Origin of the sequence: Paraburkholderia sp. WS6 (genome assembly GCF_030464835.1) — a bacterium.
Classification (GTDB): Bacteria; Pseudomonadota; Gammaproteobacteria; order Burkholderiales; family Burkholderiaceae; genus Paraburkholderia; species Paraburkholderia madseniana.
On the sequence record NZ_JALQCK010000016.1, the window covers coordinates 113,516 to 167,981 of the forward strand.

At 62.2% G+C, this 54,466-nt stretch carries 58 protein-coding genes, 1 tRNA gene and 1 pseudogene (2 of these 60 cut by a window edge); 30 read left to right on the forward strand and 30 right to left on the reverse strand.

Annotated elements, in window-relative coordinates; all coding sequences use genetic code 11:
- The 5 genes from ctaD to M0D64_RS20340 form a co-directional block, all read left to right on the forward strand.
- Positions 1–64, forward strand: partial view of a cytochrome c oxidase subunit I gene (ctaD, locus tag M0D64_RS20320; protein WP_154564591.1) — the final stretch only. The gene continues 1,550 nt to the left of window position 1, outside the view; only the last 64 of its 1,614 coding nucleotides appear in the window; the start codon falls outside the window, past its left edge; it ends in the stop codon at positions 62–64.
- Positions 65–181: 117 nt separating this feature from the next.
- A complete protein-coding gene (locus M0D64_RS20325; protein WP_266258971.1) occupies positions 182–316 on the forward strand; it encodes a cytochrome oxidase small assembly protein in 135 nt (44 codons plus the stop codon).
- 49 nt (positions 317–365) lie between these two features.
- Entirely contained in the window at positions 366–980 is a 615-nt protein-coding gene (locus M0D64_RS20330; protein WP_154564587.1) for a cytochrome c oxidase assembly protein, read from the forward strand.
- A 34-nt stretch (positions 981–1,014) separates the two neighbouring features.
- The gene (locus M0D64_RS20335) at positions 1,015–1,224 is read left to right on the forward strand and encodes a DUF2970 domain-containing protein (protein WP_054035759.1); all 210 of its coding nucleotides are present in this window, start codon (positions 1,015–1,017) and stop codon (positions 1,222–1,224) included.
- Positions 1,225–1,355: 131 nt separating this feature from the next.
- On the forward strand, positions 1,356–2,213 hold the full coding sequence (locus M0D64_RS20340; protein ID WP_154564585.1) for a cytochrome c oxidase subunit 3: 858 nt from the start codon (positions 1,356–1,358) through the stop codon (positions 2,211–2,213).
- Positions 2,214–2,398: 185 nt separating this feature from the next.
- Here the strand turns inward: M0D64_RS20340 and M0D64_RS20345 are convergent, their stop codons facing one another.
- Positions 2,399–2,608: a twin transmembrane helix small protein gene (locus M0D64_RS20345; protein ID WP_007179452.1), complete on the reverse strand. Its 210-nt coding sequence runs from the start codon at positions 2,606–2,608 to the stop codon at positions 2,399–2,401.
- Between the two features lie 114 nt (positions 2,609–2,722).
- Here M0D64_RS20345 and M0D64_RS20350 point away from each other — a divergent pair, with 114 nt between their 5' ends.
- The 5 genes from M0D64_RS20350 (at position 2,723) to M0D64_RS20370 (ending at position 6,859) form a co-directional block, all read left to right on the forward strand.
- Positions 2,723–3,439 (forward strand): SURF1 family protein, encoded by a 717-nt coding sequence (locus tag M0D64_RS20350; RefSeq protein WP_266258972.1) that lies wholly within the window; start codon positions 2,723–2,725, stop codon positions 3,437–3,439.
- A 126-nt stretch (positions 3,440–3,565) separates the two neighbouring features.
- A complete protein-coding gene (locus M0D64_RS20355; RefSeq protein WP_266259004.1) occupies positions 3,566–4,171 on the forward strand; it encodes a cytochrome C oxidase subunit I in 606 nt (201 codons plus the stop codon).
- Between the two features lie 31 nt (positions 4,172–4,202).
- Positions 4,203–5,312 (forward strand): heme A synthase, encoded by a 1,110-nt coding sequence (locus M0D64_RS20360; RefSeq protein WP_266259005.1) that lies wholly within the window; start codon positions 4,203–4,205, stop codon positions 5,310–5,312.
- 6 nt (positions 5,313–5,318) lie between these two features.
- Complete coding sequence (gene cyoE / locus M0D64_RS20365) at positions 5,319–6,224, forward strand: heme o synthase (protein WP_054035767.1); 906 nt, start codon at positions 5,319–5,321, stop codon at positions 6,222–6,224.
- Positions 6,225–6,229: 5 nt separating this feature from the next.
- Positions 6,230–6,859, forward strand: a complete 630-nt coding sequence (locus M0D64_RS20370) for an SCO family protein (protein WP_154564581.1) — start codon at positions 6,230–6,232, stop codon at positions 6,857–6,859.
- A gap of 66 nt (positions 6,860–6,925) precedes the next feature.
- On the opposite strand, the gene M0D64_RS20375 is transcribed toward M0D64_RS20370, so the two are convergent.
- On the reverse strand, positions 6,926–7,216 hold the full coding sequence (locus M0D64_RS20375; protein WP_266258973.1) for a YciI family protein: 291 nt from the start codon (positions 7,214–7,216) through the stop codon (positions 6,926–6,928).
- A gap of 301 nt (positions 7,217–7,517) precedes the next feature.
- On the opposite strand from M0D64_RS20375, the gene M0D64_RS20380 reads away from it, so the two are divergent.
- A complete protein-coding gene (locus M0D64_RS20380; protein ID WP_266258974.1) occupies positions 7,518–8,330 on the forward strand; it encodes a MetQ/NlpA family ABC transporter substrate-binding protein in 813 nt (270 codons plus the stop codon).
- A 92-nt stretch (positions 8,331–8,422) separates the two neighbouring features.
- Here the strand turns inward: M0D64_RS20380 and M0D64_RS20385 are convergent, their stop codons facing one another.
- Positions 8,423–9,349 (reverse strand): bifunctional helix-turn-helix transcriptional regulator/GNAT family N-acetyltransferase, encoded by a 927-nt coding sequence (locus M0D64_RS20385; protein ID WP_266258975.1) that lies wholly within the window; start codon positions 9,347–9,349, stop codon positions 8,423–8,425.
- Between the two features lie 374 nt (positions 9,350–9,723).
- Here M0D64_RS20385 and M0D64_RS20390 point away from each other — a divergent pair, with 374 nt between their 5' ends.
- From M0D64_RS20390 to nagE, 5 genes are all read left to right on the forward strand, one after another.
- Positions 9,724–10,458, forward strand: a complete 735-nt coding sequence (locus tag M0D64_RS20390; protein ID WP_074285541.1) for a GntR family transcriptional regulator — start codon at positions 9,724–9,726, stop codon at positions 10,456–10,458.
- Positions 10,459–10,546: 88 nt separating this feature from the next.
- Entirely contained in the window at positions 10,547–11,650 is a 1,104-nt protein-coding gene (gene nagA, locus M0D64_RS20395) for an N-acetylglucosamine-6-phosphate deacetylase (RefSeq protein WP_266258976.1), read from the forward strand.
- Positions 11,643–12,650 carry an SIS domain-containing protein gene (locus M0D64_RS20400; protein ID WP_266259006.1) on the forward strand — a complete coding sequence of 336 codons (1,008 nt, stop codon included), beginning with the start codon at positions 11,643–11,645 and terminating at the stop codon, positions 12,648–12,650. The genes nagA and M0D64_RS20400 overlap by 8 nt, the downstream gene beginning before the upstream one ends.
- Before the next feature lie 38 nt (positions 12,651–12,688).
- Positions 12,689–15,253 carry a phosphoenolpyruvate--protein phosphotransferase gene (ptsP, locus tag M0D64_RS20405; protein WP_266258978.1) on the forward strand — a complete coding sequence of 855 codons (2,565 nt, stop codon included), beginning with the start codon at positions 12,689–12,691 and terminating at the stop codon, positions 15,251–15,253.
- Between the two features lie 95 nt (positions 15,254–15,348).
- Positions 15,349–17,127, forward strand: coding sequence for an N-acetylglucosamine-specific PTS transporter subunit IIBC (gene nagE, locus M0D64_RS20410; RefSeq protein ID WP_266258979.1), 1,779 nt, complete (start codon positions 15,349–15,351; stop codon positions 17,125–17,127).
- 145 nt (positions 17,128–17,272) lie between these two features.
- Here nagE and cydX read toward each other — a convergent pair whose 3' ends face one another.
- The 5 genes from cydX to rpoH all read right to left on the reverse strand — a co-directional run bounded on the left by cydX (position 17,273) and on the right by rpoH (position 21,718).
- A complete protein-coding gene (gene cydX / locus M0D64_RS20415) occupies positions 17,273–17,389 on the reverse strand; it encodes a cytochrome bd-I oxidase subunit CydX (RefSeq protein ID WP_154564567.1) in 117 nt (38 codons plus the stop codon).
- Between the two features lie 28 nt (positions 17,390–17,417).
- Positions 17,418–18,554: a cytochrome d ubiquinol oxidase subunit II gene (gene cydB / locus M0D64_RS20420; protein ID WP_154564565.1), complete on the reverse strand. Its 1,137-nt coding sequence runs from the start codon at positions 18,552–18,554 to the stop codon at positions 17,418–17,420.
- Positions 18,555–18,588: 34 nt separating this feature from the next.
- Positions 18,589–20,184, reverse strand: coding sequence for a cytochrome ubiquinol oxidase subunit I (locus tag M0D64_RS20425; RefSeq protein WP_154564563.1), 1,596 nt, complete (start codon positions 20,182–20,184; stop codon positions 18,589–18,591).
- Positions 20,174–20,434, reverse strand: coding sequence for a cytochrome oxidase putative small subunit CydP (gene cydP, locus M0D64_RS20430; RefSeq protein WP_154564561.1), 261 nt, complete (start codon positions 20,432–20,434; stop codon positions 20,174–20,176). The genes M0D64_RS20425 and cydP overlap by 11 nt, the downstream gene beginning before the upstream one ends.
- 348 nt (positions 20,435–20,782) lie before the next feature.
- Entirely contained in the window at positions 20,783–21,718 is a 936-nt protein-coding gene (gene rpoH, locus M0D64_RS20435) for an RNA polymerase sigma factor RpoH (RefSeq protein WP_168435870.1), read from the reverse strand.
- Positions 21,719–22,081: 363 nt separating this feature from the next.
- Between rpoH and M0D64_RS20440 the strand changes: the two genes are divergently transcribed.
- Both M0D64_RS20440 and M0D64_RS20445 read left to right on the forward strand, forming a co-directional pair.
- Positions 22,082–22,645, forward strand: a complete 564-nt coding sequence (locus M0D64_RS20440; protein WP_266258980.1) for an acyloxyacyl hydrolase — start codon at positions 22,082–22,084, stop codon at positions 22,643–22,645.
- Between the two features lie 43 nt (positions 22,646–22,688).
- A complete protein-coding gene (locus M0D64_RS20445) occupies positions 22,689–23,072 on the forward strand; it encodes a nuclear transport factor 2 family protein (RefSeq protein ID WP_097391220.1) in 384 nt (127 codons plus the stop codon).
- A gap of 252 nt (positions 23,073–23,324) precedes the next feature.
- Here M0D64_RS20445 and M0D64_RS20450 read toward each other — a convergent pair.
- Together M0D64_RS20450 and ybiB are read right to left on the reverse strand one after the other, a co-directional pair.
- A pseudogene (locus M0D64_RS20450) lies at positions 23,325–24,308 on the reverse strand (2-isopropylmalate synthase); the annotation flags it as partial.
- 354 nt (positions 24,309–24,662) lie between these two features.
- The gene (gene ybiB, locus M0D64_RS20455) at positions 24,663–25,634 is read right to left on the reverse strand and encodes a DNA-binding protein YbiB (RefSeq protein ID WP_266258981.1); all 972 of its coding nucleotides are present in this window, start codon (positions 25,632–25,634) and stop codon (positions 24,663–24,665) included.
- 250 nt (positions 25,635–25,884) lie between these two features.
- Between ybiB and M0D64_RS20460 the strand changes: the two genes are divergently transcribed.
- A complete protein-coding gene (locus M0D64_RS20460; protein ID WP_171925168.1) occupies positions 25,885–26,583 on the forward strand; it encodes a fumarylacetoacetate hydrolase family protein in 699 nt (232 codons plus the stop codon).
- A gap of 25 nt (positions 26,584–26,608) precedes the next feature.
- Positions 26,609–27,253: a maleylacetoacetate isomerase gene (gene maiA, locus M0D64_RS20465; RefSeq protein WP_171925169.1), complete on the forward strand. Its 645-nt coding sequence runs from the start codon at positions 26,609–26,611 to the stop codon at positions 27,251–27,253.
- 77 nt (positions 27,254–27,330) lie between these two features.
- Here the strand turns inward: maiA and ftsY are convergent, their stop codons facing one another.
- A complete protein-coding gene (gene ftsY / locus M0D64_RS20470) occupies positions 27,331–28,497 on the reverse strand; it encodes a signal recognition particle-docking protein FtsY (protein WP_154564552.1) in 1,167 nt (388 codons plus the stop codon).
- A gap of 240 nt (positions 28,498–28,737) precedes the next feature.
- Between ftsY and rsmD the strand changes: the two genes are divergently transcribed.
- From rsmD to M0D64_RS20485, 3 genes are all read left to right on the forward strand, one after another.
- Positions 28,738–29,352: a 16S rRNA (guanine(966)-N(2))-methyltransferase RsmD gene (gene rsmD, locus M0D64_RS20475; RefSeq protein ID WP_201127627.1), complete on the forward strand. Its 615-nt coding sequence runs from the start codon at positions 28,738–28,740 to the stop codon at positions 29,350–29,352.
- A gap of 111 nt (positions 29,353–29,463) precedes the next feature.
- Complete coding sequence (coaD, locus tag M0D64_RS20480; RefSeq protein WP_154564548.1) at positions 29,464–29,979, forward strand: pantetheine-phosphate adenylyltransferase; 516 nt, start codon at positions 29,464–29,466, stop codon at positions 29,977–29,979.
- Positions 29,980–30,042: 63 nt separating this feature from the next.
- Positions 30,043–30,300, forward strand: coding sequence for a YfhL family 4Fe-4S dicluster ferredoxin (locus tag M0D64_RS20485; RefSeq protein ID WP_054035799.1), 258 nt, complete (start codon positions 30,043–30,045; stop codon positions 30,298–30,300).
- 111 nt (positions 30,301–30,411) lie between these two features.
- Here the strand turns inward: M0D64_RS20485 and hisC are convergent, their stop codons facing one another.
- The 8 genes from hisC to M0D64_RS20525 form a co-directional block, all read right to left on the reverse strand.
- Positions 30,412–31,491: a histidinol-phosphate transaminase gene (hisC, locus tag M0D64_RS20490; protein WP_266258982.1), complete on the reverse strand. Its 1,080-nt coding sequence runs from the start codon at positions 31,489–31,491 to the stop codon at positions 30,412–30,414.
- Positions 31,492–31,559: 68 nt separating this feature from the next.
- Positions 31,560–32,162, reverse strand: a complete 603-nt coding sequence (pth, locus tag M0D64_RS20495) for an aminoacyl-tRNA hydrolase (RefSeq protein WP_266258984.1) — start codon at positions 32,160–32,162, stop codon at positions 31,560–31,562.
- A 150-nt stretch (positions 32,163–32,312) separates the two neighbouring features.
- Entirely contained in the window at positions 32,313–32,936 is a 624-nt protein-coding gene (locus M0D64_RS20500) for a 50S ribosomal protein L25/general stress protein Ctc (RefSeq protein ID WP_266258985.1), read from the reverse strand.
- A 164-nt stretch (positions 32,937–33,100) separates the two neighbouring features.
- The gene (locus M0D64_RS20505) at positions 33,101–34,057 is read right to left on the reverse strand and encodes a ribose-phosphate pyrophosphokinase (protein WP_006048037.1); all 957 of its coding nucleotides are present in this window, start codon (positions 34,055–34,057) and stop codon (positions 33,101–33,103) included.
- 45 nt (positions 34,058–34,102) lie between these two features.
- Positions 34,103–34,179: transfer RNA gene (locus tag M0D64_RS20510), tRNA-Gln, on the reverse strand.
- 50 nt (positions 34,180–34,229) lie between these two features.
- A complete protein-coding gene (gene ispE / locus M0D64_RS20515) occupies positions 34,230–35,111 on the reverse strand; it encodes a 4-(cytidine 5'-diphospho)-2-C-methyl-D-erythritol kinase (protein ID WP_266258986.1) in 882 nt (293 codons plus the stop codon).
- A 73-nt stretch (positions 35,112–35,184) separates the two neighbouring features.
- Positions 35,185–35,817, reverse strand: coding sequence for a lipoprotein insertase outer membrane protein LolB (gene lolB, locus M0D64_RS20520; protein WP_154564538.1), 633 nt, complete (start codon positions 35,815–35,817; stop codon positions 35,185–35,187).
- On the reverse strand, positions 35,817–37,658 hold the full coding sequence (locus M0D64_RS20525) for a tetratricopeptide repeat protein (RefSeq protein ID WP_266258987.1): 1,842 nt from the start codon (positions 37,656–37,658) through the stop codon (positions 35,817–35,819). Before M0D64_RS20525 ends, lolB begins: the two co-directional genes overlap by 1 nt.
- Positions 37,659–37,745: 87 nt before the next feature.
- Here M0D64_RS20525 and mutM point away from each other — a divergent pair, with 87 nt between their 5' ends.
- Complete coding sequence (gene mutM, locus M0D64_RS20530; RefSeq protein WP_097391234.1) at positions 37,746–38,576, forward strand: bifunctional DNA-formamidopyrimidine glycosylase/DNA-(apurinic or apyrimidinic site) lyase; 831 nt, start codon at positions 37,746–37,748, stop codon at positions 38,574–38,576.
- A 7-nt stretch (positions 38,577–38,583) separates the two neighbouring features.
- Positions 38,584–39,699 carry an A/G-specific adenine glycosylase gene (gene mutY, locus M0D64_RS20535; protein ID WP_266258988.1) on the forward strand — a complete coding sequence of 372 codons (1,116 nt, stop codon included), beginning with the start codon at positions 38,584–38,586 and terminating at the stop codon, positions 39,697–39,699.
- Positions 39,700–39,726: 27 nt separating this feature from the next.
- Here mutY and M0D64_RS20540 read toward each other — a convergent pair whose 3' ends face one another.
- The 11 genes from M0D64_RS20540 to kdsD all read right to left on the reverse strand — a co-directional run bounded on the left by M0D64_RS20540 (position 39,727) and on the right by kdsD (position 49,196).
- Positions 39,727–40,362, reverse strand: coding sequence for an LON peptidase substrate-binding domain-containing protein (locus tag M0D64_RS20540; protein WP_266258989.1), 636 nt, complete (start codon positions 40,360–40,362; stop codon positions 39,727–39,729).
- 39 nt (positions 40,363–40,401) lie between these two features.
- The gene (rapZ, locus tag M0D64_RS20545) at positions 40,402–41,295 is read right to left on the reverse strand and encodes an RNase adapter RapZ (protein WP_154564530.1); all 894 of its coding nucleotides are present in this window, start codon (positions 41,293–41,295) and stop codon (positions 40,402–40,404) included.
- Positions 41,296–41,403: 108 nt separating this feature from the next.
- Positions 41,404–42,372: an HPr(Ser) kinase/phosphatase gene (hprK, locus tag M0D64_RS20550; protein ID WP_012431656.1), complete on the reverse strand. Its 969-nt coding sequence runs from the start codon at positions 42,370–42,372 to the stop codon at positions 41,404–41,406.
- Positions 42,373–42,512: 140 nt separating this feature from the next.
- The gene (locus M0D64_RS20555) at positions 42,513–43,028 is read right to left on the reverse strand and encodes a PTS sugar transporter subunit IIA (protein WP_074285509.1); all 516 of its coding nucleotides are present in this window, start codon (positions 43,026–43,028) and stop codon (positions 42,513–42,515) included.
- A gap of 316 nt (positions 43,029–43,344) precedes the next feature.
- Positions 43,345–43,701, reverse strand: a complete 357-nt coding sequence (gene raiA / locus M0D64_RS20560) for a ribosome-associated translation inhibitor RaiA (RefSeq protein ID WP_028199089.1) — start codon at positions 43,699–43,701, stop codon at positions 43,345–43,347.
- A 170-nt stretch (positions 43,702–43,871) separates the two neighbouring features.
- A complete protein-coding gene (locus M0D64_RS20565) occupies positions 43,872–45,389 on the reverse strand; it encodes an RNA polymerase factor sigma-54 (protein WP_266258990.1) in 1,518 nt (505 codons plus the stop codon).
- 184 nt (positions 45,390–45,573) lie between these two features.
- Positions 45,574–46,359: an LPS export ABC transporter ATP-binding protein gene (lptB, locus tag M0D64_RS20570; protein ID WP_168435917.1), complete on the reverse strand. Its 786-nt coding sequence runs from the start codon at positions 46,357–46,359 to the stop codon at positions 45,574–45,576.
- Entirely contained in the window at positions 46,356–47,027 is a 672-nt protein-coding gene (lptA, locus tag M0D64_RS20575) for a lipopolysaccharide transport periplasmic protein LptA (protein ID WP_154565559.1), read from the reverse strand. Before lptA ends, lptB begins: the two co-directional genes overlap by 4 nt.
- A gap of 20 nt (positions 47,028–47,047) precedes the next feature.
- Complete coding sequence (gene lptC, locus M0D64_RS20580) at positions 47,048–47,656, reverse strand: LPS export ABC transporter periplasmic protein LptC (RefSeq protein ID WP_266258991.1); 609 nt, start codon at positions 47,654–47,656, stop codon at positions 47,048–47,050.
- Entirely contained in the window at positions 47,653–48,213 is a 561-nt protein-coding gene (locus tag M0D64_RS20585; RefSeq protein ID WP_266258992.1) for an HAD family hydrolase, read from the reverse strand. Before M0D64_RS20585 ends, lptC begins: the two co-directional genes overlap by 4 nt.
- On the reverse strand, positions 48,213–49,196 hold the full coding sequence (kdsD, locus tag M0D64_RS20590) for an arabinose 5-phosphate isomerase KdsD (RefSeq protein ID WP_154565562.1): 984 nt from the start codon (positions 49,194–49,196) through the stop codon (positions 48,213–48,215). The genes M0D64_RS20585 and kdsD overlap by 1 nt, the downstream gene beginning before the upstream one ends.
- Positions 49,197–49,357: 161 nt before the next feature.
- Between kdsD and M0D64_RS20595 the strand changes: the two genes are divergently transcribed.
- From M0D64_RS20595 to purU, 5 genes are all read left to right on the forward strand, one after another.
- On the forward strand, positions 49,358–51,361 hold the full coding sequence (locus tag M0D64_RS20595; RefSeq protein WP_266258994.1) for a cation:proton antiporter: 2,004 nt from the start codon (positions 49,358–49,360) through the stop codon (positions 51,359–51,361).
- A 127-nt stretch (positions 51,362–51,488) separates the two neighbouring features.
- Entirely contained in the window at positions 51,489–52,055 is a 567-nt protein-coding gene (locus M0D64_RS20600) for an adenine phosphoribosyltransferase (RefSeq protein WP_171925179.1), read from the forward strand.
- A 46-nt stretch (positions 52,056–52,101) separates the two neighbouring features.
- Positions 52,102–52,716, forward strand: a complete 615-nt coding sequence (locus tag M0D64_RS20605; RefSeq protein WP_171925180.1) for a LysE family translocator — start codon at positions 52,102–52,104, stop codon at positions 52,714–52,716.
- Between the two features lie 67 nt (positions 52,717–52,783).
- Positions 52,784–53,632, forward strand: a complete 849-nt coding sequence (locus M0D64_RS20610; RefSeq protein WP_266258995.1) for a DUF4743 domain-containing protein — start codon at positions 52,784–52,786, stop codon at positions 53,630–53,632.
- A 118-nt stretch (positions 53,633–53,750) separates the two neighbouring features.
- Positions 53,751–54,466 carry the 5' portion of a formyltetrahydrofolate deformylase gene (purU, locus tag M0D64_RS20615; protein ID WP_154565567.1) on the forward strand. 154 nt of this gene lie beyond the right edge of the window, so the window shows 716 of its 870 coding nt (coding positions 1–716); it begins with the start codon at positions 53,751–53,753; the stop codon falls past the right edge of the window.

Genomic DNA, 54,466 nt, shown 5'->3' on the forward strand with positions numbered 1-54,466 from the left:
CGAATGGACCGTGCCGAGCCCGGCTCCGTTCCACACGTTCGAAAATCCGCCGACCGTCGAGTAATCGGCGTTCAGCGAGGTTGCCGGTTTCGTCGGCGCGGTGTTAGTCGCCGCCGGGACCCGGCAGCCACGCGAGCAGTGGTGGCACCCTGTAGTCACGAAAGTATTCAGAAAGTCGAGCATGACGCGCAATCCTCAAGAAAGACGTACGCCCGAGCAGGTTCGCGCGGGTAACCGGCGGATCGGTATCGTGTTGTTTGTCATCGCCGCGGCTTTTTTTGCGAGCGTCATCATTCATCAGAAGTGGTTCACCTGACGCGGTACGCGGTAGTTAGAGTCTGTGTGCAGGATTGTTGAGGATTGAGATGTCGACGCAACCGCCGGCCCAGGCCGATCGCTCTTTTAACCGTTCGATGCTGATCAAGCTGTTCGTCGTCGCGTTGATGATGTTCGGTTTTGGTTTTGCGCTGGTGCCGATGTACCGCGCGATCTGCCAGATCACCGGCATCAACAACCTCGTGCAGCGTGATGCCACGGTGCGTGAGGCGAAGAATACGCAGGTCGACATGAGTCGCACGATTTCGATCGAATTCGATGCGAACGCGCGCGGCCCGCTGGGTTTCAAGCCGGAGCAACGTAGTCTCGACGTGCATCCGGGCGAAGTGACGACAGTGATGTACGAGGTCAGCAACGAACAGGCGCGCACGATTCAGGCGCAAGCCATTCCGAGCTACGCGCCGAAGCAGGCAACCGAGTACTTCAAGAAGATCGAGTGCTTTTGCTTTACGCAGCAGACTCTGACTGCGAACCAGACCAAGCGGTTGCCGGTGGTGTTCGTGGTCGACCCGAAGTTGCCGAAGGATGTGAAAACGATCACGTTGTCGTACACGTTCTTTGAGTTGAATACGCCGGCAGCGGCGACGGCCGGGAGCGTAGCACCCACGGCCAACACGGCGGCAACCACCGCCAATCCCACCTGACGGCACTGGCCGCAGGCGAAGGAAGAAGACGTAAATGAGCGATAACCGCGGCAGCCCACGCAAGAGCAGTTTCGGCCAGTCGATGAAAGCCGTGTTCTGGTCGTTTTTCGGGGTGCGCAAGCGTCGTGATCTGGAAGCGGACGCAACGCAGTTGAACCCGCTGCATGTGCTTGCAGCAGCGCTGATCAGCGTAGCCATCCTGATCGGGGTGCTGATCCTGATCGTGCACGCCGTAGTGGGTTGAGCCGGCAGGCACACAAGTCGTACCGGGCGAAGCAGAGCCCACGAATTAGAGAGAAGCGGTGCGGTATCGACGCGCCGCCGAAGATACAGCCGGAGATTCCGGAACAACTGGACTGAAGTGGAGAATCAAGAATGAGCGGTCAAAACGAGAGCCCGTACTATTTCGTACCGCATCCGTCGCGGCATCCGATCAGCGCCGCCGCTGGGTTGCTGGTCATGCTCGGATCGCTTGCGGCCTGGATCAACGACCATGAACTGGCGCCGATCGGCGTCGTCGTCGGCTTGCTGTGGCTGCTCTATACCCTGTGGCACTGGTTCGGCGACGCGATCGCCGAGTCGGAAGGCGGCATGTACGGCAAGAATGTCGACAAGTCGTACCGCTGGAGCATGAGCTGGTTCATCTTCTCCGAAGTGATGTTCTTCGGCGCTTTCTTCGGCGCGCTGTTCTATGCACGTGAAATCGCGCTGCATCAGCTCGGCAGCCTCGACTACAAGCTGATCTGGCCGGATTTCTCGGCGGTGTGGCCGAACAACGGTCCGGCAGCGCTGGTCTCGACCTTCAAGTCGATGCAGCCGTGGCCGGTGCCGACCATCAACACGGCGCTGCTGCTGTCGTCCGGCGCTACGTTGACGGTCTCGCACCACGCACTGCGTGAAGATCATCGAAAGAAGGCGATCATCTGGCTGGCGGCTACGCTGGTGCTCGGCGTCTGCTTCCTGTTCCTGCAAGGCTTCGAGTATTTCCACGCGTACAACGAACTGAACCTGACGCTGTCCTCGGGTGTGTATGGTTCGACGTTCTTCCTGCTGACGGGCTTCCACGGTTTCCACGTGTTCCTCGGCGGTACGATGCTGGCCGTGGTGCTGGTGCGGATGATTCGCGGCCACTTCACCGCGGAGCATCACTTCGCATTCGAAGGCGCCGCCTGGTACTGGCACTTTGTGGACGTCGTGTGGCTTGGGCTGTACGTCGTCGTGTACTGGCTGTAACGCAGTCTGGCCTGCATACGTACTGAAAACCGGCCGGTTTCCGGAGCGTGTGCAGGCCGTTTGCGCATCGCCTTTCAAGGGCGCGGCGCACGAGCAGTACGCAAGTCATAGAGCGCCGCCCTCGACCCTGTCAGGGCGGCGTTTTGTTTGGTGGGTTGGGTGACGTGAAGCTTTTTCCGCCGAGCTCAACGCCCGTAAGGAATACCGGTCGACTGAATCCAGCCCATCCAGTGAGCGAACAGGATGAACAGGAACAGCGAGATCGACAGACCCACCCGCGTGGCGAGCGACCAGACCATCCGCTTGGTTTTGCCCTTGTCATGCATCATGAAGTAAAGCGCGGACACCATGCTGGCGATGATCAGGACGAAGGCGATGGGAACGAGAATGTGCATGGAACCAACTGAAACCGGGAAGCGCAGAGGCAAGACGTTTATTATCGCACCGCGCGCCAGCGTCTGCCGTACGTTCCAGACGCCGTCGCGGGCTGTGGTGCCGGAGTGTGTTCGATGAAGTTCCGCCTCATTCCCGCACTGCTGATTCTGTTGGTGATTGCAGTGACGGTGCGGCTCGGCTTCTGGCAGCGCGACCGCGCGCATCAGAAGGAAGCACTCGCAGCGCACATCACGCAGTTCGAAGACGCGCCCGCACAGCCTGTGAGCGCTACGCCGGTCGAACTCAAGGACATCGAATTCCATCGCGTGAAGGCGCGCGGCAGTTTCGTCGCGGACAAAGTCGTCTATCTGGATAATCGCCCGTATAACGATCAGCCGGGCTTTTACGTCGTGATGCCTTTTAAACTGGCCGACGGTGGTTACGTGCTGGTCAATCGCGGCTGGCTGCCGCGCAACATGAACAATCGCGAGACCATCGCGCCGTACAGCACGCCGCAAGGCGAGATCGAAATCGAAGGCATTGCGCGTGCCGATGCCTCGCGTGCATTCGAGTTAGGGCAGGGTGGATCGGCCGCGCATCAGAAGATCCGCCAGAATCTGGATACGGCGGCCTACGCTGCGGAAATCGGGCTGCCGTTGCAATCGTTCGTGATCCAGCAATTGAGCGACGACGGCGACAAGCTTGTGCGCGACTGGCCGGCGCCGACAACCGGCGTCGAAACCAACTACGGCTACATGTTCCAGTGGTGGGGCATGGCGGCCGCGGCGCTGGTCTTCGGCTTGTACGCCGCGCGCCGCGCCGCGAAGAAAGAGCACGCCCCGAGCGTGTAACGCATCGCCTGCGGTTTCGTGCCCTGAGCACGGGCTCGAAGCCGCGCAATCATTGAAAGAGGTCCTGTAGTGTCGACGCAATCTCCCCGTTCGCCGCAAGCCGGCAAACCCGCAGCTCCGAAAGCGATGCCTGGTCAACCCAATGGCGAGGGATCGTGGAAGCGTGGCCGCTGGATGCTGCTGTTGCTGGCGGTCATCTGCGCCGCGCCGATCGTCGTATCGTATTTTGTTTACTACGTGGTCAAGCCGGCCGGCGGCAGCACGAGCTACGGCACGCTGGTCGAACCGCAGCGACCGATTCCCGATTCGCTCGTCGTCACGGGTGAAGACGGCAAGCCGCTCAAGCTCGCGACGCTGCGCGGCCGCTGGCTGCTGATCTCTGTCGACAACAGCGCATGCGACAAAGCCTGCGTCACCAAGCTGTACTTCATGCGACAAATCCGTGCAGCTCAGGGCCCGGAACGCGAGCGCGTCGTCGAAGTGTGGCTGCGCACCGATGCAGGCAACGTGTCCGATGTGATACAAAAGGCCTACCCCGACACCCACATGCTGATCGCCAATCCGGCGCAGGTGTCCGCATGGCTGCCGACCGACACCGGCACCCAACTCACCGACCACATCTATATGGTCGATCCGAACGGCAATCTGATGATGCGTTTCCCGAAAGATCCGAACCCCAGCAAGATCAAGGGCGACGTGACCAAGCTGCTCAAGTGGTCGAGCATCGGCTGACGCCGCAACAAGGGTAAGAAAGATGTCTGCATTGCAACTTCTGCAACTGGCCCTGATCGGCTTGTGTATCGCGTTGTTGCCGCTGTCCTATGTATGGGTCAAGGCCGACGACAACAAATTCCGCAAGCTGGTGTGGCTCACCACTTTCCTGACGCTGGACCTGGTGATGTTCGGCGGCTTTACGCGTCTCACCGATTCTGGTCTCGGTTGCCCGGACTGGCCTGGTTGCTATGGCACGTCGTCGCCGTTCATCGCGCACGCCGCGATTACCGCCGCGCATCAATTGATGCCGACCGGACCGGTCAGCATGACGAAGGCCTGGATCGAGATGATCCACCGTTACTTCGCGATGGCGATCGGCGTGCTGATCATCGCGCAGACGTTGATTGCGTGGACGGCTCGTATCAAGCGCCGTCCACTGCATGTGTCGCCGTGGTGGCCGACTTCGCTGCTGCTGCTGATTCTTGTGCAGGGCGCATTTGGGGCGTGGACCGTGACCATGAAGTTGCAGCCGATCATCGTGACGACCCATTTGCTGCTTGGCCTCGCGTTGCTCGGCACGCTCGGCTGGCTGGCCGCGCGCCAAACGCCGCTGCCGGCCTATGAGCCCGAAGCCGCGCGCTGGCGGACGGCTGCGATCGCCGGTCTCGTGCTGCTGGTGGTGCAGATCGCGCTGGGCGGCTGGGTCAGCACGAACTACGCGGTGCTTGCCTGCACTGACTTCCCGACCTGCAATGGCCAATGGGTCCCGCCGATGGATTTCGCGCACGGCTTTCACCTGTGGCGCGCGCTCGGCATGACCGGTGACGGCGACATGATTACGCAAGATGCGCTGGTCGCGATTCACTGGACTCACCGCACGTTCGCGATCGTCGTGGTCGCCTATCTGGTGTGGTTTGCGCTGAAACTGCGCCGTTTCGAGTCGCTGCGGCGGCCGGCAAACGGCGTGTTGCTGGTGGTGCTGATCCAGTTCATCAGCGGCCTGTCGAACATCGTCCTGCAATGGCCGTTGCCCATTGCGGTCGCGCATAACGGGGGGGCCGCGATCCTGCTGCTTCTGCTCGTTATGTTAAACTTTCGGATCGCTTATAGCCGTCCCGGCCGCGCCGTGTTGCCTGCGCGCGATGCCGCGCCAGCGTGACCCCACATGGACAGCACAACTCTCTCCCAAACGCCCGGTAGCCGGGTCTCCCAGTACATCGCCCTGACGAAGCCGCGCGTCACGCAGCTCGCTGTGTTCTGCGCAGTCATCGGCATGTTTCTGTCGACGCCCGGCATGGTGCCGTGGACCGTCCTGATCGGCGGCACGGTCGGCATCTGGCTGCTGGCCGGTGCGGCGTTCGCCATCAATTGCCTGATGGAACAGAAGATCGACGCGAAGATGCGTCGCACGTCGTGGCGGCCGTCCGCGCGTGGCGAAATCACGACCCCGCAGATCCTGTTGTTTTCGGCCGTGCTCGGCGGACTCGGCATGTGGACGCTTTACACGTTCGCCAATCCGCTGACCATGTGGCTCACGCTCGCCACCTTCGTCGGCTATGCGGTGATCTATACGCTGCTGCTCAAACCGGCCACGCCGCAGAACATCGTGATCGGCGGCGCGTCGGGCGCGATGCCGCCGGCGCTCGGTTGGGCCGCCGTCACCGGTCACGTGCCGGGCGACGCATGGATTCTCGTGCTGATCATTTTCGTGTGGACGCCGCCGCATTTCTGGGCCCTCGCACTGTATCGCCGCAAAGACTACGAAAACGCTGGTCTGCCGATGCTGCCGAACACGCACGGCGAAAAGTACACACGCCTGCATATTCTGCTGTACACGGTGATCCTGTTCGCAGTCACGATGATGCCGTTCATCTCCGGCATGAGCGGCGTGGTGTACCTCGCGGCGGCCGTGTTGCTCGGCGCCGTGTTCCTCGCGTATGCGTGGAAGATCTATCGGGACTACTCCGACGATCTGGCGCGCAAAACCTTCCGTTACTCGATCGTTTATCTGTCGCTGCTCTTCGCCGCGCTGTTGATCGACCACTATGCGCGCGTCGTGATTGGCGCGTAACACCCATGCTTACACAACGCTTTGTGCGCACGGCGCGTGCCGCCGCGCGTGTCACTGTGATGGCTTGCGCACTTGGTGGTGCGTTGCTGGTGGCCGGCTGCGGTAAGCAGCCGCCGGCGTTCCAGAACCTCGACATCACCGGCAACACACAATTCGGGAGCGATTTCTCGCTGCCCGACACGACCGGCCAGGTCCGCACAATGGCGGATTACAAGGGCAAGGTGGTGGTGCTGTTCTTCGGCTACACACACTGTCCGGACGTCTGCCCGACCACGATGGCCGAGCTTTCGCAAGCGCTGCAGCAACTCGGCCCGGAAGGCGCGAAGCGCGTGCAGGTGCTGTTTGTCACCGTCGATCCCGACCGCGACACGCCGGCCCTGCTCGCGCAATACGTGCCGGCGTTTAATCCGACGTTCGTCGGCTTGCGTCCGGCTGACCAGGCGCAGCTCACCAAGATCACGAAAGACTTCCGCGTGTACTACGCGAAAGTGCCGGGCAAGACAGCCGATAGCTACACGATGGACCACACCGCGGCGAGCTATGTGTTCGACCCGGACGGCAAGCTGCGTCTATTCGCGCGTGACGGCCAGGGCGCTACGCCGTGGGTGCACGATATCAAGCTGCTGCTCGATTGATGCATTGATGCAGATGGGCGCGCGCGTCTGCCGCGCGCCCGTATTCAATTTCCTTCGCAGTTGTCCTCAAGCCGGCATCGGCAAATTCATTCCCGGCGCGAGGCGCGTCGCCTTGAACTCCGTCACCTCGTAACGTGCGAGCTTCTGCTCGGCGAACGGGTCGCTGGCAAGAATCTCATCCAGCTTATCGCGCTCGATGCGCACCGCCAGAATGATGCCGCCGTCGCGCGGCACCTTCGGTCCGGCGGCGACGAATACTCCTGCTTCGAACTGTTGTGTCAGAAACGCGCGATGTGCTTCGAGCGCGTCGTCGACGCGGTCAAGCGATGCGGTGTAGACGAGGTTGATGACGTACATGAGCGTTCTCGTAAGCGATTGAATGGGCCGCACGGATTTGCGGGCAATGACCTTCGATTATCTGTCAGCAGCCGACCCGCTGGCGGCTTCGTTGCAGGATCAGACGGGACGTCTACAAGATACGGCGAGTGTGTCGCGCATCAACCGCGCCGTTGCAGGGGCATAACCATATGCGATCGTGATATTTCCCATCTCGCCGGGCGTATGAGACCATTTGCGGTCCAGTTGGCGGCGCGTCCACAAGATGCCTGCCGCCGGCTTCCACCCGAATCTGACATCGATCAGAACAAGCGAGAATTACATGCAGCGCAGAAACATCCTCAAAGCCCTCTCGACAGTAATCGCCAGCGCGGCGATCGTCACCAGTTTCGGCGCACACGCCGACGACAAGGTCATCAAGGTCGGCACCATCGGCGGCCCGGATGCGCAAATTTGGGAAGTCGTCACGAAAGTGGCGAAGCGCGAAGGCCTGAATGTGAAGGTCGTCGAATTCAACGACTACGTGCAGCCGAACGCCGCGCTCGACGCCGGCGATCTGGATGCCAACAGTTTCCAGCACCAGCCGTACCTCGACAGCCAGGTCAAGCAACGTGGCTACAAGATCGTCAATGCGGGCCTGACGTACATTTCGCCGCTCGGCATCTATTCGAAGAAGCTGAAGTCGCTGAAGGATCTGGCGCAAGGCGCGAAGATCGCGGTACCGAATGATCCGTCGAACGAGAACCGCGCGCTGCTGCTGTTGCAGGCGCAAGGCGTGATCAAGCTGAAGGCCGGCGCGGGCACGAACGGCAATAACGCCACGGCGCTCGACGTAGCGGAGAATCCGAAGAAGATCAAGCTGGTCGATCTAGACGCAGCACAACTGCCGCGCTCGCTGTCGGATGTCGACGCTGCCGCGATCAACACGAACTTCGCGCTGGCCGCCGGTCTGCAGCCGACCAAAGACGCGATCGCGCTCGAAGACATCCGCAGCCCGTACGCGAACCTGATCGCCGTGCGCGCGCAGGACAAGGACAAGCCGTGGGTCAAGAAGCTGGTCGCGGCTTACCAGTCGGAAGACGTGCGCCAGTTCATCAAGACTCAGTTCAAGGGTTCGGTGGTACCGTCGTTCTAAGCGGCACCCTTTAACCTGCTTCGCAAAACGAAAACGCCACAGTGACAAACCGTGGCGCCTTTTGTCCGTGCGTCGCGCATTCTTTGGCGACCCTACAACCCCAACTCCCACCGCTCGATCATCAGATCCTTGCCGAAGCGCCGTTCCGCCGTCGTACAGACGAGCCGGAAGCCGGCGCGCTCGCATAGCCGGCGCGGCTCCTTGAGCGTGCTGGCTGTGGTCAGCGTGAGTTTGGTGTACCCTGCGCGCCGCGCGAATCGCACGCATTCGCTCATCAATTGTGTGCCGATGCCAAGGCGCTGCACGTCCGGCTCGACCCATAAGAGCCGCACGCCTGCCACGGTCGTCGAGATCCCGACGATGCACACCGAGCCGACTACGATGCCTTCCTGATCGGCGACCCAGCACATCTCGCGCACCGGATCGTTGCGCTGCGAATAATCGGCGACGACGCGCGCGAGCAACCCCTCGAACGATTGATCCCAGCCGTACTGCGCGGCGAACCACTGCGCCTGCCGATGCACGAGCCAGCCGCACTCGCCGGCGCGTGGCTGCCGAAGGATCACGAGTTCGGGCTGCGGCTTGCTGTCGAGCAAGCGCTCGATCACTTTCATCGCGGCGATCAGGTGTTCCTGGGAAAGCGCGGTGAGGCCGTTCAGCAACGCCGATACTTCTTCGATCGCCGCCGTATCGAGCGGTGCGTAGGCCGCGTAGCCGTTGTCGGTGAGGGCGATCAGCGATTGGCGCGCGTCCGAGTCGGACGGGCGCCGCGTAATCAGGTTGCGTCGTTCGAAACTCGTCAGAAGGCGGCTGAGGTAGCCGCTGTCGAGGCCGAGGTTGCGCCCAAGCACCGAGGCTGTCTGCGCGCGTCCGCGGGACAGTTCGTGCAGAACGCGCACTTCCGTCAGCGAGAAGGCGCTCTTTGCCAGATGCTCATGCAGAGCGCCGATGAGCTGGGTATAGAAGCGGTTGAAATGGCGGACGGCCTGAGCACGCCGCAGCGCCTCGGAATCTGTCAAATGCTGCTCCCCGGGGGAATTTTTATGGCTTGCTACACGCCACTATATTGGAACGGAACCCATTAAAAAAGCCGCGCGGCCAAGGGGCGTACCAAAGTGGTATCAGAAAGGTATGGATTTTGGGGCGTCTCTCTGGGCAGGAAGAGAACCAATATGGACCACCCGGATGCCGTCCGGCATCTCGAATACGGGTAAATCCCGATCCCTGTGAACCGCTCTCCGAAGCCCTCAAATCACCCTCTGACGCCTATCCAGCAAGGCTTTCCGTCAATCCATACCAGAATGGAACCAGTCGATTGACTGGTATTATGTTGGTTATATAATGGGCTCTCATTTTCGTAGGCCGCACTCTTCAAGACGACCGCCGGAGCCCCATGGAAACTCGCTGGTCCGCACTGATGCCTGACGCTCGCAACGTCACGCCGCTCTATCTCCAGCTCGCGCGCAATCTGGCGACGGCGATCCACTGCGGCGTGTGGTCGGCGGGTGAAGCGCTGCCTTCGGAACGCACGCTCTCGGATGCGATCGGCGTGTCGCGCATCACCGCGCGCAAGGCGATCGAGCTGCTGGTCGAGCAAGGCTTGATCCGCCGGGCGCGAGGCGCGGGCAGCTTCATCACGCCACGCGTCGAAGATCCGCTGTCGCGGCTTACCGGCTTCACGAAGAAGATGCAGCAACGTGGTTTCCGGCCGGATTCGGTGTGGCTCGAGCGCGATATCCGCGCCGCCAACCGTGACGAACTGGTGCACCTCGGCCTGTCGCCAGGCGCGGCGGTGGCGAGCCTGCGGCGTCTGCGGCGCGCGGACGGCATCGTGATGGCGGTCGAGCATTCGGCGCTGCCGGCGGCGATCGTGCCCGATCCGCTGGCCATCGGCGTGTCGCTTTACAGCTATCTCGAACAACGTGGCGCTGCCGTCGTGCGCGCCTTGCAGCACTTTCGCGCGGTCAATGCTTCGAGCGAAATCGCCTCGTTGATGGATATCGAACCGCGCTCGGCGCTGCTGGTCATTACCCGTATCGGGTATAGCGCGGACCAGCGTGCGATCGAACTGACCGACACCTATTGCCGCGACGATTACTACGACTTTGTCGCTGAATTGCGCACCTGACTGGCGCGCCTGAGCGGGCAGCCGTCACGTGCGGCACAGCCGAACGCAATTCAGTCACACCCCGCATTACGCCTCACCAGAGAGACTCATGCTGACCGGAAACATACTCACCACCGATGGGTGGATTCACGGCACGCTCGAATACGAAAACGGCCGCATCACGGCGCTGACAGGCGAACGCGCCGATCCGTCGAAGAACGACGCGCCGTACATCCTGCCCGGCTTCATCGATCTTCACGTGCACGGCGGTGGCGGCTCCGACGTGATGGAAGGCGGCGACGCGATCGAAACCATCACCCGCACGCATGCGCGTTACGGTACGACCAGCCTGCTCGCCACCACGATGACCGCGCCGCGCGACGAGCTGATGAGTGTCGTCGCGGAGCTTGGCAATAACGCGCGCATTCGCACGCCAGGCGGTGCGCGCGTGCTCGGCGTCCATCTGGAGGGTCCGTACATCAACCCCGGTAAGCTCGGCGCGCAACCAGACGCCGCTGTGTCCGCGGTGATGGATGAAGTGCTGAAGTATCTGTCGATCGCACCGATTCGCGTGGTTACGCTGGCGCCGGAAATCGCCGGCCACATGGAGATCATCTCCGAGATGGCGGCGCGCGGCGTGCGCGTGCAGCTCGGCCATTCGCTCGGCACCTACGATGACGCTGTCGCCGCACTCAAGCATGGCGCGTGTGGCTTCACGCATCTGTTCAACGCGATGTCGCCGATGCATCACCGCAATCCCGGCCTCGTCGGCGCCGCGCTCGCGCACGCCGAATTCGCCGAAATCATTCCCGACTTGCTGCACGTCCATCCGGGCGCGATCCGCGCCGCGTTGCGCGCGATTCCGCGTCTGTACGTAGTGACGGACAGTACGTCGGCGACCGGCATGCCCGATGGCGAATACCGCCTCGGCAGCCAGCATGTGACGAAGTGCCTCGGCGGCGTGCGTCTCGCCGACGGCACGCTCGCCGGCAGCACGCTGACGATGGATCAGGCGCTGCGCAATCTCGTATCGATCGGCTTGCCGATCGCCGATGTTTCAAACCGTTTGTCGCGCTACGCCGCCGACTACCTCGGCATCGAAGACCGCGGCCGCATCGCGCGCGGTGCGTGGGCCGATGTGGTCGTGTTCGATCGTGAACTGGCGTTGACCGCGACTTACGTCGAAGGAGAATCAATTGTCGAATATGCTTAAAGAGGCGCTGGCGTCCGCTGAAACGGTTGCCGCGCAGCTCAGGGATACCTCGCGCGTGGAAGCATTGGCGGCGAAGCTCGCCCAGCAACCGCGCCATGTTGCGCTGACGGTCGCGCGCGGCAGCTCGGACCATGCGGCGAGCTACTTCGCAAGCCTGACGATGAGCCGCCTCGGTGTGCCGGTCGCCTCGCTGCCGATGTCGGTCGCGACGCTCCAGCAAGCGCCGCTGCAAGTGCGCAATCAGCTCGCGCTGGCGTTCTCGCAATCGGGCAAGAGCCCGGATCTCGTCGGCACGATGGAAGCGTTGCGCAAGGCCGGTGCGTTGACGGTGGCCGCAGTGAATGCGCCGAACTCGCCGCTGGCGGACGCTTGCGAATTTCATTTGCCGCTGGTGGCCGGTCCGGAATTGAGCGTCGCGGCGACCAAGAGCTACATCGCGATGCTGTCGATCTCCGCGCAACTGGTCGCGCATTGGCAGAAAGACGAAGCATTGCTCGGCGCGTTGAAGACGCTGCCCGACGTGTTGCAGGCCGCCGGCAAACTCGACTGGTCGAAGGCAGTGGACGAACTGCGTGGCGTCGAACGCATGATCGTGATCGGCCGCGGTCTGGGCCTCGCGATCGCGCAGGAAGCCGCGCTGAAATTGAAGGAAACCTCCGGCATTCAAGCCGAAGCGTTTTCGAGCGCGGAAGTGCGTCATGGTCCGATGGAACTGATCGACCGCGACTATCCGCTGCTGGTCTTCGCGCCGCGTGGTCCCGAACAAGCCGGCTTGCTGCAACTCGCGCGCGACATGCAGGCGCGCGGCGCCCGCGTGCTGCTGGCCGCGCCGGCCGACGTGCCGGAAGCGACCCTGCCGCTCGCCACCACCGCTCATGCGGCGCTCGATCCGATCGCCGCAATCCTGTCCTTTTACGTGATGGCTGCCGGCCTTGCCGCCGCTCGCGGGCGCAATCCTGACGCGCCACGCCATCTCAACAAAGTCACCGAAACTCACTGACGAGAAATCAGATGCGACGTGTCGAGGAGTCCCGCTTGATGAGCCATTCTGAAGGCCATATTGTTTTGCTCGCGCCGATGACCGGTCCGGTCGTGCCGCTGGCGAACGTGCCCGACCCTGTGTTTTCGGGCGGCATGTTCGGCGACGGCATCGGCATCGATCCGCTCGAGGGGCGACTCGTCGCGCCGTGCGACGGCACCATTACCCATCTCGCACGCACTGGTCACGCGGTCACGCTCGCGACGGCCGATGGCGTGGAGATTCTGTTGCATATCGGCATCGACACCGTCGAGCTGAATGGCAAGGGCTTTGCGCCGATGGTCGCGCAAGGCGCCCATGTGCGTACCGGCGACATCCTGATCGAGTTCGACCAGGACCAGGTCGCGCTGAATGCGCCGAGTCTCGTCTCGGTGATCGCGATTGCCAATTCGGATGCGTTCGAGATTGTCGAGCGTGCGCAGGACGGCATGCTGAAGGCAGGCGAAACGCCGTTGCTGGTGCTGCGCGCTCGTAGCGGCGAAGCGGCGAACGCATCGCGCCAGGCAAGCGCCACCAACGTGACCGAAGAAGCCCGTCAGCAAGTCACGCTAGTCCACGCGGGCGGTCTGCATGCACGTCCGGCAGCGCGCGCTCGCGAAGCGGCGCGCGGTTTCGATGCGCGTGTCGAAGTGCGTTACGAAGGGCGCAAGGCGGCGATCGAGAGCGTGGTCGGTTTGCTCGGTCTCGGCGCGGGCGAAGGTGCGACTGTTGAGTTGCTCGGCGTTGGGCCACAAGCCCAAGCCGCGATCGAAGCAATCGCCCACGAGTTGACGCGTGAAGCGCACGGCGAAGTCGAAGAGAAACCGGCGCGACAAAGTTCGCCGGCGCCGCAAGCAATTGCCCACGCCGCGGGCGAAACGCTCGCGCCGAATACGCTCGCGGGTGTGTGCGCGTCGCCGGGCGTCGCGGTCGGCAAGCTGGTGCGCTGGGACGATGCGGACATCGATCCGCCGGAAAAGGCGAACGGCACGTCGGCGGCTGAAAGCCGGTTGCTCGACAAGGCGATTGCCACCGTCGACGCCGACCTCGGTACGACAGTGCGCGATGCGTCGCAACGCGGTGCGGTGGGCGAGGCGGGCATTTTCGCGGTGCATCGCGTATTGCTCGAAGATCCCACGCTGGTCGACGCCGCACGCGATCTGATCAGCCTCGGCAAGAGTGCGGGCTTTGCGTGGCGCGAAGCGATCCGCGCACAGATCGCCATCCTGACGAATATCGAAGACGCATTGCTCGCGGAACGTGCCGCCGATCTGCGTGACATCGAAAAGCGCGTGTTGCGCGCGCTCGGTTATACGAATGCGGCGGCGCGCACGCTGCCGGAAGAAGCTGTGCTGGCGGCTGAAGAGTTCACGCCGTCGGATCTGTCGTCGCTGGATCGTACGCGCGTCACCGCGCTGGTGATGTCGCGTGGCGGTGCCACTTCGCATGCGGCGATTCTTGCGCGCCAGGCCGGCATTCCGGCGCTGGTGGCAGTCGGCGATGCATTGCACGCGATCCCCGAAGGCACGCAGGTTGTGGTGAACGCCACCACCGGCCGCCTCGAATTCGCTCCGACTGAGTTCGACGTCGAACGTGCACGCCTTGAGCGCAGCCGCCTCGCCGGCGTGCGCGAGGCGAACCGCCGTACGTCGCAACAGGCGGCCGTGACTTCCGATGGCCGCGCGATCGAAGTCGCCGCGAACATCGCCACGCTCGACGACGCGAAAACCGCCGTCGACAACGGCGCCGATTCCGTCGGCCTGCTGCGCACCGAACTGCTGTTCATTCACCGCGCCGCGGCGCCGACCATCGACGAACATCGCCAGAGCTATCAGGCCATCGTCGAAGCGTTGAGCGGCCGCACCGCGATCATCCGCACGCTGGACGTCGGCGCGGACAAGGAAGTCGACTACCTGACGCTGCCGCCCGAACCGAATCCGGCACTCGGCCTGCGCGGCATCCGCCTCGCACAAGTGCGCCCGGATCTGCTCGACGATCAGTTGCGCGGCCTGCTCGCGGTGCAACCGCTCGGCGCCGTACGCATCCTGCTGCCGATGGTGACCGACGTGGGTGAATTGATCCGCATCCGCAAACGCATCGACGAATTCGCCCGTGAATCGGGTCGTACTGAACCGATCGAAGTTGGCGTGATGATCGAAGTGCCATCGGCTGCCTTGCTCGCCGATCAACTGTCGCAACACGCGGATTTCCTGTCGATCGGCACCAACGATCTGACGCAATACACGCTCGCCATGGACCGTTGCCAGGCCGATCTCGCGGCGCAAGCGGACGGCTTGCATCCGGCGGTGCTGCGTCTGATCGCAGCGACCGTGCAGGGCGCGAACAAACATGGCAAATGGGTCGGCGTATGCGGCGCACTGGCGGGCGATCCGCTGGCCATGCCGCTGCTCGTCGGCCTCGGCGTGACCGAGCTTTCGGTGGATCCGGTGTCGGTGCCGGGCATCAAGGCGCGAGTGCGCAACCTCGATTATCAGTTGTGCCGTCAACGCGCCCAGGATGCACTGGCGCTCGAATCGGCGCAGGCGGTAAGAGCAGTAAGCCGCGAAACCTGGCCTTTGGACTGAACCCCACACAGTCTGCAACCAGCTTCGCTCCGTAACCACGTAAAGCTAGAACTCAACGACGACTGTCGACAACGAGACAAGGATTGGAGGTGTCAATGGATGGGAATCCGTTTCTGAAGATTCAGCGCCTGGGACGCGCGCTGATGCTGCCGATTGCAGTGCTGCCGGTTGCCGGCTTGCTGCTGCGATTGGGCCAACCCGATGTGTTCAACATCAAGATGATCGCCGACGCCGGTGGCGCGATCTTCGACAACCTGCCGTTGCTGTTCGCAATCGGCGTGGCGGTCGGCTTCGCGAAAGACAACAACGGCGTGGCAGGTCTCGCGGGCGCGATCGGTTATCTGATCGAAATCGCGGTGATGAAGGACATCAACGACAAGCTCAATATGGGCGTGTTGTCCGGGATCGTGGCGGGTATCGTCGCGGGCTTGCTGTACAACAGGTACAAAGACATCAAGCTGCCCGACTACCTCGCATTCTTCGGAGGGAAACGCTTCGTGCCGATTGTCACCGGCGTGGTCTGTCTGGCGATAGGCATTGTGTTCGGTTACGTATGGCAGCCGGTGCAAGGCGTCATCGATACGGCCGGCCATTGGCTGACCACTGCGGGTGCGCTCGGCGCGTTCGTGTTCGGCGTGCTGAACCGTTTGTTGCTCGTCACGGGGCTGCATCACATCCTCAATTCGCTGACGTGGTTCGTGTTCGGCAATTTCACGCCGCCGGGTGGCGCGGCCGTGACAGGCGACCTGCATCGCTTCTTCGCGGGCGACCCGACTGCGGGCACGTTCATGACGGGCTTCTTCCCGGTCATGATGTTCGGCTTGCCGGCTGCCTGTCTCGCGATGTATCACGAGGCACCGAAAGAGCGCCGCGCAATGGTGTTCGGCCTGCTGGCGTCGATGGCGCTCACCTCGTTCCTGACGGGTGTGACCGAGCCGATCGAATTCAGCTTCATGTTCCTCGCGCCGGTGCTGTATGCGATCCACGCGGTGCTGACGGGCTTGTCGCTGGCGATCTGCTCGGCGCTCGGGATTCATCTCGGTTTCACCTTCTCGGCTGGCTTTATCGACTACGTGCTGAACTACGGCCTGTCGACCAAGGGCTGGTGGGCGATTCCGATCGGCCTCGTGTACATGGTCGTGTACTACGGCCTGTTCCGCTTCTTCATCCGCAAGTTCAACATGGCAACGCCGGGTCGTGAACCTGCTGCCGAAGAAGAACAGATCGAGTCGTTTGCGGCTGGCGGTTTTGTGTCGCCGGTTGCGGGTGCCGCCGTGCCGCGCGCACAGCGTTATATCGCCGCGCTGGGTGGCGCGTCGAACCTGTCGGTGGTGGATGCCTGCACGACGCGTCTGCGTCTGTCGGTGGTCGATGCCAGCAAGGTCTCGGAAAGCGAACTGAAGACGATTGGTGCGCGTGGCGTGCTCAAACGCGGCTTGACCAATGTGCAGGTGATTATTGGACCGGAAGCGGACATCATCGCCGATGAAATCCGCACGGTGATCGCGCAAGGCGGTGGCGATGCGGTGAAGCCGGTTGTTGCTACTGCGCCTGCTGTCGCTGCGGCTCCTGTGGCGACTGCAAGCGGTGCTCAGGGCGGTCCGCTCGACCCGGATCCGTTGCGTTGGCTCGCCGTGTTCGGCGGCGCGGGCAACGTCGTGTCGCTGGATGCCGTGGCGGCAACGCGTCTGCGGATCGTGGTTCGCGATCCGTCTGCGGTTGATCGTCAACGTCTTGCTACGCTCGATACTGCATGGGTTTCGGCCGACACGTTCCACATCGTCGTTGGCGACGCAGCCCAGCGCTATGCCGCACAACTGGCGACACGCCTGTCGCCCGATACGGGTGCCGGTACGGCGCCGCAGCCCGCGTAATGCAACGTTGAGGAGCGGCCTGCGCCGCTCCATTACTGCGCTTCTGTTCCGATGACGCAGCAATAAAAAAGCGGCACCTTGAACCAAGGTGCCGCTTTGCGTTTACCGGCTTGAGCCTAACGGCGCGCGACCGGCAACGGTTCCATCAACGTGCTTTCTGCTTACTCGTTTCCAAAGGCCGGCGCGTTTCCAGCCACATCACGTTGATAATGCCGAACGCCAACGCCACGCCAATGCCGAGAAGCCAACTGAAATACCACATCACAAACTCCTGTTATCCGTATTCCTGATCAATACATTGAATGGTGATTTTCTTCGAGCGCCGCGGCGGTCACCTTGCCTCGCATCACGCGATACACCCAGCTCGTGTAGATCAGGACGATCGGCAGGAAAATGATCACGGCGATCAGCATGATCTGCAGCGTCATGCGGCTCGAGGTCGAATCCCACACGGTCAGGCTGCTGCGGCCGTCGAGCGAGGAGGGCATGATGAATGGGAACATCGAGAAGCCCGCCGTCAGGATCACGCCGATGATCATCAGCGAGGTCGCCAGGAAGGCGCTCTTTTCAAAACGCGAGCGCGCCAGCAACAAGGCAAGCACGCCACCGACGAGGCCGGCCACCGGCGCGATCACCATCCACGGATAGTTTGCGTAGTTGGTGAGCCACAGGCCGGGTGCGCCGATCACGTTCTTCAGCAGCGGGTTGGCCACCGTATCGAGCGGCGCGGCATCGACGATCTGATAACCGCCGATCATCGTGGCGATCAGCGCGCCGGCAAGCAGGAACAGCACCACGGCGGCGAGCGAAGCGATCCGCAGCGCCAGTGACGCACGCTCGGCGACGACGTCGTCTGCCTTCATCTTCACGAAGGCTGCGCCGTGAGCAGCCAGCATCGACACGCTAACGAGCCCGCATAGCACGGCGAACGGGTTGAGCAGGGCGAAGAAACTGCCGTGATACGTGACGCGCAGATCGGTGTCGAACGAGAACGGCACGCCTTGCAGCAGGTTGCCGAACGCCACGCCGAACACCAGCGCCGGGACGAAGCCGCCGACAAACAACGCCCAATCCCATGCGCTGCGCCAGCGCGGGTCTTCACGTTTGCTGCGGTAGTCGAAGCCGACCGGCCGGAAAAACAGCGAGAACAGCACCAGCAGCATCGCGAAGTAGAAGCCGGAGAACGACGCGGCGTAAACCAGCGGCCACGCGGCGAACATCGCGCCGCCCGCTGTGATGAGCCACACCTGATTGCCTTCCCACGTCGCGCCGACCGTGTTGACGACAATGCGTCGCTCGGCGTCGGTCTTCGCGATGAACGGCAGCAGAATCGCCGCGCCCATGTCGAAGCCGTCGGTGAGCGCGAAGCCGATCAGCAGCACGCCGATCAACACCCACCAGATCAGTTTGAGGGTTGCGTAATCCATGATGATCTTTCCCTTGGAACAGAGTGGCGGCGAATCATGCGGCCGTGTTGGTCGGCAGCGACTGATTCAGCGGCTGTTGTTGTTCGTGGTGATAGCGCCCCGTGTGCAGCGACGAAGGCCCGAGTCGCGCGTACTTGAACATCAGCATGATTTCGATGATGAACAGCACCGTGTAGAACACGACGAAGCCGGCAATGCTCAGGTACAGATCGCCCGGCGTTAGGCTCGAGGCGGACAATGCGGTCGGCAGAATACCGGCGATGGTCCACGGTTGACGGCCCACTTCAGCAACGATCCAACCGAATTCAGCAGCGAGCCACGGCAACGGAATTGCCCATACTGCCCAGCGCAGGAACCAGCGGCGTTTCTCCAGCAGCAGGGAGCGCTGCGCGCAAAACCAGAACGCTAGTACGAAGGTCGCAAGGAACAGGATGCCGAGGCCGACCATCAGGCGGAACGAGAAGAACACGGGCGCCACCGGCGGAATTGTCTTCTTGGCGGCCTGCACGATCTGATCCGGCGTGGCGTCGGTGACGTTCGGGGTGAACTGCTTGAGCATCAGGCCGTAGCCAAGGTCCTCCTTGTGCGCGTCGAAGGCGGCTTTGACTTCGTCCGTGGCGTCGCCCTGTTTGAGCCTTTGCAGCGCGGCATAGGCGAGCATCCCGTTCTTGATGCGCACTTCGTTCTGCGCCATCAATTCCTTTAGGCCGACCACCGGTTCGTCGATCGAGCGCGTGGCGATGAGGCCGAGCGCATACGGAATGCGGATCGCATAGTCGGTGCGTTCTTCCTTCTGATTCGGAATGCCGATGATCGTGAAGGGCGCGGGTGCGGGCGCCGTTTCCCATTCGGATTCGATGGCGGCCAGCTTGACCTGCTGAACTTCGCCGGTGCGATAGCCGGATTCGTCGCCGAGCACGATCACGCACAGTGTCGAGGCCAGACCGAAGCCGGCGGCAATAGCGAACGAGCGCAAGGCGAACTCGGTGTCGCGGCGCTTCAGCAGATACCACGACGACACACCGAGCACGAACATCGAAGCGGTCACGTAACCGGCCGATACGGTGTGCACGAACTTCACCTGCGCGACCGGATTGAACAGCACCGAGAAGATGCTGTCGAGTTCCATGCGCATGGTCTGGTAGTTGAAGGTGGCGCCGACCGGATTGTTCATCCAGCCGTTGGCCACCAGAATCCACAGCGCCGACAGGTTCGAGCCTAGCGCGACGAGGAACGTGACGCCCACGTGCTGCACTTTCGAGAGCCGCTTCCATCCGAAGAAGAACAGGCCGACGAAGGTCGACTCGAGGAAGAACGCCATCAACCCTTCAACGGCCAGCGGCACGCCGAAAATGTCGCCGACATAGTGCGAGTAGTACGACCAGTTGGTGCCGAACTGGAATTCCAGCGTGAGGCCGGTGGTGACGCCCATCGCAAAGTTGATGCCGAACAGCTTGCCCCAGAACTGGGTCATGTCCTTGTAGATCTGCTTGCCGGTCATCACATAGACGGATTCCATGATGACCAGCAACCAGGACAGACCGAGCGTGAGCGGCACGAACAGAAAGTGATAAAGCGCCGTGATGGCGAACTGGAGGCGCGACAGTTCTACGACTTCGCTAACGGGCATGTTGACCACCTTGGGACGGATGCGAGGCAGGCACGGACAGCAGCGCCTGCGCGACTTGTTCAGGCGGCAGCGACATATGCTCCGCCTGCGGATGATTGAAAAATGCGTACTTGAGCGCCATCAGCAGTACGAATTTGATGGCGAGGACGATGGCGATATCCCGCGCCAGCGTCGGACCGCGTACCCAGGCGGCGAGCCGTTTGCGCAGGCTCGAGCGAGGGTTGTTATTGCGATTCAGGGCTATGGTCATGATCGGTAGAAGGCAACTTCACACCGGTTTAACCGGCTGGATCCAGGCCGTTTCAGGGGCTTGGCAAGTTCATCCCGATTCTAGGAGCAATGACCTAGTGCGCGTAAGTTCGGCACTGCGGCATTGGGTCGCGAACGTCACGCCGTCTGAACAGTATTGCTATGGGGTTTGTGATACGTCAAGAAACACGTGTTTGGTGGGCATGTTCTTGAGTGAGTGCGCGTGCGTCTTCGATTGAGCGCAGGCATTGTCGAGTGGGCACAAAAAAGCCCTGCCTTCTTGCGAGGGCAGGGCTCTGCAGCTAAACAGCGCGCGCCGGACGAGCCGGCACGACTCAAGCTTTAAGTGTTATGCATATTCACTCAACGCGCCGCGCATTTTCTTCATTGCGCTCGCCTCGATCTGGCGAATGCGTTCGGCCGACACGCCGAATTCGTCGGCCAGTTCGTGCAGCGTCGAGCCGCCTGAACCGTCGTCTTCCACCTTCAGCCAGCGTGCCTCGATGATGCGGCGGCTGCGGGCGTCCAGCGCGTCCAACGCGCTCGCGATACCGTCGCTATGCAGCTTGTCGCGCTGACGCGAAGCCAGCACCGCAGTCGGCTCGCTATGCGAGTCGGCGAGGTAGGCGATCGGCGCGTACGACTCTTCGCCGTCTTCGACCTGGCCTTCCAGCGCGATATCGCCGCCGGACAAGCGCGTTTCCATCTCGGCCACTTCTTCACGCTTCACGTTCAGCTCTTTGGCAAGACCTTCGATCTCGTCCGGCGTGAATGCGCCCAGGCCCTGCTTGTGGCTGCGCAGGTTGAAGAACAGCTTGCGCTGCGCTTTGGTGGTGGCGACCTTCACCATCCGCCAATTGCGCAGAATATATTCGTGGATCTCAGCCTTGATCCAGTGCATGGCGTACGACACGAGGCGTACGTTTTGCTCGGGGTCAAAGCGCTTCACGGCCTTCATCAGGCCGATATTGCCTTCCTGGATCAGGTCGGCATGCGGCAGTCCATAACCAAGGTAATTGCGCGCGATCGATACGACCAGCCGCAGGTGCGACAGGACGAGACGGCGCGCGGACCCGAGGTTGTCCTGCTCGCGAAATTCGGTGGCGAACTGGCGTTCTTCCGCCGGCGTCAGCATCGGAATCCGATTTACGGCCTGGATGTAGGCGTCGATATTGCCCAGTTGACCGGGCAGCAGCGAGGAATGCGAGAGCGCCAGTGCACCTGCCGAAGCGGCCTTAGCCGATGACGGGCTCAAAGTACTCGGAAGGGTCATTGCATGGCTCACGTAGGAAACTCCTTTGGAATCAGACAAAAGCGTATTCAGGTAAACGACTCCAGCGTTGGATGTTAGCACTCTGATTTGCCGAGTGCTAATACTTAGAGGCTGTAGGGACATCCAAGTTCCGCAAATTCCTATTGAAATTTAGATTTTGATAGTAATGGTATACCTTTATGGCCAGATGTGCGTGGGTCGCAGGATTTACCTAACAAAACGCCTTCATTCTTATAAATGACCGATATTTTTAAAAATAGAAGTGACTAATTGCGGAAATTTTGCTTTCTTCATACGATCCGCCGGATGTACATTGTCTTTAGAATAAACGGGACAGTGATCTACTGACCAACGTTCGACTAGCTCGGGTGTGCGATGAAGAACAAAAAAAATGCGTTGCGTGGTGTGGTTCTAAAAGGCGCTTCGGCGGCCATCCTGTTTGGCGCTTCGGGACTGGCGGCAGCCGACCAGTTCGGCGTGCAGATCGCCGGCGGCCTGGGAGATAACCACATTAAAAAGCTCGATCTCGGCCTGGTCTGGGATCCGAATCTGACGTGGTGGCAGATCGGCGATTGGCACTTTTCGCTGATCGGCGAAGCGCACGTGGCCTGGTGGCATACCGACGAAGGGAATGTGCACGAGAACATCGGCGAGATCGGTGTGACGCCGATCATTCGCTTCATCGACGGAGCGGGCGCGATTCGTCCTTACGTCGAAGCGGGCGCCGGTATCCGCCTTCTGACGAGTCCGAGAATCTCCACTGACCTCACGCTCTCGACCGCGTTCCAGTTCGCCCCCATGGCGGGTGTCGGCCTGCAATTCGGCAGTCACCAGCAGTACGAGGCGGGCTATCGCTTCCAGCATATTTCCAATGGCGGTATCAAAGAGCCGAATCCTGGTATAAATTTCCACCAGCTATATTTGCAATATAACTTCTGACGACCGTGGCCACGTTCGGCTCACCGGTGCAAGGGGCTGAGCAATGGCGGCAAAGATAATCGAAGCGATTCGCGGGCTCGAGCGAGAACGCTTCCGTGCGATGGTCGACGGCGACGGGCAGTCGCTCGATGCGCTGCTCGCGGACAACGTGAGCTATGTCCATACGAACGGCAAGCGTGAAACGAAGCGACAGTTCATCGACGGTATTACCGCCGGGCGCCGCCGCTATCGGCAGATCGAGGTGCAGTCGCAAGAAGTGCTGCCGGTGGGGCGCGAGACCTGCGTCGTCACCGGGCGCGCACTGATCGAAATGGAAGCGAACAACGGCGCGCTGCTGTTTCCGATCGCGTACACGGCGATTCACACACAGGAAGATGGGCAATGGCGCCTGATCGCCTGGCAGGCGACGCGTTGCGCGATCGAGTGAGCCTTGTGAGCCCACTTCGTTTCGCTGGTCGCAGTTGGTGAGCGCCTTGTGAGCGCTCGAACGGCACGAGCAGGCGGGTCGCACCGCCCATGCTGAATTCGCCGCCTGGTGGGTTCGGCCGGGCGGGTTTTGATGCAGTTACCCCGCCACGAACGCGGTCTAAACCGCGAGGGGCGGCTCCGCTTCGCCTCAAGTCACTTAGGCAGCGACGCGCTGCAGATCTTCATCGCTCCACACCGGCCGCTCTGCAGCATCGCCCGCATACGGATGCCGCGGATGCACCGGAATCTGATTGCAGCGCTCGACCACGCGCCGCACCGCACCAATATCCGAAAAGTCGAGGCCTGGGTCGACGCCCTGCGCGTCAAGGTTCATCGCGAGCGTAACGAGGTCCACGTTGCCCGTGCGCTCGCCGTTGCCGAACAGGCATCCTTCGACGCGATCCGCGCCCGCCAGCAGCGCCAGTTCCGTAGCGGCCACGGCGGTGCCGCGATCGTTATGCGGATGCACCGACAGCACGATGCTGTCGCGATAACTGAGATTGCGGTCCATCCATTCGATCTGGTCGGCGAACACGTTGGGTGTCGCGGCTTCGACGCTAGCGGGCAAATTGACGATCATCTTGTGGTCGCGCGTGGGACGCCACGTCTGCGCAACTGCGTCGCATACTTCACGCGCGTATGGGAGTTCGGTCGTGTTGAAGGTTTCGGGCGAATACTGGAACGTCCAGTGCGTATCGGGCCGCGCGTGCGCATGTTTCTTGATGAGGCACGTGCCTTCCACAGCCAGTGCCTTGATCTGCTCCTTCGACTGGTTGAAGACGATTTTGCGAAACGACGGGCAGATTGCGTTGTACAGGTGCACGATGGCGCGCGGCGCGCCCTCCAGCGATTCGAACGTGCGCGCAATCAGTTCGGCGCGTGAGGGCACGAACACTTCGATCGTCACGTCGTCGGGAATGCGTTTTTCTTCGATCAGTTTGCGCACGAAATCGAAGTCGGTTTGCGAGGCCGACGGGAAACCGACTTCGATTTCCTTGAAGCCGATCGCCACCAGCATCTCGAAGAATTCGAGCTTTTGCGCGGCATTCATCGGCTCGATGAGCGCCTGATTGCCGTCGCGCAGATCGGTGCTCATCCAGATCGGCGCGTGGTTGATCGTGCGGCTCGGCCATTTGCGCCCGGTGAGGTGCACTGTGGGGAAGGGACGGTATTTTTCAGCGGGATTGCGCAACATGAAATTGACCCTCGCGCTTCGTCCGAAGGGTAAACGGACGAACGCAAACGACTACAGGTTGTGAAGAACTACGGTCGGGGGTGAGGCAGTAACTGCGGGGAACTGCTTTGAGGACCGCGCTTTGGGCAACTAATCTGGGTGATTCAGGCTGCCAACGCGCGGCGCTACGTCTGACTTACGCTAGACGTAGCGATAGGGGCCGCGCTAGGCGGCCGGAGGTAATTCGGAGGGTGTTCGGAAGGGAACGCATAGGTCTAATGTATGACGGCTCTCAGCGGCATGTCAACCCGCGACCGTCATCCTGGCGCGTGAGTGCAATGCCGCAAGCGCTGCGTTGCACTCACGCCGCGCACGTCACACGGGTATTTTCGCGACGTCGACGATCAGCTCCACTTGCCGTTCGATCGCGCTCGGCACAGGTGCTTCGCCGCGCAACACGGCGTCGATCCACGCGGCTGTGGTCGGGGCGTCGCGAGCTTCGGGCACGTCGACTTCAGGCGCGTCGGGCGACGAGCGCTCGTGCGGCACGCGCGTTTCGCAGATGCCGTCGTGCAGCCAGTCCACTTGCACCTGGCGCCGCGTGTCGGCCACCGCTTCGCCTTCGGTGCCGCGCGCGAGCAGGGCGCCGCCCTCCGCGGCGGCGGGGTGCGTGTTGAACAACTGCGTGAGACTGTCGCGATACGGCGGATGCGTGTAGTTCACGAGCCGTAGCCCGGCGGGCGCGAACGGCTGCAGAATTTTCACGAGCGTATGCGTTGAATTGCGCACGCCCATCCGCCGGCGCAGCGAAAGAAGATGCGCGAGCTTCGGCGCGAGTACTTCGATCGGTGCGAACGCGAGACGACGCTCGGCGAGACCGTCTTCGATGTCGGCGTGCGATCGCGCATGCGGGATCTGCAGATGCGTGAAGATTTCAGCACTCGTCACGCGGCCCGGATCTTCCGTGACGCCATGCACCAGCACCGGCACACCTTCGCGTGCCAGCAGCAGCGCGAGCAGCGGCACCAGGTTGGGCTGTTTGCGCGCGCCGTTGTAGGTGGGTATCGACACGGGCCGGAATGCCGCGTGCGGCAGATGAAGCGGTTCGAACGACGCCTGCGCGCCGGCCAGCATGGCGGCGAGTTCGTCGGCAGTTTCGCCTTTCACGCGATACGCGAGCAGCACGGCGCCGAGTTCGAGATCGGCCACGCGGCCGTCGAGCATCGCGGTGTAAAGCGTGCGCGTATCTTCAGCAGTCAGCGCGCGGGCGCCGTTCGGGCCGCGGCCGATTTCCTTGATATAGCGGGCGCAGGGGAAAAGATTGGCGGTGTCGGCGGTGTCGGTCATCGGGCGCAGTGGGACGGGGGCGTGCCGCGTTGGGGCGGTCGGCCGGGGAATTCAAAGGACGCTATCCAGTGTGAGTATCGCATCTATAGCGGCGAGGCGGTCCGGCGGGCTGGCGATCCCGTGAGACGACGCGGCGGAATCGCCGGTCCGCGCGTGCCGGTGCCGATCCGCTGCGCGGCGCTTTACCGCGCGTTACACTCGATGTTTTATCGCCGCGCGGGCGCGGCACAATCCAGAAACGGAGAACGGGATGAGTTACGTATTTGCACCCGCACCGGTCGTTGCGGTGCCGGTCGTGGGGTCCAGCGAGCAGTTCGCGGTGCGTCGCATCTACTGCGTGGGCCGCAACTACGAGGCGCACGCGCGTGAGATGGGGCACGATCCTGACCGCGAACCACCGTTCTTCTTCGCCAAGCCGGCCGATGCCGTGCTGTATGTCGCGCCCGGTGCGACCGGCGAATTCCCCTATCCCTCGCAATCGAAGAACGTCCACTTCGAGATGGAACTGGTGGCGGCGATCGGCAAAGGCGGCAAGAACATTCCGGCCGAAAGCGCACTCGACCACGTGTACGGTTATGCGCTCGGTCTCGACATGACACGCCGCGATCTGCAGGCCGAAGCGAAAAAGCTGGGCCGTCCGTGGGATACCGCAAAGGGCTTCGATCACTCGGCGCCCCTTGGTCCGATCCATCCGGTCACGACAGTCGGCCATGTCGGCAAGGGCGCGATCTGGTTATCGGTGAACGGCGAGGAAAAACAGAATTCGGACGTGTCGCAACTGATCTGGTCGGTGGCCGAGACGATTGCCTATCTGTCGACGCTGTTCGAACTGCAACCGGGCGATCTGATTTTCACCGGCACGCCGGAAGGCGTCGGCGCGGTGGTGCAGGGCGACCTCATGAAGGGCGGCGTGGACGGGCTCGGCGAGCTCAACGTACGCGTCGTCTGAAGCGCGGTGGGAGGAGACACATAACATGAAGCTTTACAGCTATTTCCGGAGTTCGGCGTCCTATCGCGTGCGCATCGCGCTGAACCTGAAGGGCCTGCCGTACGACTATGTGCCGGTGCACCTCGTGCGCGACGGCGGCGAGCAGTTGAAGCCCGAGTATCGCAAGGTGAATGCGGACGGCATCGTGCCCACATTCGTCGACGGCAACGAAGTGATGCCGCAGTCGCTCGCGATCATCGAGTATCTGGAGGAAACGCATCCCGAACCGCCGCTCTTGCCCGGCACGCCGGCCGAGCGCGCGTATGTGCGCTCGGTAGCGTTGCAGGTGGCGTGCGAGATTCATCCGCTGAACAATCTGCGCGTGCTGAAATACCTGAAACACACGCTGTGTCTCGACGACGATGCGAAAGACGCGTGGTACAAGCATTGGGTCGAAGCGGGTTTTGCGACGCTCGATGCACATCTGGCGGGCGATTCGCGCACCGGCAAGCTGTGCTTCGGCGACACGCCGACACTGGCTGACGCCTGTCTGATTCCCCAGGTATTCAACGCCCAGCGCTTCAAGGTGGATACGGCGAAGTTTCCGACGATTCAGCGCATCTACGAGCACGCAATGCAGATCGACGCGTTCGCTCGTGCAGCGCCCGGTGTTCAGCCCGACGCGGAATGATGCGGTGATTTGAATGAAAAAAGGGCGCTCGGTGAAGGGCGCCCTTTCTGCTTGTTCTGCGACGAACGTTGCTGCGTTCAACCGCCCAGCAACGCGTCCGAAAACTCTTCCGCGCTGAACGGCTGCAAGTCCTCCACCTTTTCGCCGACGCCGATGAAGTACACAGGAATCGGACGCTGCCGCGCGATCGCCGCAAGAATGCCGCCCTTCGCCGTGCCGTCGAGTTTGGTGACGATCAGGCCGGTGAGGCCGAGCGCGTCGTCGAAGGCCTTCACTTGCGCGAGACCATTCTGGCCGGTGTTCGCATCGATCACCAGCAGCACTTCATGCGGCGCGCCGTCTTGCGCCTTGCCGATCACGCGCTTTACCTTGCGCAGTTCCTCCATCAGATGCAACTGGGTCGGCAGACGGCCGGCCGTGTCCGCCATCATGACGTCGATCTTGCGCGCACGCGCGGCGCCGACCGCATCGTAAATCACCGCTGCCGGGTCGCCGCTTTCCTGCGACACCACCGTCACGTTGTTGCGCTGGCCCCAGATTGCAAGTTGCTCGCGCGCGGCTGCGCGGAAGGTGTCGCCCGCAGCCAGCAGCACCGACTGATCGAAGCTCTGCAGATGCTTGGCGAGCTTGCCGATGCTGGTGGTTTTGCCTGCACCGTTGACGCCCGCGATCATTACGACCAGCGGTTGCGCGCGGCCGAGCATCAGCGATTTTTCCAGCGGCTTGAGCAGGTCGATCAGCAGCGTGCGCAGCGCTGCTTTCACCTGCTGAGGATCGGTGAGGCGTTCGGTGCGCACTTTTTCGCGCAACGATTCGAGCAGGAATTCGGTGGCTTCGACGCCCGCATCCGACATCAGCAGTGCCGTTTCGAGTTCTTCGTACAAGTCTTCGTCGATCTTCGCGCCGACGAAAATGCCGGTCAGGCTCGAACTCGTTTTCGACAGACCGGTCTTCAGGCGCGTGAGCCACGAGCGCTTTGCGCTCGCGTCCTGCATAGGTGGCGGGACGATTTCGACGGTTTCGAGCGCGGGTGCTTCGGGTTCGGGCTCATTGATGGACGCGGCAGCAGCCGGTTGCGTATCGGCGCTAACCGGAGCAACCGGCCGCGGCGCCGACGGCGCGACGGGCGCTTGCGGCGCCTCTACGGCGGGTTCGGGCGCGAGGGCTTCCGGCGCCGTCTGCGATTCTTCTGGCGCGTTATCGGACTCTTTCGAACCCTTGAATCGTTTGAAAAAGCTGAACATGATCTGGCGTGGTGAGAGCGCGCGCCGATGCGCGCAGCCGGGACGGGCCCGTGGGAGCGGCAGGCAGCGTTGCGATGCGGGATGCAAGGCGCTGGAAGCCGCACATTTTATCAGGCGCGCCGCCGCCCGTCGTATTGGCCGAACGGCCAGGCTGGACGCCCGGCGCCCCTGTGGTAACGTTGGCGCTCCAGTCCGCACGCATCGGCGTCGCGGGTGCCCTTATAACGTAATCGAAACTGCATGCCCCGTTCTGCTCCTTCACGCGCCCACGGCGCTTCGTCCAAAGGCGGCAAGCCGCACGCCATCCGTATCATCGGCGGCGACTGGAAGCGCACACCGCTGCCCGTGCTCGACCTCGACGGCCTGCGCCCCACGCCCGACCGCGTGCGCGAAACGCTGTTCAACTGGCTCGGCCAACGGCTGGACGGCCAGCGCTGCCTCGATCTGTTCGCCGGTAGCGGCGCACTCGGCTTCGAAGCTGCCTCGCGCGGCGCGGCGCGGGTGTTGATGGTCGAGCGCAATGCGCGGGCCGCAAGCCAGTTGCGCGCGAACCAGGAGCGCCTCGCGGCGCGTGCGATCGAAATCGCGGAAGCCGACGGCTTGCGCCTCGCGGCAAGCCTCGCCCCCGGATCGTTCGACGTGGTTTTTCTCGATCCGCCGTTCGACGGCGATCTGCTCGACAAGGCGCTCGCTCTGGCCGTGCCGCTGCTGAGCCCGGAAGGTTTTCTGTACGTGGAGGCAGGCGATGCGCTCGAACTGGATGGGAATGAGACGCTCGCCGGTTGGGAAATCGTGCGGCAAGGCAAAGCGGGCGCTGTCCACTTTCATTTGCTGCAGCGCGAAAATAAGGAATAATGCGCGTTCCAAAACAAGCAGCGGACGGGTACCGTCACGCGTGCGGTCGGTGCCAAATGCGTCGCGTGGACGCTTTGACGTGCCCATTTGTCTGAAGAGAGGAGAAGTCTCATGGTAGTCGCCGTGTACCCGGGCACGTTCGACCCGCTGACGCGCGGTCACGAAGACCTCGTTCGGCGCGCGTCGAGCATTTTCGACACGCTGGTGGTGGGCGTTGCCGACAGCCGCAACAAGAAGCCGTTCTTTACGCTGACAGAGCGACTCGACATCGCTCATGAAGTGCTCGGGCATTACCCGAACGTTCAGGTGATGAGCTTCAAAGGGCTATTGAAAGACTTTGTCCGCAGCAATAACGCTCGGGTGATCGTGCGTGGCCTGCGTGCCGTCTCGGACTTCGAATATGAGTTCCAGATGGCCGGCATGAACCGCTATCTGTTGCCGGACGTCGAAACCATGTTCATGACGCCGTCCGATCAATACCAGTTCATCTCCGGCACCATCGTGCGTGAAATCGCGCAACTGGGCGGCGACGTCAGCAAGTTTGTGTTCCCGTCGGTCGAAAAATGGCTGAAGGAGAAGGTTGCCGCGCTGGATCCGAATGAAGGTGTCTCGGCGGGGCAACCGTAACCGGCGTAAACTGTCGGATTGACGGATCAAAGCTGGCTTCGGCCGGCGCGAAGTGAGAGAAGTATGGCCCTGATGATTACCGACGAGTGCATCAATTGCGACGTGTGCGAGCCCGAGTGCCCGAACGACGCGATTTCGATGGGCCCGGAAATCTACGTGATCGACCCGAAGAAATGCACCGAGTGTGTCGGCCATTTCGACGAGCCCCAGTGTATTCAGGTGTGCCCGGTCGAGTGTATTCCGCGCGACCCCGAGCATCTGGAGACGGCGGAAGGTCTGATGGCGAAGTACCACGCGCTGCAGGCTGCGAAGGGCGCGTGAGAGTTTCATGATGGTGAACGGCGAGGCGTCTGCCTCGCCGTTTTCTTTAGCGGCAACGCTTTGTGTCGCGCGCGAGGTTGTCCCGCGCGTTGTCCGACCGCTATACGACCGTCATCCGACGTAAGCGCTGAAAATGTCGCGCAGCGCATCCAGCAGAATCTCGCACTCGGCTTCGGTGCCGACCGAGATTCGCAGATGCTGGTCAATTCGCGCCGCCTTGAAGTGGCGCACGAAAATTTCCTTTTCCCTTAGCCGTGCCACGAGCGTCGCTGCATCGTAGCCTTCGTGGCGCGCGAACAGCAGATTCGCCGCCGACGGCACCACCTCGAAGCCCAGTGCCGTCAAGCCTGCTGCCAACCGCTCACGGCTCGCAATCACTTTGGCGCAGTTGTCGCGGAACCATGCATCGTCCTCGTATGCAGCGACGGCCGCGACTTGCGCCAGGCGGTCGAGCGGATACGAGTTGAAGCTATCCTTCACGCGGTTCAGTGCGTCGATCAGTTCCGGATTGCCGAATGCGAAGCCGACGCGCATGCCGGCCAGCGAACGCGACTTCGATACCGTTTGTATCACCAGCAGGTTGGGATAGCGGTCGATCAGTTTGATGGCCGATTCAGCGCCGAAATCGACATAGGCCTCGTCGATCACCACGACCGATTCGGTGTTTCTCGCCACCAGACGCTCGATATCGGCGAGCGGCAGCGGTCGTCCGGTCGGCGCGTTCGGGTTCGGGAACAGGACGCCGCCGTTAGGCGCCGTGTAGTCGTCGACATGGATGGCGAAGCTGTCGTCGAGTGCGATGGTCCGATAGTCGACTTCAAAGAGCCGCGCGTAGGTCGGGTAGAAGCTGTAAGTGATATCCGGAAACAGCAACGGTTTGTCGTGCTTCAGCAATGCCTGAAAGGTGAGCGCGAGCACTTCGTCCGAGCCGTTGCCCGCGAACACTTGTTCCGGGCGGATGCCGTGGTACGCGGCTACCGTTTCGCGTAACTTGCGCGCTGTCGGATCGGGATAGCGCCGCAGCGACTCGCCCGCGCCGCCCAGTTCCTGCCGGATCGCGTCAAGCACGCGCGGCGACGGCGGATAGGGATTCTCGTTGGTGTTCAGCTTGACCGGATGCGCAACCACGGGCTGCTCGCCCGGCACATACGGCGTCAGACGGTGAACGATGTCACTCCAGTAGCGGCTCAAGCGATTTCTCCTGTCGATGGCGATACGGGCGATACGGGCGATACGGATGCGAGCAGGGCAGGGCCCGTTCAGGGATTGCGGTGCAATTGCATCATCGCCCGCTCGAGCTCGCCTTTGATGATCTGCGGCATGACCGCCAACGCACGTTCGATCGACGCATCGATCACGTCCTGCTCTTCACGCCGCGGCGGTTTCAGCACGTAATTGGCGACATCCGGTTTGGCGCCGGCTCGCGCACTTTCGGGAATCAGGTCACGCGGATGGCCGATGCCGATCCGCAGCCGCCAATACTGTTGCGATGACAGATGCGCGCTGATGTCTTTCAGCCCGTTATGGCCGCCGCTGCCACCACCGAGCTTCAGCTTGACGCCGCCCGGTGGCATGTCGAGCTCGTCGTGCGCGACCAGAATTTCGTCCGGAAGAATCTTGAAGAACTGCGCGAGCGCGACAACCGACTGCCCCGAGCGGTTCATATAAGTCTGCGGTTGCAGCAGATGCACTTCTTCGCCGTGAAGACGGGCCTTCGCGTAGAAACCGTGAAAGCGCCGCTCGTCGCGCAGTGTCGTACCTGCTTCGCGCGCCAGTTGATCGACCAGCCAGAAGCCGGCATTGTGGCGCGTCGCGGTGTATTCAGCGCCCGGATTGCCGAGCCCGACGATCAGCTTGATCATGATTGCATAGGTCCATCTGGCCTCGGCACCGAACGCGGCCGAGCCGAAAAAAACCGAAAAAAAACCCGCCGGGGAGAACCTCGGCGGGTCACCTCGACCGTTTCATTGAAACGGATCGAGAGGATTGCTTGCTCAGCGCCAGGAAGGCACTTAGGCAGCCGGCGTTTCGCCTTCGCCTGCAGCAGCAGCGGCGTCGCCTTCAGCGATTGCGCCAGCCGGGATCGTTGCCGATGCGATGACCGGGTTTTCTGCGTCAACGTGAGCAACCAGTGCCACGCCTGCCGGCAGGACGATGTCCTTGGCGTGCAGCGAATGACCAGCTTCGATCGTCGCCAGGTCAACTTCGAGGAATTCCGGCAGTGCCGACGGCAGGCACTCGATTTCAATTTCGTTGAGGACGTGCGAGATCACCGCGCTCGACAGCTTCACTGCCGGGTTGGTTTCCTGGTTCATGAAGTGCAGCGGCACCTTGGTGTGCAGCTTCTTCTTCGCGTCGACACGTTGGAAGTCCACGTGCAGCACGAGCTGACGGAACGGGTGGTATTGCACGTCGCGCAGCAGAACCTGTTGCGACTTGCCTGCCACTTCCAGTTCGAGGATCGACGAGTGGAAAACTTCTTTCTTCAGCGCGTGCCAGAGTGCGTTGTGGTCCAGTTCGACCAATTGCGTGTCAGCACCAGCGCCATATACGATGCCCGGGGTCTTACCCGAGATACGCAGGCGGCGGCTCGCACCCGTACCTTGCAAGGAACGCTCGAAAGCGACTACTTTCATGTTGAATCTCCAATGCACTGCCCGCGACCAGGCAGTAAAAACGGGGCCTCCAAGCCATTACGGCTGAGGCCCCAGAGCGATGGCACGAACCTTCGTTCGTTCATGCCAATTGTGCAAAAGTGCAGCGTGCGGTACTGCTATGCGCGCTGCGCCTTCGCAAATACTTAACTTTCAGCGAACAGCGACATCACCGAATCGCCGCGGCGAATCCGCGAGAACGTTTCGGCGAGCAGGCCGGCGCTGGTCAGCGAACGGATCTTGGCGCACGAGCGGGCTTCTTCGCCGAGCGGGATCGTATCGGTAACAACGAGTTCGTCGAGTGCCGAAGCTGCAATGCGCTCGCCTGCACCGCCCGACAGAACCGGGTGGGTGGCGTAAGCGAATACCTGCTTCGCACCGCGTTCCTTCAAAACCTGAGCTGCCTTGCAAAGCGTGCCTGCCGTGTCGACCATGTCATCCATGATCACGCAGGTGCGGCCTTCGACTTCACCGATGATGTTCATCACTTCGGCAACGTTCGCCTTCGGGCGGCGTTTGTCGATGATCGCGAGATCGCAATTCAGTTGCTTGGCCAATGCACGGGCGCGCACCACGCCGCCGACGTCCGGCGAAACGACCAGCAGGTTCTCGTAGTTCTGCTTGCGCAGATCGCCGAGCAGCACGGGCGTAGCGTAGATATTGTCGACCGGGATGTCGAAGAAACCTTGAATCTGGTCGGCGTGCAGATCCATCGTAATGATCCGCTCGACGCCGGCGATTTCCAGCATGTTCGCCACGATCTTCGCCGAGATGGCGACGCGCGCCGAACGCGGGCGTCGATCTTGACGGGCATAACCGAAGTAGGGGATGGCTGCGGTGATCCGGCCGGCGGATGCGCGCTTGAGCGCATCGACCATGATCATCAGTTCCATCAGATTGTCATTCGCCGGCGCGCACGTGGATTGCAGGACGAAGACATCCTTGCCACGCACGTTTTCCTGAATCTCGACCTGGATTTCACCGTCCGAGAAACGGCTGACCATTGCTTTGCCGAGGGGAATACCGAGGATTTTGACGACTTCCTGTGCAAGCGCGGGATTTGCGTTGCCAGTAAAAACCATCAGGCCGTCATGGCTGCTCATCGTGCACCTACTTCAGGCTGGGGGCGAGGGAAATGCGAGAATTTTTGGCAGGGGAGGAAGGAGTCGAACCTTCGAATGCCGGAATCAAAATCCGGTGCCTTAACCAACTTGGCGACTCCCCTACACTAACTTTGAGCTTCACCGAACGAGGGAACGTTCAACGAGGCAAAACTTATGACGCGAAAGTAAAGAGTGGATGCTGATCGAGACTTGCAGTTACTGCGCTGTTCCATTCGCCCGGCAGTTTGGCTTGCGCCGCTTCTGCTTCAGCTTTACTACGGAACGCTGCAAATACACTTGCACCTGATCCAGACATCCGCGCTGGTGCAATGTTTTCAAACCATCGCAGCACTTGCGCTACTTCCGCGTATTTTCCCACGACAACCTGCTGCATGTCATTGCGGCCAAAACTTTCTGGCCATTCAGTGTTGCAGCTAAGTTCTGCAGGAAAGTCCGTAATTATGAGGGGTTTCGAATCTCTTGTCAACGCTTTTTCGGAAAAAATCGCTGCAGTTGGAACGTGAACCCTCGGTGTCACCACCAGGAAATGGCGCGGCGGCAATTGTACAACGTCTAAAGCCTCTCCGACACCCTGTGCGAACGCATTTTTCCCAAAAACAAAAAATGGCACGTCCGCGCCGAGTTTCAACGCCAGCGCCTGCAACTCCAGTCGCGGCAAATCGAGCTTCCAGAGACGGTTCAGCGCGAGCAGCGTGGTGGCCGCATCGGAGCTGCCGCCGCCTAGGCCCGCGCCCATCGGCAGGCGCTTGTCGATTTCGATATCGACACCTGCGGGCGAGCCGGTGTGCGCTTTCAGGAGCGTTGCTGCACGCACGGTGAGATCGTGTTCCGGCGGTACGTCGGCGATCTCGGTGCTGCGCGTGATGAGGCCGTCGTCACGCAGCGTGAAGTGCAGGATGTCGCCCCAGTCGAGCAACTGGAAGACGGTTTGCAGCGTGTGATAGCCGTCCGGCCGGCGGCCGGTGATGTGCAGGAAGAGGTTCAGTTTCGCTGGCGCGAGGCAATCGCGCAGCGAATCGGTCGTTTCAATCATGAGTCAGGGCTACATGCGCCATAGCGGCGCTGAAGAAGCGGCAAAGGTTGTGCGAACGGGCGCGGCTACTGGGCTACTGATCCAGCACGAGCTTGATGTCGAGCGGCGGTTCCGCGCGGCTCAGGTTCAAGCGCTTCACGCCGGTGGCCGGCGCGTCGGCATACGCGAGGTAGTCGATCGTCCAGCCGTCCTGCGTGATCTGCTTCAGGCGCGAGGGCTGTTGCGGATCCTGCTCGGTCTTCGCGCGCGAAGTCGGCGCCGGCGAAGGCTGCAGCCAGTAGCGCAGCCCTTCGACCGGCAACGTGAAGCCGAGCGCGTTCTGCATCAGCGTGGAGACATTGTCGGCGGTGAGCGGTTGGCGGTTCGGCAGTTCGAGCGTAGCCGAAGCCGGCGACGAGGTCACGATCGCCAGTGTCTGGCCGAGCGGATTGCGCAATTGCAGGGTGACCGTGTCACCCGTTTCCTGCCAGGTGAAGTTGCCATAGGCATTGCGCTGCTGGCCGTTCTGATCGTTGTACTGGACCGCGAAACGGCCTTGATAAGCACGCGAGGTCTGTGCGGTGACGGACGTTGCCGCATTCGACGTGGACGGCCCTTGCGGCTTAACCGATGCACAACCAGCCAACGCGACAACCGCTGCCGCTACGAATCCGAGCGCCGCGCCACGCGGCGCCCGGAGATAAGAGATCAAGCGGGAAAGACGCATCAAAGATCGTTTACCTGAAGACGTTGCAGCGTTTTAACCAGTGTGTCGTTGTCCGGTTCGAGCTTGCGCGCGTCGCGGAAGGCGGCGCGAGCCTGATCCTGAGCTCCGGTTTTCCACAACACTTCGCCGAGGTGTGCGCCGATTTCGGCGTTCGGCTGGAGGTCGTACGCTTTGCGCAGCAGCTTGATGGCATCCGACGTATCGCCCATCCGGTACTTGACCCAGCCGACGCTGTCCATGATGAACGCGTCGTTCGGCGCCAGCGCCGAGGCCTTCTCGACCAGTTTGTCCGCTTCCGAGAGGCGCTGATTGCGATCGGCCAGCGAATAGCCGAGCGCGTTATAAGCCTGCGGATTGTCCGGCTGCGTCTGGATCAGCTTGCGCAGTTGCGCTTCCATGACATCGTAGTGGCCGGTTTTTTCGGCGGCCATGGCGTAGTCGTAGGTCAGATCGGGATCGTCCGGGAAATTCGCGGTGGCTTGTTGCAGGCGTGTTTCCGCTTCCGGATAGCGCTTCGCGTCGAACAGAATGGCTGCGTCGGTGCGTGCAATCAACGCCTGGTCGCGCGGATCGGGCGCCTGCAGGTTGGCCAGCAGCTTGCGCGCGTCTTCAGTCTTGCCCTGCTTGGCGAGCAATTGTGCCCGCGTGATCTGCGCCGGCACGAATTGCTGGCTGGCTGGTGAAACCTTGTTCAGCCAGTCGCTCGCCGCCGCTTCGTTCTTCTGTTCGAGCGACAGTTGCGCAAGATAGATATACGCCTGGCCCGGATCGGCGCCTGGCGTCTTTTCGGCTTGCTGCGCGTACTGGGTCAGATAGGTCTGCGCCTCGGTGAAATTCTTCTGCTGGATCTTGATCAGCGCGAGCGCCATCAGCGGCGTGAGGTCGGTCGCGTTGTTCTTGTGCATGATCTCGAACTGCTTCTGCGCGTCGTCCAGACGGTCGCTCGCGAGATACATCTGCGCGAGCGCGAGACGCGCGTCATGCGATTTCGGATTCTGCTGCACGTACTTTTCGAGCGACGCGATGCCTTCCTTGCGCTCCTCCGGGCCCATCTGCGACAGCATCAGCGCGGCCGGCAAATAGTCCGGCTTGAGCGCAAGCGCCTGCTCGAGCGACTTGCGCGCGCCCGGTGCGTCGTCCGAAACGAGCTGCTGGCGCGCGATGGCCATCTGCGCCTCGGGCCGGTTCAGGTCGTTCTTCAGCAGATCTTGCAGCACATGCAAGCCGCCGATCCGGTTCGGACCGCGCGAGAGCAGCAACTGCAGCGCCAGAATCGCGCTGCCGCGATTGTCGGCCGGCACTCTCGCGAGTTCACGGGCGAGGATCGGCGCGGCGTCGTCAGGCTTTCCGGACAGCACGAGCAGCGATGCGTCGAGTTGTGCGGCGCGTTCCGAATCCGGCGCATACTGCTGCCACAATTGCGCGGCGGCCAGCGCGTCTGACGGGCTTTGCGCGGCCAGCGCGATTTCCGTGGCGCGTTGCGCCATGCGCGGATCATGCGTGTCGCGTGCGAGCGCGAGGTAGGTCTGGTAGGCGGGCGCCGGCTGGTCGCGTTGCAAGGCGACTTCAGCGGCGAGCACCTGGAATACGATCTGGCTGGACAGCGGCACGCCCGGCAGAGACTTCTGGTCTTCTGCCGTTGCCGGGCCGAGCGGGTCCGGCAGGGTGACGGACGTGTCATCCGAGTCTGGCGATGGGTCCTGCGCGTGCGCGGGCACGGCTGCCAGCGCCCAGACGGCGAGCACGGCGGCACCGAGCATGCGACGAGCGGACACGGCGTGCGGCACGCGGGATGCGCTAGCCGGGCGCTTCGAAAACAGCTTCACGAAGGACAAGTTCATGGAAATCCGTTCAATGTTTCGGACGATTGTAACGCGCTCGCTACAATAAGCGCACAACCACTCACGCAAGTTGCAGACCAGTTAGACATGCCAGAGTTGCCAGAAGTTGAGGTTACCCGAAGGGGAATCGAACCGTATGTGTCCGGGCGCAAGGTTGAACGCGTCGATGTACGTACGCCCGCGCTGCGTTGGCCGATTCCGGCGGACCTTGCGAAAACCTTGCGTGGCAGCGTGGTGCGCAAGGTCGAACGGCGGGGCAAGTATCTGCTGTTCGAAATCGACGCCGGCTGGTTCATTGTGCATCTGGGCATGACCGGCACGCTGCGTGTGCTGCGCCATGTGCCGCGTCCGCCGGCTGCGGCGAAACATGATCACATCGACTGGATTTTCGACGAATTCATTTTGCGCTATCGCGATCCGCGGCGCTTCGGCGCGGTGCTGTGGCACCCGCGCGAAGCCGGCGACGTGCTCGAGCATCCGCTGCTCGCGGGCCTCGGTGTCGAGCCGTTTTCACCGGCGTTCTCCGGCGCGTTGATGCACCGGCTCACGCGCGGGCGCAAGGTGTCGGTGAAGCAGGCGTTGCTGGCAGGGGAAATCGTGGTCGGCGTGGGTAATATCTACGCGTCCGAAAGTCTCTTTCGCGCCGGTATCCGGCCCACCACCGCGGCGGGCCGTGTCTCGCTCGTGCGCTACGATCTGCTGGCCGACGCGGTGCGCGTCACGCTCGCCGCAGCGATCGAGAAGGGCGGCAGCACGCTGCGCGATTTCGTCGGCAGCGATGGCGAAAGCGGTTACTTCCAGCTCGACTATTTCGTCTATGATCGCGCGGGGCTGCCATGCCGCGTGTGTGGAACGCCGATCAAACAGATCGTGCAGGGGCAGCGTTCTACGTATTTCTGTCCCACCTGCCAGCGCTAAATTTTCGATGCCTTCTCGTATAAGCCCGTCCGCCTCGTCCGTTACGCCCGCTTTTCCCGTCATGTCTGATTTTTCCACGCGGCTGATTGCATGGCAGCGCCAGCATGGCCGTCATGACCTGCCCTGGCAGAACACGCGCGATCCGTATCGCATCTGGCTGTCGGAAATCATGCTGCAGCAGACCCAGGTATCGACGGTGATTCCGTACTACGCAAAATTTCTTGCGCGTTGTCCGGATGTTGCCTCGCTCGCCGCGGCGCCGGCAGACGACGTGATGGCGTTGTGGGCCGGCCTCGGCTATTACTCGCGCGCACGCAATCTGCATCGCTGCGCGCAGGTGGTCGTCGAGCAGCATGGCGGTGCGTTTCCCGCGTCGGCGGACGAGCTTGCTGAATTGCCGGGCATCGGTCGCTCGACGGCAGCGGCGATCGCCTCTTTCGCGTTTGGCGCGCGCGCCACGATTCTCGACGGTAACGTGAAGCGCGTGTTGGCACGCGTATTCGGCGTTGAAGGTTTTCCGGGCGAAAAGAAAGTCGAGAATGCGATGTGGACGCTGGCGGAATCGCTGCTCCCGTCCAACGCATCGGACGATGATGTCAGTGCATATACGCAAGGCCTGATGGACCTTGGCGCAACGTTGTGCGTGCGCGGCAAGCCGGATTGCCTGCGTTGTCCGTTCGCCGCGGACTGCGTGGCCAACGTGACCGGACGTCAGCGTGAACTGCCCACGTCACGGCCGAAGAAAGCCGTGCCGACGCGCCGCACATGGATGCTGGTGCTGCGCGACGGTAACGCCGTGATGCTGGAAAAGCGCCCGCCCTCGGGCATCTGGGGTGGCTTGTGGAGCCTGCCCGAAGCCGCCGACGAAGCCGCACTCGCCGAGCGTGCGCGTGCCTTCGGTGGCGACGGAGCGGTCTCGCCGCTCGCGCCGCTCACGCACGTCTTCACGCATTTCAAGCTGGATATCGAGCCGCGGCTCGCTGAGTTGGATCGCGGCGTGGGCGCATTGGCTGCGCTTAACGATGCGGACACTGCATGGGTCGCGTTAAGCGATCTCGATTCGTTCGGTGTGCCCGCGCCGGTGCGCAAACTACTGGATAGTCTGCACGGCTCGCTGATCTAGCCAGCCCCGAGCCGAAAGCACGTCAAATCAAAGCAGCTGATGCTGCTGCATATAGTGATGAACCACGTCGATTCGCGCGCCGGCGTCCTGCAACTCCATCAACTTTTGCCTTGCACGAAGGGCGATCGGCAACACTTCCGCGAGCCGGTTCGACACCCATGACGGATCTTCCAGCCTGAACGGTTCCGCGAACGGCAAGCTGTCCGGGTCGCGTTCACGGATCGTGGCGATGATCCGCTCGAGCACTTCCGCGCACGCCCCGAATTTGGCCAGTTGCTCATTGCCCTCGAGCGGGATGTCTTCGCCGAGCGGCTCCGCCATGCCGACCAGCAAGCCGCTGCTTTCCACGCGATGCGACAGCAGGCGAAACCGCCGCGTGCCACGTGCCCGAATCAGCAGCATGCCGAAGGCTTCGACATCGCACTCTTCGATTTCGGCGAGACAGCCAATTGCTTCGGGCACCGAAGGCTCTTCGTCGCGCGCCACTTCCGCGCCGCTTTTCAGCAGACACACACCAAACGGCGTTTTTTCACGCAGACAATCGCGCGCCATATCGAGGTAGCGCGCTTCGAAGATTTTCAGGGGCAGCAGCCCGTCAGGGAACAGCACCGTATGCAGCGGAAATAGCGGCACATCGGCAAGCACAGTAGGCGTAGAAGACATGGCGCAACGCTTCGAGTTGAGGCCGCGCGATGCGGCCGGTTAAGCCACTAACTTCGATGATTCGCCGATGTCCACCGGCGCATCGCGGTGCCGCACAATGACATTCGCCGACGTTGCGAGACGCGCGGCGAGCGTCTCAGCAATGAATACCGAGCGGTGCTGGCCGCCCGTACAACCGATCGCGACCGTCAGATAACTGCGGTTGTCGTCACGGAAATGCGGCAACCATTTGGCGAGAAATTTTTCGATGTCGTCGATCATTTCATGCACGACCGGCAGCGCGTCGAGAAAATCCCGCACCGGTTGGTCGAGGCCTGTGAGCGGCCGCAATTCGTGATCGTAGTACGGGTTCGGCAGCGTGCGTACGTCGAAAACATAATCGGCGTCGAGCGGCACGCCGCGTTTAAAGCCGAAGGACTCGAACATCAGCACGAGCCCCGCGTCTTCCTGCTCGATGAAGCGTTTGACCCACGCACGCAGCACGTTCGCGCGCAGATTGCTGGTGTCGATCTGATGGCCGAATTCGGCGAGGCCCGCCACGAGTTCGCGTTCGCGCTCGATCGCTTCGGCGAGCGACGTCAACAGGCCGACGTCTGCATCATGCGCCGTGGAACCGGACAGCGGATGGCGGCGGCGTGTTTCGGAAAAGCGTTGAATCAGTGACTGCGTGCTTGCGTTCAGGAAGAGCACGCGCACGTCGTGGGCGCGCGACAGGTCGCGGATCATCGCGGGCATTTCGTCGAGCGAAGCGCTCGAGCGCGCGTCGATGGCGACCGCGAGGCGTTCCTGGCCGTCGTCGGCGAGATAGTTGGCCAGTTGCGGCAAAAAACGCGGCGGCAGATTGTCGACGCAGTAATAGCCTGCGTCTTCAAGCGCGTTCAGGGCAACTGATTTGCCGGAGCCGGAAATACCGGTGATCAGGATTATGCGCATGGAGTCGTGAAATCCGTACAGTTCATCATAGCATCTGGTCCCCGTGTGCGCGCCGTCGCAGCCTGCCGTTGGCTGCGGACGTCACACGGTGCGCGGGGGCGCGCGGATTCAGATCAATTTGCCGGGAAACTGGCTGTCCGGGTCCTGCATGGCCAGACGCTGGCGATCCATGAAGTCGCGCAGCGTATCGATGCCGCGCAGTTGCAGGATCGTGTTGCGCACGGCCGCTTCGACCAGAACCGCGAGGTTGCGGCCGGCCGCCACCTGAATCGTGACTTTGCTGATCGGCAAGCCGAGCACGTCGACGGTTTGGCTTTCCAGCGGCAGCCGCTGGAATTCGCCGTCCGGACGACGTACCAGTTGCACGATCAGTTTCAGCTTCATTTTGCGGCGCACCGCGGTTTCACCGAAGATCGTCTTGATGTCGAGCAGGCCCAGGCCGCGCACTTCAAGCAGGTTTTGCAGCAGCGGCGGGCAGCGCCCTTCGACAAAATCCGGCCCAAGGCGCACGAAATCCACGGCGTCGTCGGCGACAAGGCCGTGGCCGCGGCTGATCAGTTCCAGCCCGAGTTCGCTCTTGCCGAGGCCGGAATCGCCGGTGAGCAGCACGCCCATACCGAGAATGTCGAGAAACACGCCATGCAGCGTGGCGCGCGGCGCCAGAATGCGCGACATGTAGAGGCGCAGGCTGTCGATCACCGCAGCGGCGGACATCGGCGTGGTGAAAAGCGGCGTGGACGAGCGCGTGCAGCGCAGCACCAGTTCCGGCGGCGCGGCGACGCCGCCCGCCACCACCAGAAACGGCGGCTCCAACGCAATCAGCTCGGCCATGTGGCGCGAGCGGTCTTCGTCGGTTTGGCGCTTGTAGTAGTCGATTTCGGCGTCGCCGAGCACCTGAATCCGGTTCGGGTGGATCAGGTTCAAGTGGCCGACAAGGTCGGCGCTCGACGTGGCATTGGCGACCGATTCCGAAGAAAAGCCGCGTTCCCAGCCTTCATGCCCCGTCAGCCAGCTCAACTTCAGCATGGCGGCGTTGTCGTCGAAAATGCTCTGGGCGTTGATGCTGGACGTATCCATGAGTCGGTGACTCCCGTGTGGACCGCTTGCCTGGGAAAGGATGCGGCCTCGTTAACGCGGACCGCGCACCTCGCCTGGCTGTACCCGCCTGCAGGCGGGAAGCCGGGTGAATAGGCGACGTGCGGATAACCGCCGATGCATCAAGGTTGCCACTGAGTGAGCAGGCGATGCAACGATTCGCGGTCTTCTTCCGTGTGCAGGCGCTCGCGGGCTTCGCGATCGGACAGCAACTGGGCGATTTCCGAGAGAATTTCGAGGTGCTGCTGGGTGGCCTGCTCGGGCACGAGCAGGAAGATCAGCAGCGAGACCGGCTGACCGTCGGGCGATTCGAAGGGGATGGGTTCGGCAAGACGGACAAATGCGGCGAGCGGCTGCTTCAAGCCTTTGATCCGGCCATGCGGAATCGCGACGCCTTCACCAAGCCCCGTCGATCCGAGGCGCTCACGCGCAAACAGATTGTCAGTGACCGTGCTACGGGCGATGCCGTTCTGGTTCTCGAAGATCAGGCCCGCTTGCTCGAACACGCGCTTCTTGCTGGTGACCGATAGTCCGACGACGACGTTCTCGAGGGGAAGAAATTTGGCTAAACGATTCATGTTGACAGGCGAAAACGTGGCCTGGGTTCTCCTCGCTGGGGCGTTTGAGTGATGTTCCATTCGTTTGAGGCTCACGGCGACGTGCGTTGGAGTCCGAAAGCGCAGGACTCCGGCCGACCGATTTCCGTTTGAGCTAACTTGACCCCGATGGTAACCGGAACATTATAGAACAGGGTAGCCACGGATGGTGCGGCGCGCCATCCATGCATCATGGGTTTCTTCGCAGGATTGATCCGGTCTGCCCGGCTGCCTGAAAAACGCGCCCTGAAACGAAAAACCGCCCGGTCTCGGGCGGTTTGGCTGGGGATACGCAAATGCGGGCAAATGCGGGCGAATGAGGAAAACGAAGGAAAGCAAACAGACCTTCTAATCTTCCTTATTGCGGCGGCACGTCCAGTAGCGGCGCCGGCTGGTACTTGATTGCATCGTGCTGATGGCCTTGCAGGCGATCCTTATGGCGTATCACTTGCCGGTCGAGCTTGTCGATCATCAGATCGATCGCAGCGTAGAGATCGCTGTCACAGCTCTCGACGAAGATATCTTTGCCCTTCAGATGCAGGTTGATTTCAACCTTTTGACGCTTTTCCTTTTCCTTGTGGTTGTCGACCGAGAGGACCACACTGCCGTCGATGACCTGATCAAAATGTCTTAGCACCCTATCCAGTTTGGTGATCACGTATTCGCGCAACGCAGGCGTTACTTCGAGGTGGTGTCCACTGATCTGCAGATTCATAGTGCTTCTCCAAGCTAGAGGCCGCTTGTTCCGCACGATGACGAAGGTCCGGTCGATCTGTCGGCTTGCCTGAGTCGCCCCCCGGTGACTGACTTCTGGCAGGTCGCATCGGCCGGCCTGTCCGCCAACTGCGGAGCGGCCGGTAAATGCCCGTCGCGGGAGGCGGCGGGCTACAGAGACTTGCGCAGGTTGACTGCCGGAATCTTGAGGGCCTCGCGATACTTCGCAACGGTACGCCGTGCGACCACGAAGCCCTGTTCCGCCAGCAGTTCGGCTATGCGGCTGTCTGAAAGAGGAGATTTCGGGTTTTCCGCTCCTATCAGTTGCTTGATGAGCGCGCGAATCGCTGTGGAAGACGCCGCGCCGCCCGTGTCAGTCGAAACGTGTGATCCGAAGAAGTACTTAAATTCAAGCGTCCCGAATGGGGTCAGCATGTATTTACCGGTTGTCACACGGGAGACAGTTGACTCGTGTAGGCCCAGCGTATCAGCAATTTCTCGCAAAACCAAGGGGCGCATGGCAATTTCGCCGTGGACAAAAAAGCTCTTTTGACGCTCGACAATGGCTTGCGCGACCCTGAGGATCGTTTCGAAACGCTGCTGGATATTTTTGATCAGCCAGCGTGCTTCCTGCAGTTGCTGGCGCAACGATCCGCTGCCCGGATCGCCCCGGTTATTACGCAGAATATTCGCGTACAGGTGGTTGATACGCAGCTTGGGCACCACTTCCGGATTCAGCTCTGCCTGCCAGCCCTGTGCCGTTTTGCGCACCATGATGTCCGGCACGACATAGTCCGCTTCCGCCTTGCCGTAAGCGGCGCCGGGAAACGGCTCGAGCGAGCGGATCAACACATGCGCATCGCGTAGATCGTCGTCGTTCGCCTTCAGGTGTTTGCGCAGGCGCGTGAAATCGCGCGCCGCGAGCAGTTCCAGATGATGGGCGACGATGTCGAGCGCAAGCGTGCGCGTAGACGACTGTTCGAGCCGCAGCAATTGCAGCTTGAGGCACTCGGACGCGGAGCGCGCGCCGACCCCTGCCGGGTCGAAGCTATGCAGCAGCGCAAGCGCGGCGTTCATTTCGTCGAGATCGACCTCGAGCTCTTCGGGCAGATCGGTCAGCACTTCCTCGAGCGTGGCGGAAAGATAGCCGTCGTCGTCGAGCGATTCGATCAGGAAGGTGATCAGCGCGCGGTCGCGCTGGCTCGCCTGGGTGACGCGAAGTTGCGCCATCAGGTGATCGCGCAGCGAGGTGCTCGATTCGTGGATTTGCAGCGGCGGCAGATCGTCGTCGTCTGAGGCGTTGCCGGAGCGGCCGTAGTCGCCAAGATCCCATTGCGACGCGTCGCCGTTGTTGTCGCTCGCGAGGCCGTTGTATTCGTCGACACCCTGCGGCTCGCCGTTCTCGGCGCGCTCGCTGCTGCTGGTGGACGAAGACGACGTATTGCCGCCCATCTGGTCGGGCGGTGGGGCGGAATTGGGCGCCTGGGTGATCAGCGAGCCGTCGGCCGCCACGCGCAGGGGACTCGCGATCCAGTCGTCCTCATTCTCGAGGAGCGGATTCTGCGAGATCGCCATTGCGACTTCCTGCTGCAGTTCGAGCGTGGACAGCTGAAGCAGCCGGATGGACTGCTGCAGTTGCGGGGTCAGCGCAAGATGCTGCGATAGGCGGAGTTGGAGGCTGGCTTTCATGGCAAGTTGAGATTCATTGTAGAGAGTTTGCCACGACCGCGATACATTGCGACACTCGCAATTACGCGTGCGCCCGTTTCGGCGGCGCTGGGCGCGGGACGGCCCAAGTCAAAAATGCTGATGTGCGGATGCCGCAAAGGGTCCGGCGGACGCACGCTCGCGCCGCCGGCAATCCTTTGTGCACTTACATGCGGAAGTGCTCGCCCAGATAGACGCGCCGCACGCTTTCGTTTTCGATGATGTCGCTCGGCGCACCGGCGGCCAGCACGCTGCCGTCGCTGATGATGTAGGCGTGATCACAGATGCCGAGGGTTTCGCGCACGTTGTGGTCGGTGATCAGCACGCCGATATTGCGCTGCTTCAGAAACTTGACGATCTTCTGGATTTCCAGCACCGCGATCGGATCGACGCCCGCGAACGGTTCGTCGAGCAGAATAAAGCTCGGATTGGTGGCCAGCGCACGGGCAATTTCAACCCGCCGGCGCTCGCCGCCCGACAGCGACAGCGCCGGATTTTCACGCAGGTGAGCGATCTGCAGTTCGTCGAGCAAGGCTTCAGTGCGGTTCGTGATGGTGTCCTTGCTGAGCCGCTTGCCGTTGTCTTCAACCTGCAATTCCAGCACCGCGCGAATGTTTTCCTCGACGCTGAGCTTGCGGAACACCGACGCTTCCTGCGGCAGATACGACAAGCCCAATGACGCACGTTTGTGAATCGGCAGCAAGCTGATCGACTTGCCGTCCAGGTCAATTTCACCTGCATCAAGCGGCACGAGGCCGACGATCATGTAGAACGAGGTGGTCTTGCCGGCGCCGTTGGGGCCGAGCAGGCCGACCACTTCACCACTTTTCACGTCGAGCGAGACGTCTTTGACGACCGTGCGCGAGCCGTAACGCTTCTTCAGGTTGCGGACCGCCAGCGAACTGCTGGTGCCGGCCGGTTTGCGATTCGGGAGGGACGCGGAGGAACTCACTGGTTCGGTGCTCCCTGGATGGTGGTGGACGGCGCGAGCGTGGCCGACGCGCCGTTCAAGGGCGCTGCGCCGCCATTGCGCGGCGCCAGCATGGCGCGCACGCGGCCGGTCGGGTTGCCCGGGCCGGCGACGTCCTTACCCGCCTTCGCGGTGTAGAAGTCGCTCTGGCCGTCATAGGTAATGACGCTGCCGTGCACCTGGTCCATCACCGTCGAGAGGCCTTGCAGGCGCTTGACGGTGGCGTTGGTGGTGAGCGTGGTCAAATCCTGCTTGCCGTCGTAGTCGATCCGAATAGCCGTGCCTTCGATGTATTCATCGAGGCCTTCGCGCTTCTGGCGGAAATACGACAGATTGCCGCCGCTCGACGTGCCGGTGGCGTACTGGTAGCCCTGCGGATCTTGCGTCACTTCGACCCGATCGGCCCTGATCACGATCGTGCCTTTGGTGGCGACCACGTGGCCGGTGAAGATATTGACCTGTTTGAGGTCGTCGTAAGTCATATTGTCCGCTTCGACGTTCAGCGGCTTGTCCTTGTCGGCGCGGTCGGCATGCGCAAGCGGCGCGAAGCCGGCAAGCGGCAGCGCGACAATCAGCGCAGCGAGTCCGGCGCGGCACGCGGACAGGGTGCGCGAGCGGCCGGTATCAAAACGGGGGAACGATTCGTTCATGCAGTCACGCCTGGAATGGATTACCCGGGTTGCTTGGGCGAGCTGACGGAGCCTTCGGACGCGGCAATCGCGCCCTTCACATTGCCGAACAGTTGCATCACCCGGGTGACGTTGTTGTAGTTCATGCCGCTGGCAGTCATCACAGACATGCCGCGCTGAAGTTTAACCGGCTTTTCGGTCTCGATCACATCGTCGTTGACCAGCACCCTAAAATGCTGCGAATCTGCCTGCATCTGCGGATCGCCGTTGCCGGCGGCCCGCACGATGCGCGCGTTGTCGTACAGATCGACGATCGAGGCGTCGCCGTTCACCTTGCCGGTGTCGCCGGTCGCGGTGACGATCGGCTTGCCGGGCTGGAAGGCGCGCATGGCCGGCTTGACCAGGTCGCTCAGCTCGTCATCCTCGTAATGAACCAGAGACTGGGCGGTCAGACGGTATTGCGTCGAGCCCGACTGATCGAGTTCGGAAACCGAGAAGTCGTCCGCGAAGTAGTCGGGCGTGTGCTCCTTGGGGCGCGCCACGCCTTCGTTCTGCCGCGGCAGCGTGGCTTGCAGCAGCCACCATGTAATGCCGGCGAGCGCGGCCATCGCGACGAGCGGAATCAGTGAGGTCCAGCGAAACCGATTCATCCGACGAGGCCTCGCTGTTCGCCGCTACAGGCTGCCGCGAGCAGCGCGTCATATTTGTGCTGCGCGCGCAGCAGGGTGTCGCAGACTTCGCGCGCCGCACCGTGGCCGCCACGCGCCTCGCTGACCCAATGGGCACGCGCAATCACTTCAGGATGCGAATTGGCCGGCGCCGCCGCGAAGCCGACCTTCAGCATCACGCCGAGATCGACCCAGTCGTCGCCCATATAGCCGCATTCTTCCGCCGTCATGCCGGTTTGCTTGAGCAGGTCGGCGAACGCCTGGGGTTTGTCTTGCACGCCCTGATAGACGTGGGCGATGTTCATTTCCTTCGCCCGCACCGCGACGATGCCCGACTTGCGCCCGGTGATGATCGCCGTTTCGATGCCGGCCTGGCGCAGCAGCTTCATGCCGTGGCCGTCCATCGAGTTGAAGCCCTTCATCGTGTCGCCTTCCGCCGTAAACAGCAGGCCGCCGTCAGTCAGCACGCCGTCGACGTCGAAAATCATCAGCTTGACGCGGCTTGCGCGTTCAGTGGCGGTAAGGGGGGCGACGGGCATCAGATCACCTTCTTCGAGAACAGGTCGTGCATGTTGAGTGCGCCGATCAGCTTGCCTGCTTCGTCGACGACCAGCATCTGATTGATGCGGTGGCGCTCCATCAGTTCCACGGCTTCGACAGCAAGGTGATCCGGACCGATGGTGCGCGGGCCGGCGGTCATGACCGAGGCAATCGACAGTTCGCGGAAATCGCCGTCGCGTTCGAGCACGCGGCGCAGGTCGCCGTCGGTGAAGATGCCGGTTACGTGATCGTTGTGATCGACGATCGCCGTCATGCCCATGCGTTTGGCGGTCAACTGGAACAATGCGTCGCGCACGGTCGCGTCAGGCGTCACCTTCGGCACCTGGTCGTCGGTGCGCATCACGTCGCGCACATAAGTCAGCAGGCGCCGGCCGAGCGCGCCGCCCGGATGCGAGCGGGCGAAGTCGTCCGCGCCGAAGCCGCGCGCGTCCAGCACCGCGACCGCGAGCGCATCGCCGAGCGCGAGCGCGGCGGTGGTGCTGGCGGTGGGCGCAAGATTCATCGGACAGGCTTCTTTTGACACGCCAGAATTCAGATGAACGTCGGCCAGTTGTGCGAGACTCGACGACGGACGGCCCGTCATCGCAATCAGCTTCGCACCGAGCCGCTTGATGAGCGGCAGGATCGCCACGAGTTCTTCAGTTTCGCCGGAATTGGACAGCGCGAGGAACACGTCGTCTGCCGTCACCATGCCGAGGTCGCCATGACTCGCTTCCGCCGGGTGAACGAAGAACGCCGGTGTGCCGGTGCTGGCGAGCGTGGCCGCGAGCTTGCGAGCCACGTGGCCGGATTTGCCGATGCCGGAAACGACAACGCGTCCACGGCAACCCAGGATGAAGTCGACCGCCCCGACGAAACCATCGTCGAGTTGATCGCGAAGCGCGCGCACGGCGTCCGCTTCGATGTCGAGCACGTCGCGAGCGAGCGCGAGTGCCCGGTCGCCATTGATTTTCGCTATCATTCGCGGAGTATAGCAAAGGCGCTTGTTCGCCGCGCCGGGCCTGCTGTGCCAAGCCGCTGTCTTTATTGCTGCCTTTACCGGCCCCTCAACCTTGTCGCACGGCGTTTCTCGTGCGCGGTTCCGCTGACGAACGAGGACGCTTTACCGATGCGTTTTAGCCGATGATTTCCCCCCTCGAAATGACGCTGTTCCTGCTGCTGGCATCAGTGGCCGGAGTGGTGACTTTTCGCTTTCTGAATCTTCCGCCGATGCTCGGCTATCTGACGGTCGGCATCGTCGTTGGGCCGCACGCGTTCGGTTTGATTCCGGACTCGGCGGGCGCACAGAATTTGGCCGAATTCGGCGTCGTGTTCCTGATGTTTTCCATCGGGCTGGAGTTTTCGCTTTCCAAACTGCGCTCGATGCGCCGGCTCGTGTTCGGCTTGGGTCTGTTGCAGGTGATCGGCACGATTGCCGTGGCGGTCACGCTCGGCTTCGTGCTGGAGCGCTGGGTGCACATCACGTGGCAGGCGAGCGTGGCGCTGGGCGGCGCGTTGGCGATGTCGTCGACGGCGATCGTCAGCAAGATGCTGGCCGAGCGGCTCGAGATCGAAACCGAGCACGGCCGCAATATCTTCGGCGTTCTGCTGTTCCAGGATCTGGCGGTGGTGCCGCTGTTGATCGTCATTGCGGCGCTGGGCGGCGATTCGAATAATCTCGTCAGCGCGCTCGGGGTGGCCGCGATCAAGATCGTCGTGGCGTTGGCCCTATTGTTAATAGTGGGGCAGCGCTTCATGACGCGCTGGTTCAACGTGGTCGCGCGCCGCCGTTCGCAGGAACTGTTCATCCTTAATCTGCTGCTGGTGACGCTCGGCGCGGCGTTCATCACGGACAAGTTCGGCCTGTCGCTCGCGCTCGGCGCGTTCATCGCCGGCATGTTGATCGCCGAAACGCCTTACCGGCATCAGGTGGAAGAGGACATCAAGCCGTTTCGCGACGTGCTGCTGGGCCTCTTCTTCGTCACGACCGGCATGCTGCTGAATCCGCGTGTGATCTGGGAGCATCCGTTCATCGTGCTCGGCTTTCTGGTTGGTCCGATCCTGCTGAAGGCGGTGATGGTGACCGGGCTCTCGCGCCTGTTCGGTGCGTCGCCGGGTGTCGCGATGCGCACCGGTATCGGCCTTGCGCAAGCCGGCGAGTTCGGCTTCGTGCTGCTGAACCTGATACTCGACAAGCATCTTGTCGACGCCACCCTGCTGCAGGCGATTCTCGCGGCGATGCTGCTGTCGATGCTGGCCGCGCCCTTCATGATCCAGAACGCCGATCGAATCGTGCTGCGGCTGTCGTCGACTGAATGGATGATGCAGTCCTTGCAGATGACGCGCATTGCAACGCAGAGCCTGAAGCAAAGCGGTCACGTGATCATTTGCGGCTACGGCCGGGCCGGGCAGAATCTGGCGCGCATGCTGGAGCATGAAGGTCTGTCGTATGTCGCGTTGGACCTGGACCCCGATCGCGTGCAGGCCGCGGCGGCAGCAGGTGAGTCCGTGGTGTTCGGCGATGCGGGGCGGCGCGAATCGCTGCTTGCCGCCGGTATCCATCGCGCCGCGGCGATCGCGATTACCTACGCGAACACGCCGTCGGCATTGCGCGTGTTACACAATATTCACGAGCTGGAGCCCACGCTGCCGGTGATCGTTCGTACCGTCGACGACGCCGATCTGGAAAAGCTGCTGGCCGCCGGCGCGACCGAAGTGATTCCGGAAATCGTCGAGGGCAGCCTGATGCTGGCCTCGCACACGCTGGTGCTGATGGGCGTGCCGATGCGGCGCGTGGTGCGGCGGGTCGAGGAAATGCGCGACGAGCGCTACGCGTTGCTGCGCGGCTATTTCCACGGCGCGGACGACATGGAAGACGACGACGGCCACGAACAGGTGCGGCTACAATCGGTCCCGGTCGACGAAAACTCGGACGCGGTGGGCCGAACGCTGGCGGAATTGGGCCTGTTCGATCTGGGCGTCGAGGTGACGGCGATTCGCCGGCACGGCATTCGCGGCGTCGAGCCGGACCCGTCCACCAAGCTGCGCGCGAGCGATATCGTGGTGTTGCGCGGTCTGCCCGAGCAGTTGGCCGAAGCCGAAGAGCTGCTTTCGAAGCATCGCCGTGCGGGCGCCGCTGCGGCCTAGCAACGGGTACGGCCGGCGTGGCGTTGCCTGGTGTGGTTTCGCCAGGCCGGTGTTGCGGGCCGCGCCTAAGCCGGCCGCACCTGATTTAGCCTTTCATCGGACCCACCGAGGTCCATCCGGAGACATCATGTCCAACGCGCTCGCGAGCGCGCCGCTCGATGCGGCCGACTACATCAAAAGCCACATCCGCACGGTGCCCGACTGGCCACAGCCGGGCGTGCAGTTTCGCGACATCACGCCGCTCCTGCAGGAGCCGAAGTCGCTCCGCGTGCTGATCGATCTGTTCGTCCAGCGCTATATCGACGCGAAGCTCGACTACATCGCCGGGCTGGACGCGCGCGGCTTCATCATCGGGCCGATTCTGGCTTACGAGCTGAACCTCGGCTTCATTCCGATCCGCAAGCAGGGCAAGCTGCCGTACAAGCGGGTCGCGCAATCCTATGAACTGGAATACGGCACCGCGACCGTCGAGATTCACGAGGACGCCTGCAAGCCGGGCGACCGCGTCGTAATCATCGACGATCTGATCGCCACCGGCGGCACGATGATGGCCGGCAAGATTCTGCTCGAGCGGCTCGGCGCGGTGGTGATCGAAGGGGCGGCGATTATCGATCTGCCTGACCTCGGCGGCTCGGCGTTGCTGCGCAAAGCGGGCCTGCCGCTCTATACGGTGACTGAATTCGGCGGCCATTGATCGCTCGATGCCAGCTTCTTCCTGCACACAACGAAGGTAAGAAAAGATGCCCAACTTCCTGTTGTTCCTCGCAACCTCGATCGCTATCACGATGGCGCCCGGCCCCGACAATCTGCAAGTGCTCGCGCGTGGCATCTCACAAGGCCGCGCGGCGGGACTCGTCGCCGCGCTCGGCTTTGCCGCCGGCATCACGTTTCACACCACGTTGGCCGCGCTTGGCGTGGCCGCGTTGCTCCGTTCGTCGCCGGTTGCCTTTGAAGTGATCAAGCTGGCCGGCGCCGCCTATCTGATCTGGATCGGCATCAAGGCGTTGCGCAGCCAGGGCCTCGCCACCGCGCACGAGCGCGCGCCGCAACCGTTGAAGGCGGTGTTTCGCCAGAGCGTGCTCGGCAATCTGCTGAATCCGAAGGTGACGCTGTTCTTCGTCGTATTCCTGCCGCAATTCGTACAGCCGCACGGCACGCAAAGCGTCACGGTGCAGATGCTCGAACTCGGCGTGTTGTTCATGTTGCAGACCGTGGTGGTGTTTTCGCTGTTCGGCGTGTGCGCGGGGATGATCGGCGGCTGGCTGAAGCGCCGGCCGCGCGTGGGCGTGTGGCTTGATCGGCTTGCTGGTGCGACGTTCATCGCGATTGGGATTCGCGTTGCCTTGCGTGATTGACGCGATTGACGCTGCTGCCCCGGCTGACACCAACCGAACGCGGCAGAAGACCAGTTTGGAGCTTTGAATGACTTTGCCTTGCATCACCGCCGCGCGCCACTTCGACATACACGCGCATCTGCCGTTCTGGATCGACGCCGAGCAGGTCGGCTGGATTCGCTCGACTGATGTGCCGTTGCTCGCGCGTTGGCCCGATGTGTTTGAAATCGACAGTACGCGTATCACGCTCGCGCCTGTGTTCAATACTGTCGATCTGCGCAGCGCGGCACTCGGTTCCGTGATCGGTGCGCTTGCCGCCGAGGGCCGTATTCCCGGCTGGCGCAACGAGACTTACGCGATCCGCAATGCGTTCGATGCGCCGCCGCTCGCGTACATCGAACGCGCGGCGTCGCGCTTCTTCGGCACGATGACCTACGCGGTGCATCTGAACGGCGTCGTAGAATACGCGGATGGCGCCCCGCAATTGTGGATCGCGCGCCGCAGCGACACCAAGGCCACCGACCCAGGCATGCTCGACAATGTCGTCGCGGGCGGGATCGGCTGGGGCTTTGGCATCGAGGCGACGATCATCAAGGAGTGCTGGGAAGAAGCCGGCATTCCCGAGGAGATCGCCGCGCGCGCCACGGCCGGGCGCACCGCGCATGTCCTGCAATCGTTGCCGGAAGGCACGCAGGCCGAACAGATTTTTATCTACGATCTCGCGCTGCCGGCTGATTTCTCGCCGCGCAATCAGGACGGCGAAGTGGGTGAACACCGGCTCGCGCGTATCGACGAAGTGGCGCTCTGGATCGAAGAAGGCGCAATGACCGTGGATGCGAGTCTGGCCACGCTGGACTGCCTGCTGCGCCGCCGCTGGATCGACGAAGACGCGTGTTCGGGCATCGATAAGTTGTTCGCGCCACCGGTGCTTGCATAAGCGCTAGTCAGGCGCGGGTGCAGGTTCGGCGGACAAGCCAGATCTCACGCTGTAGCACGCGGCATCGAATAAGACACATCGAACAAATCACGCACTGAAGAAGGGAGTCACCCAGGTCATGTCGACCGATCACAGCTTTATCCTCAAACTGTCGTGCGCCGACCGGCCCGGCATCGTCCACGCGGTTTCGGGCTTTCTGTTCGAACGTGGCAGCAATATTCTCGACTCCGCGCAGTTCGGCGACAGCCGCACCGGCGAGTTCTTCATGCGCGTGCATTTTCAGCAGGTCGGCGGCGATCCGGGCCAGGACGTGTTGCGTACGTCGTTCGCCACGCTCGCTGAGCAGTTCGGTATGCGCTGGGAATTGCACGATGCGTCGGTGAAGCCGCGCGTCATCATCATGGTGTCGAAGATCGGGCATTGCCTGAACGACCTCTTGTTCCGCTATCGCACCGGTCAATTGGGTATCGAGATTCCGGCGATCATCTCGAACCACAAGGAGTTCTATCAGCTCGCGGCCAGCTACGACATTCCGTTCCATCACTTCCCGCTGATGGGCGGCACACCCGACGCGAAGGCCGCGCAGGAAGCGCGCGTGCTCGAAGTGATCGACGAGCATCAAGCGGATCTGGTGGTGCTCGCGCGCTACATGCAGATTCTGTCGCCGCAACTGTGCGAATCGCTCGCCGGCCGCGCGATCAATATTCACCATTCGTTCCTGCCGAGCTTCAAGGGCGCGAAGCCGTATTACCAGGCATTCGATCGCGGCGTGAAGCTGATCGGTGCAACGGCTCACTACGTGACGACGGATCTCGACGAAGGTCCGATCATCGA

Excerpts from the sequence above, each read along its gene's own strand:
- M0D64_RS20325 (WP_266258971.1), top strand. The coding sequence starts at position 182 with ATGACGCGCAATCCTCAAGAAAGACGTACGCCCGAGCAGGTTCGCGCG.
- M0D64_RS20330 (WP_154564587.1), top strand. The coding sequence starts at position 366 with ATGTCGACGCAACCGCCGGCCCAGGCCGATCGCTCTTTTAACCGTTCG.
- M0D64_RS20335 (WP_054035759.1), top strand. The coding sequence starts at position 1,015 with ATGAGCGATAACCGCGGCAGCCCACGCAAGAGCAGTTTCGGCCAGTCG.
- M0D64_RS20340 (WP_154564585.1), top strand. The coding sequence starts at position 1,356 with ATGAGCGGTCAAAACGAGAGCCCGTACTATTTCGTACCGCATCCGTCG.
- M0D64_RS20345 (WP_007179452.1), bottom strand. The coding sequence starts at position 2,608 with ATGCACATTCTCGTTCCCATCGCCTTCGTCCTGATCATCGCCAGCATG.
- M0D64_RS20350 (WP_266258972.1), top strand. The coding sequence starts at position 2,723 with ATGAAGTTCCGCCTCATTCCCGCACTGCTGATTCTGTTGGTGATTGCA.
- M0D64_RS20355 (WP_266259004.1), top strand. The coding sequence starts at position 3,566 with ATGCCTGGTCAACCCAATGGCGAGGGATCGTGGAAGCGTGGCCGCTGG.
- cyoE (WP_054035767.1), top strand. The coding sequence starts at position 5,319 with ATGGACAGCACAACTCTCTCCCAAACGCCCGGTAGCCGGGTCTCCCAG.
- M0D64_RS20370 (WP_154564581.1), top strand. The coding sequence starts at position 6,230 with ATGCTTACACAACGCTTTGTGCGCACGGCGCGTGCCGCCGCGCGTGTC.
- M0D64_RS20375 (WP_266258973.1), bottom strand. The coding sequence starts at position 7,216 with ATGTACGTCATCAACCTCGTCTACACCGCATCGCTTGACCGCGTCGAC.
- M0D64_RS20380 (WP_266258974.1), top strand. The coding sequence starts at position 7,518 with ATGCAGCGCAGAAACATCCTCAAAGCCCTCTCGACAGTAATCGCCAGC.
- M0D64_RS20390 (WP_074285541.1), top strand. The coding sequence starts at position 9,724 with ATGGAAACTCGCTGGTCCGCACTGATGCCTGACGCTCGCAACGTCACG.
- nagA (WP_266258976.1), top strand. The coding sequence starts at position 10,547 with ATGCTGACCGGAAACATACTCACCACCGATGGGTGGATTCACGGCACG.
- M0D64_RS20400 (WP_266259006.1), top strand. The coding sequence starts at position 11,643 with ATGCTTAAAGAGGCGCTGGCGTCCGCTGAAACGGTTGCCGCGCAGCTC.
- ptsP (WP_266258978.1), top strand. The coding sequence starts at position 12,689 with ATGAGCCATTCTGAAGGCCATATTGTTTTGCTCGCGCCGATGACCGGT.
- nagE (WP_266258979.1), top strand. The coding sequence starts at position 15,349 with ATGGATGGGAATCCGTTTCTGAAGATTCAGCGCCTGGGACGCGCGCTG.
- cydX (WP_154564567.1), bottom strand. The coding sequence starts at position 17,389 with ATGTGGTATTTCAGTTGGCTTCTCGGCATTGGCGTGGCGTTGGCGTTC.
- cydB (WP_154564565.1), bottom strand. The coding sequence starts at position 18,554 with ATGGATTACGCAACCCTCAAACTGATCTGGTGGGTGTTGATCGGCGTG.
- M0D64_RS20425 (WP_154564563.1), bottom strand. The coding sequence starts at position 20,184 with ATGCCCGTTAGCGAAGTCGTAGAACTGTCGCGCCTCCAGTTCGCCATC.
- cydP (WP_154564561.1), bottom strand. The coding sequence starts at position 20,434 with ATGACCATAGCCCTGAATCGCAATAACAACCCTCGCTCGAGCCTGCGC.
- M0D64_RS20440 (WP_266258980.1), top strand. The coding sequence starts at position 22,082 with ATGAAGAACAAAAAAAATGCGTTGCGTGGTGTGGTTCTAAAAGGCGCT.
- M0D64_RS20445 (WP_097391220.1), top strand. The coding sequence starts at position 22,689 with ATGGCGGCAAAGATAATCGAAGCGATTCGCGGGCTCGAGCGAGAACGC.
- ybiB (WP_266258981.1), bottom strand. The coding sequence starts at position 25,634 with ATGACCGACACCGCCGACACCGCCAATCTTTTCCCCTGCGCCCGCTAT.
- M0D64_RS20460 (WP_171925168.1), top strand. The coding sequence starts at position 25,885 with ATGAGTTACGTATTTGCACCCGCACCGGTCGTTGCGGTGCCGGTCGTG.
- maiA (WP_171925169.1), top strand. The coding sequence starts at position 26,609 with ATGAAGCTTTACAGCTATTTCCGGAGTTCGGCGTCCTATCGCGTGCGC.
- ftsY (WP_154564552.1), bottom strand. The coding sequence starts at position 28,497 with ATGTTCAGCTTTTTCAAACGATTCAAGGGTTCGAAAGAGTCCGATAAC.
- rsmD (WP_201127627.1), top strand. The coding sequence starts at position 28,738 with ATGCCCCGTTCTGCTCCTTCACGCGCCCACGGCGCTTCGTCCAAAGGC.
- coaD (WP_154564548.1), top strand. The coding sequence starts at position 29,464 with ATGGTAGTCGCCGTGTACCCGGGCACGTTCGACCCGCTGACGCGCGGT.
- M0D64_RS20485 (WP_054035799.1), top strand. The coding sequence starts at position 30,043 with ATGGCCCTGATGATTACCGACGAGTGCATCAATTGCGACGTGTGCGAG.
- pth (WP_266258984.1), bottom strand. The coding sequence starts at position 32,162 with ATGATCAAGCTGATCGTCGGGCTCGGCAATCCGGGCGCTGAATACACC.
- M0D64_RS20500 (WP_266258985.1), bottom strand. The coding sequence starts at position 32,936 with ATGAAAGTAGTCGCTTTCGAGCGTTCCTTGCAAGGTACGGGTGCGAGC.
- M0D64_RS20505 (WP_006048037.1), bottom strand. The coding sequence starts at position 34,057 with ATGAGCAGCCATGACGGCCTGATGGTTTTTACTGGCAACGCAAATCCC.
- ispE (WP_266258986.1), bottom strand. The coding sequence starts at position 35,111 with ATGATTGAAACGACCGATTCGCTGCGCGATTGCCTCGCGCCAGCGAAA.
- lolB (WP_154564538.1), bottom strand. The coding sequence starts at position 35,817 with ATGCGTCTTTCCCGCTTGATCTCTTATCTCCGGGCGCCGCGTGGCGCG.
- M0D64_RS20525 (WP_266258987.1), bottom strand. The coding sequence starts at position 37,658 with ATGAACTTGTCCTTCGTGAAGCTGTTTTCGAAGCGCCCGGCTAGCGCA.
- mutM (WP_097391234.1), top strand. The coding sequence starts at position 37,746 with ATGCCAGAGTTGCCAGAAGTTGAGGTTACCCGAAGGGGAATCGAACCG.
- mutY (WP_266258988.1), top strand. The coding sequence starts at position 38,584 with ATGCCTTCTCGTATAAGCCCGTCCGCCTCGTCCGTTACGCCCGCTTTT.
- M0D64_RS20540 (WP_266258989.1), bottom strand. The coding sequence starts at position 40,362 with ATGTCTTCTACGCCTACTGTGCTTGCCGATGTGCCGCTATTTCCGCTG.
- rapZ (WP_154564530.1), bottom strand. The coding sequence starts at position 41,295 with ATGCGCATAATCCTGATCACCGGTATTTCCGGCTCCGGCAAATCAGTT.
- hprK (WP_012431656.1), bottom strand. The coding sequence starts at position 42,372 with ATGGATACGTCCAGCATCAACGCCCAGAGCATTTTCGACGACAACGCC.
- M0D64_RS20555 (WP_074285509.1), bottom strand. The coding sequence starts at position 43,028 with ATGGAACATCACTCAAACGCCCCAGCGAGGAGAACCCAGGCCACGTTT.
- raiA (WP_028199089.1), bottom strand. The coding sequence starts at position 43,701 with ATGAATCTGCAGATCAGTGGACACCACCTCGAAGTAACGCCTGCGTTG.
- M0D64_RS20565 (WP_266258990.1), bottom strand. The coding sequence starts at position 45,389 with ATGAAAGCCAGCCTCCAACTCCGCCTATCGCAGCATCTTGCGCTGACC.
- lptA (WP_154565559.1), bottom strand. The coding sequence starts at position 47,027 with ATGAACGAATCGTTCCCCCGTTTTGATACCGGCCGCTCGCGCACCCTG.
- lptC (WP_266258991.1), bottom strand. The coding sequence starts at position 47,656 with ATGAATCGGTTTCGCTGGACCTCACTGATTCCGCTCGTCGCGATGGCC.
- M0D64_RS20585 (WP_266258992.1), bottom strand. The coding sequence starts at position 48,213 with ATGCCCGTCGCCCCCCTTACCGCCACTGAACGCGCAAGCCGCGTCAAG.
- kdsD (WP_154565562.1), bottom strand. The coding sequence starts at position 49,196 with ATGATAGCGAAAATCAATGGCGACCGGGCACTCGCGCTCGCTCGCGAC.
- M0D64_RS20595 (WP_266258994.1), top strand. The coding sequence starts at position 49,358 with ATGATTTCCCCCCTCGAAATGACGCTGTTCCTGCTGCTGGCATCAGTG.
- M0D64_RS20600 (WP_171925179.1), top strand. The coding sequence starts at position 51,489 with ATGTCCAACGCGCTCGCGAGCGCGCCGCTCGATGCGGCCGACTACATC.
- M0D64_RS20605 (WP_171925180.1), top strand. The coding sequence starts at position 52,102 with ATGCCCAACTTCCTGTTGTTCCTCGCAACCTCGATCGCTATCACGATG.
- M0D64_RS20610 (WP_266258995.1), top strand. The coding sequence starts at position 52,784 with ATGACTTTGCCTTGCATCACCGCCGCGCGCCACTTCGACATACACGCG.